Origin of the sequence: Bifidobacterium jacchi (assembly GCF_009078285.1) — a bacterium.
Lineage (GTDB): Bacteria > Actinomycetota > Actinomycetes > Actinomycetales > Bifidobacteriaceae > Bifidobacterium > Bifidobacterium jacchi.
Genome location: NZ_RQSP01000016.1, coordinates 1 through 56,297 on the forward strand (window position 1 = coordinate 1; position 56,297 = coordinate 56,297).

Genomic DNA, 56,297 nt, shown 5'->3' on the forward strand with positions numbered 1-56,297 from the left:
GGTCGTCGATATCCGATTATGCACAGTCCGATTATGCACAGTCAGCCGCGCATCTGCCACGCATCAATCATGCATCAGCCACGGCATCCATGTCATCCATGCATCAGTGCTGCTGCGGCAGCGTCGGCGGAGTCGTCGGCTGCTGCGGCGTGGAAGTGGACAGCACCGTCGCACCAAACTCATCCTCATCGTCGGCAGCAGCCGGAGCGGCGGGCTGCTGCTGGAACGGATCGGACGGAGCCGACACGGGTGCCGGAGCCGCAAACGGATCAGCCGGAGCCGACGGAGCACCAAACGGCGCCGGGGCAGCAGCCGGAGCACCAGCCGCCGGAGCCGGAGCACCAAACGCCGGGGCGGGAGCACCAAACTGAGGAGCGACCGGAACCGCAGGAGCCGCGCCCTTCTTGGCGCGAGTCATGTTGAAGAACGCCAGACCAGTGCCGACGATCATCGCAGCGGCACCGAGGAACACCAGCCAAGGACCGGCACCGTAGCTGACGGCGTTGCGGAACTCGTCGCCGAGTCCGTAGCCAGCGAGCTGGCCGACGGCCTCATCGATCTTCTTGCCGGCATCCATCATTTCGAAGATGCCCAAGCCCAGATCGAGAACCGAAACGATAAGCGCGGCAAGATGCTGGCGCACGATGGTCAGCACCACAGCGGCGACGGCGAACAGGATGAAGAACCATCCATCGCCGCCCTTGATCAGCGACTGGCTCTCATTGAGCGTCTGTCCCATAACAGAAAGGTTGATGGACACGAACGGCACCAGCGTCGCGATCACCGTAAGGATCGCGCCGATGAACGTAATGATCGAGATCATGTCGAACTTGTAGCTGCCGACGTTGACGGTCGTACCGCTGAGCTTGTCGCTGACGTTGCCGAGCTGGTTCATCGCGTTGGCGGCGTTGAACTGCGGCGCCGGAGCACCCGCCGGAGCACCCGCGGGGGCGGCGCCGAAGGGAGGCTGCTGCGGCGGCACCTGCGGAGCCGGCTGTGCGGCGAACTGCGGCGCTGCATACTGCGGCTGGCCGGCGTCGGTCGGCTGCTGCGGAACCTCAGGAGCAGCCGGCACAGTGGGTGCGGTCGGAACTGCCGGAGCGGACGGCACCGCAGGAATGTCTGGCGTCGCGGGAGCGCCGTACTGATTGCCTGGAACGCTATTGTTCGGGTCTGTCATGATAGTTGCCTTCTCTTCATCTGATGGGCCATACACCCAACCAACTTCAGCCTAGCACAGCATGGCTTCACACGCCCGTATCATGCACGGATATTGGGAGCGCGCATGGCGGCCATTGCGATATGCGTGCACATGGAAAGGCCGCGCCCGCTTGGCTGCACAGGCGAAGCGCGGCCGAATCGCATCACAAGCGAATCATTGATATCACTGCCGTGCCGGGGGCTGCGGCATCGGTGGCAACGACGGAGCGGACGGCTGCTGCGGCGCAGCGGGAACGGTGGATGCTGCGCTCGGCGCCGCAGCCGGTGCCGCGGAGGCGGCGGTAGGAGCCGCTGTCTGCGGATAGGACTGGGTCGCCACCGGAGCGGAGACCGCCGCTGCATTCGTCGTACCGGCTGTGCCAGACTTCGCGGCACGACGGCGATTGAGGATCGCGAGCAACGATCCAACGGTCATCACAGCAGAGCCGATGAACAGCAGCCATGCACCAAATCCCACAGACACATTACCGGAAACCAGTCCACCGAATGCGCTGGCGGAGCGGGATGCCTGCGTGCCGCCGATGAGCCACCACAGGAACAGCAGCGTCATGATGATGCCGACGATCAGGCCTCCAAGATACTTGCGAAACACAGTGAACAGCACGATCATCACCAACATGATGATGACCAGCCAAGGAAGAACAGGCGCCTGGAACAAGCTGACGCCCGTGCTGGCTCCGCCGATGCCGGCGACCGATCCAGAAGCCTGCACAAGTGGGAGGAACATCGCCAGGAACGTCAGCACCACGCCCGCGTACGTGATGACCGTGACCATGTCGAACTTGCGACCAGCGATCTCGACATGCTGGGTAGCCATCTTCTGTGCAAATCCGTCGACCGAAGTGGCGGCCTGACGCGCAACCGCCTGCGCTGACTGAGCGGCCTGCTGGCCGTTGAAGCTCGCTGCCGGTTGCTGCTGAGGCGCAGCGGGCTGCGGTGCTGCCGGTTGCGGTGCCGGGGTAGCCGGACTGGGCTGCGGCTGAACCGACTGCGGCGCATACTGAGGCACCTGCTGCACCGGCGGCACCTGCGGAGCCGGGGCGGCTTGCGGCGGCTGCGGAATACCCGGCACACCGGGCACGTTGGGATTGGTCATTTCGTTCCCTTTCACTGACTGGCCGGCTCATCGGCGCCCGACATCATGATCGATATCGGCGATCGGTATCGCAGATGACCAATACATGACATTCGCAATATCAATGCGTCCGACGCACGGCTCCGTTATACGCGACCGACTGGGGATGACCAGTGCACACATCGTGTACGCAGCGTGTGATTGGGCCATGCTCCAGCCTGTATTTTTTCCCCCCTAGGCAATCCGCCTAGGCGAAACGAACAAATCTGTCGCATTCCCTACTTTACCGTGCATCACTACGTTGCGCGTGACATGTCCACACACCGGCGGCTGTCCGACAACGATCCACGCGCGGGCGAAAGCGCGACTCAACCACGCGTCGCATTCGATCACGGGGAGCGGTGAGTACCGAGCGACCACGCGATGTGCCCACGCGACCTGGTAACCGCACAACAGCGCGACCGCGTCTACGTAACCGAGAATTCGCTGTACAAAACACAAATCCCGGAATCATCATTTCGCAATGACGATTCCGGGACTGAGCATTCCGCGATTGAGCGGAGCAGAGCAAAGCTCGCTACTGAAGCTTCTCGACCTGATCGAAGCCAAGCTCGACCGGCGTGTCGCGGCCGAAGATGGACACGAGTACGGTGAGCTTCTGCGTGGTCGGCTCGACGTCGGAAACGACAGCGGCCATCGTGGTGAACGGACCGTCGGTGACGGTGACCTGATCGCCGACCGCGTAGGAGACCTCCACGGCACGCTTCTTGGCGGCGGCGGGCTTGTCGCCGGCCTTCTTGAGTGCTTCGGACGCGATCATCGGGGCCATCATCGAGACGACCTCCTTGCGCGACAGCGGAGCAGGGTCCTTGGTGGGACCGACGAAACCGGTCACGCCCTCGGTCTCACGCACGATGCGGCGGGCGTCCTCATCGGGCCACATGCGGATCAGCACATAGCCGGGAACGCGCACGCGCGTAACGATCTTCTTGCCTTTGTCGGTGTGCTTCTCGACTTCCTCCATCGGCACTTCGATCTGGAAGATCTTGTCTTCGAGACCAAAGGACTGGATACGCGATTCGACGTTCGTCTTCACGCGCTTCTCGTAGCCGGAATACGTGTGAACGACGTACCACTTGCCCTCAAGCGAGCGCAGCGACTTGGAAAACTCGGCGACCGCCTTCGCGCCGGCGTCCTCCTCCTCATCGGCCTGCTCGTCGGAACCCTCGCCATCGGCAGATTCATCCGAATCGCCCGCATCAGCATGTGATTCATCCGCCACATCTGAAGCGGCATCGTGCGCGTCATCAGCAGAATCAGCGACAGCGTCAAGCGAAGCAACCGCATCGGCAGCTGCGGCATCGTGCGCGCTCTGCGCATCCTCGATAGTGGTGGATTCCGCATCGCCGGCTTCATCATCAGCCACAGCCGGCATGACCAGCGGCTCATCATCCTTAGAATCATCAGAAACCGGAAGCGCGTCAAGATTCACTTCCGGTTCAGGCTGAATGTCTGCGTCTCCTTCGGACTGCGGCACGTCGGGCAGCGCGTCGAGATTCTCGAGATTCACTTCATCATTCATGCGTTATTTCACCTTTGGGTTGGTTAGAATCAGCCGAACACCCAGAGCACGAGCTTGCCGAGACCGAAGTCCATGCCCGTGACCAGAGCCATGAGCAGCAGCACGAAGATGAACACGGCAAGGGACCATGCAAACAGCTCCTTGGCGGTCGGCGTCACGACCTTGCGAAGCTCATCGATGATCTGCTTGATAAACATGCCGATGCGCATGAAGACATTCGGTTTCACTGCCTTCTCGGACTTGCCTGCCTTCGCCATATCCATCCTTACGCTAACTGCCGCTACAGATACTTGGCAGGGAAGGCGGGACTCGAACCCACAACCTACGGTTTTGGAGACCGTTGCGCTACCAATTGCGCCACTTCCCTAGGTGAACTTTGCCAATGCTACCCGCCCCGTAAGACGAAACGACAGCCTAGCAAAACCGCCAAGAGGCCATATTAGCCGCTCCCGGCGATTTCGTCCAATCGGCTCGCGGCAGCGAAGGCAAAAACCACGGCATTCCAACGAACCTACGGCATGTCTCAACCGCGCCACACTCCGAAGCGATGGATGCCTTCGGCGAGCTGGTCGTCGGCGAGAGCGTAGGAGAATCGCAGGTAGCCGGGCGCGCCGAACGCCTCGCCGGGCACTGCGGCCACATGCGCCTCATCCAGCAGCGCGGCGGCAAGTTCGGACGAACTTGCGCACACCGTGCCCTTCTCCCCCAGCGGCACGCCGAGCAGACCGGTCACATCGGCGAACGCATAGAATGCACCGGTCGGCGTCGGACACACCACGCCGTCGATGTCGTTCAGCGCGGCGACGATCGCCCGCCTGCGCACATCGAACGCGGCACGCATCGCATGCACGGCATCCAGCGAACCGGAGACCGCGGCAAGCGCGGCCCGCTGCGACACGTTCGCCACATTGGAGGTCATGTGCCCCTGAAGCTTGGCGGCGGCCTTGGCGACCGGTAGCGGAGCGATCAGCCAGCCGACGCGCCAGCCGGGCATCGCGTACGTCTTGGCCACGCCGTTGAGCACGACGAGCTGGTCGCGGCATTCGGGCACGGCGGCACCGATATACGTGGTCTTCGCATCGTCATAGTTGAGATGCTCGTAGATCTCGTCGGAAATGATCCAGATGTGATGTTCGATCGCCCACCGCGCAATGCGCACGATCGTATCGGTCGACCAGACCGCTCCGGTCGGATTGTTCGGCGAGTTGACGATGATCGCCTTGGTCCGTTCGGTGCGCGCCGCCTCCAGAGCGTCCAGATCCGGCTCGAATCCGCGATCGCCGCCCGCGAACACGGTGACGGGCACGCCATCGGCAAGCTTGACCGCCTCCGGGTAGCTGGTCCAGTACGGCGTGGGGATGATCACCTCGTCACCGGGGTTGAGCAGCACCTGGAACGTCGAATACACCGCCTGCTTGCCGCCGTTGGTGACGACGACCTGATCGGGCTCGACCTCATAGCCGGAGTCCCGCAGCGTCTTGTCGGCGATGGCCTGGCGCAATTCGGGAAGGCCCGGCGTCGGCGTGTACTTGTAGTTGCGCGGATCGCGGCATGCGGCGACGGCAGCCTCCACCACGTAGTCCGGGGTCGGGAAGTTCGGCTCCCCGGCGCCGAACCCGATCACGTCCAGCCCGGCAGCCTTCATCGCCTTGGCCTTGGAATCGACGGCAAGCGTAGCGCTCGGCGTCACGTTGTTGATACGGTCGGAGAGAGTCTGCCATTCAGCCATAGTCATGCAATCTACGATAGCCGCGACACGCGAAAACCTGAAGATGCTCTACCAATTTGTCGCGTTTGCCGTCCACTGCGTTGCTATCTCGAAACTGAGAGGCTGATTTGAGGAGTTACGGCAGTCTATCTCGAAACTGAGAGGCTGACGAAGGCGGAGCCTTTCACGAAATAAGTGGGAAAACGGCTTGTTCTAGGAACGGTCTCGCCTCCCGATAGCCTCTCAGTTTGGAGATAGACTACCGCAGAAGCCCAAAACAGCCTCTCAGTTTCGAGATAGCCAGTCAACGCCCCAAGATGAGCCTCTGCAGACAACCTCGGACCGGACCCAACCGGTCACACCAGCACGAGATTGTCGCGATGCACCAGCGGATGCGCGTATTCCTCGCCGAGGAACCGCCGCAGCTGCGCGCTCGTGCGCCCCAGCATCTGCGGAATCTCCTCGGAATCAAACCCCGAAAGCCCTCGCGCGACATGCGCGCCCGACTCGTCGTCAATCCACACGGGATCGCCCGCCGAGAACTCGCCGCGCACCTCGACCACACCAGCAGCCAGCAGACTCGCGCGGCCACCTCGAACGGCACGTGCGGCGCCTTCGTCGGCAACCAGCGTGCCGCGCGGTGCCGCAGCGAATCCGATCCACAACCGACGCGACGAGCCGCGATGCTTGACCGGCGCGAACGCCGTGCCGACCGGATCGCCCATCAGCGCCGGCCCCGCGTTGACCGCACTGGTCAGCACCGTGGGAATGCCCGACACGGCGGCGACGCGAGCCGCTTCCAGCTTGGTCACCATGCCGCCCGTGCCCACGCCGGATGTCGGACCGGTCACCGTGACATCGCCCAGTGCGGCGACCACATCGGGCACAAAGCCGACGCGGCGCGCTCCAGGCTGCGAAGGAGGCGCCGTGTACAGCGCATCCACATCGGTCAGCAATACCAACGCATCCGCCCGCACGATGTTCGCGACCAGCGCCGACAGCCGGTCGTTGTCGCCGAAGCGGATCTCGTTGCTTGCAAGCGAATCGTTCTCGTTGACGATCGGCACCACGCCGAGATCCAGCAGCCGACCGAGCGTGCGCTGCACGTTGCGGTATTGCGCCGCGCGAATCGTGTCCTCGGCGGTGATGAGGATCTGGCCGACGCGCACGCCGAACCGAGCGAACGACGATTCGTAGCGTGCCATCAGCAGCCCCTGTCCGACCGACGCGGCCGCCTGCTGCGTGGCGACGTCGAGCGGGCGCGCGTCGAATCCGAGCGGGCCGAATCCGGCGGCGATCGCACCGGAGGAGACAAGCACCACGCGCGCACCCTCGCCGGCAGCGGTGGCCAGCGCGCTCACCAGCGCATCCAATCGCCCGCCGTCAAGGTGGCCGGATGGCTTGGTCAGCGAGCTCGACCCCACCTTGACGACGACGGTTCGCGCCCCGGCTACGGCGCGACGCACATCGGTTTCGGTGAGCGAGGCGGCGAGGGAGGCCGTGAGCGAGGCGGCAGCGGGCTTGGATTGAGCGGCTTGGGCAGCCTCGGGTTGAGCAGCCTCAGCTTGGGCGGACTTGGTGTGAGCATCCCCGGTTTCCCTGATTTCCTCGGTTTGCCAGGTTTCCTCAGTTTCAGCGGCAGCCATGACCGTCCTTTCGACGTATTGCCGACATGTTGCGCGGCGCGGACTCGGTCTCGCGGAGCGCGGTTCGTGGCGCGTTTCGGCAAGTGCCGTAGGCACGTTCGCGTACGCGATGACTTCAGTTTGGCACATATGACGATGCGCCGAACCGAATCGACCATTTGCGCGCCTGCTGCCGCCCGCCGGCCGCTTCTACTCCTCGCTTGTCTCGCCGCGACCGAACAGGCTGTTCTCGTCGTGACGATCGTCGTCGATGCCGGGGTCGGCCCAGTGGCCGGCCTTGCGTTCGGCCATCATCGCCTCGCGGACCGCGGTCTTGGCATCCATCATCTCGTGATACTGGCGGCGGCGCTCCGCGTTGGTGCGGCGGCGGCCACCCGGCTGATCCGGCTCAAGACGCAGGTCCTTGCCGCGCGCGCCCAGTTGGGTGCCGTCGAGCATCTCCGCGCCGGCCGCGATGGTCGGATCCCAGTCGAATGCAACCGCGCGATCGCCGCGACCAATGCGCACCTCATCGCCCGGATGCGCTCCCTGCCGACGCAGTTCGTCCTCGACGCCGAGTTTGGCCAGACGATCGGCGAGATAGCCGACCGCCTCATCGTTGTCGAAGTTGGTCTGCATGACCCAGCGCTCGGGCTTGGTGCCGGTGACCTGATAGCAGACGCCATCCGGCTCCTCGATGCGCTCGACGGTGAATTCGAGCGCATCCGCGGCACCGGCAGCACCGCGGCGGCGACGCAATCCGCGCTGTTCCAGCGGCTTGATGACTACGCGCTCCTCTTCGGCCTGCTCGCGGCGCGCCACCTCCTGGCGCATGTCGCTGACCATGGCAGCCAAGGCGAAGTTCAGCTCCTTGAGACCCTCGTGCGAAGCGGTGGAGATCTCGAAGACCTTCAGTCCCATGCGTTCGAAGTCGGGACGCACGAAATCCGCCAGCTCCCTGGCATCGGGAACGTCGATCTTGTTGAGCACGATGATGCGCGGACGCTCCGGAATCGGAATGGTACCAAGCGGCAGATCAAGCTTGTCGGCGTATTCCGCCAGCTCGCGCTCCAGCGCATGATAGTCGCCCACCGGATCGCGGTCAGGCTCGAACGTGGCGCAGTCGATCACATGGGCGATGATCTCGGTGCGCTCGATGTGACGCAGGAACTCAAGTCCCAACCCCTTGCCCTGGGATGCACCCGGAATCAGACCGGGGACGTCGGCGATCGTATAGCGCTGATCACCCGCCACCACCACGCCGAGATTCGGCACCAACGTGGTGAACGGGTAGTCGGCGATCTTCGGCTTCGCGGAGCTGAGCGCGGCAATCAGACTCGACTTGCCCGCGCTGGGGAATCCGACCAGCGCCACGTCGGCGATCGACTTAAGTTCCAGCACCACGTCGCGCTCCTCGCCCGGCTCGCCGAGAAGCGCGAATCCGGGCGCGCGTCGCGTGCGATTGGCGAGCGCCGCATTGCCGAGACCGCCGGAGCCTCCTGCGGCGGCGACGAAACGGTCGCCTTCGTGGCGAAGATCGGCGAGCGGCTCACCGGACGCGCGACCGCCGTTGCCGGTGCCGTTGCCGGTGGCTTTATTGGCGTTTTTGCCGACGCTGCCGGCATTGTCAGCTTTGCCGGCTTTGCGGCTCGCGGCGAAGATCACCGTGCCGACGGGAACCGGGAGAATCAGATCGGCACCTTTGGAGCCGTCCTTGGTGTCGCCCAGACCCATTGTGCCGTTGCCTGCGGAACGATGCGGCATGAATCGATAGTCGAGCAGGCTGTTCGCATTGCGGTCGGCGACGAAGATCACCGAACCGCCGTCGCCGCCATTGCCGCCGTTCGGACCGGCCAGCGGCTTGAATTTCTCACGTTTGATGCCGGCGGACCCATTGCCGCCGTCGCCGCCCTTGACATGGACGGTCACTCTATCCACAAAATCACTCATAATATTCCTATTCTACCGATTGGGGTTGATGGACTGTTTTTCTGCGCCCGGAGCATAGGAAGGGGCGTGGCGGGACTGGGGCCAGCGCCAGTCTTATCCCGTTGTGATAACATTGGGAAAAGAACCAAGGAGTAATCATGACAGCAACAGCCGAAACCAGAATCAATTTCCGTACAGACCCAGAAACCAAGGAAGCAGCGACCCGCGTCTTCGACACTCTGGGCATCGATATGTCCACCGCGTTGAACATGTTCCTCAAGCAGACGGTGAGGAATCAGGCGCTGCCCTTCACTCCCAGCGTTGACACCACGGCGAACATGGAAGCTCGTCGTCAGGCATTCGCACGCGAAGGACGTCGCTTCGACACCGTCGACGAGCTGAGGAGCTTCTATGGCGATTGAGGAAATCATCGCGACAACCATCTTCGACAAGGACATCAAGGCACTTCGCAAGAAGCACACTCCACTGGCTCCACTATGGGATGCAGTGGACACCATAGTCGCAGACGACAAGAATCTGCTCTCCAGCAAATACAAGGACCGTGCGTTGACCGGCCAGTGGACAGGATTCCGCGAACTGCACATCAAAGGCGACTGGCTGCTTGCTTATCGAATCGACGGCAACGGATTGACCTTGGTGCTGACTCGTACCAGCACCCATGACGTGCTGTATTCTGCACGCATGACAGGCAAGGACATCGACACCTACCGCCGCGACGAAGCTCACACCATTGGCAAGCACTGAGCCCCAGAACGTCGACTGAATCCCGTCATCGCGTTGGCGGTTTCACCCTGATCCCGAGAAAACCTTGCGCTGTGAGGCGCGTTAGCGCAAGAGATTCTCGAATCTAGGGCAAATCCCGAGAAAACCTTGCGCTAATCGCTCCATTAGCACAAGATCCTCTCGAGCTCGCGACTCTTTTCGAGATTATCTTGCGCAGCGCAAGCGCCGGCCGGCGTCGGTCGTCACCGGTCAGAGGATTTGCGCAAGATTTTAGAGCTCAGGGATGGCTCAGGGGGAGGTGGTGCCGTTTTCGTCTTTTGACGCCAGTGATCCGTCTCTCAGATAATTGAGGGGTTCAGCTTCTGTCTCTCCCCCAGTCAGCTCCGCTGACAGCCCGTCCTGCAATTTCGGACGCGCTCTGCGCGCATCCTGCTGGCTCGCCTGTCGGCTCGCACGTTGCCTACAAACAGCTCCGCTGTTTGCTTAACGGCAACGTCCCGCAAGAGGAGCCGAAATCAAGATACATGCATCCAAGCAACAAAAAACCGCACTGACGCAACAGTATTGCGCACAGTGCGGTTAGAAAAACGTTCGCGATGTTCGTTTTGCTCAGCGAAACCGACGAAACGCTCAGGCGGCGATGACGTCGACGATCTTGCGATCGCGGCGGACACCGAACTTCACGTTGCCATCCTTGAGCGCGAACAGCGTGTGGTCCTTGCCCATGCCGACGTTGTTGCCGGGGTGGACCTTGGTGCCACGCTGACGGATGATGATGTTGCCGGCCACGACAGCCTCGCCGCCGAACTTCTTCACACCGAGGTATTGGGGCTGTGAATCGCGACCGTTGCGCGAGCTGGATGCACCCTTCTTATGTGCCATGATTAATCCTTTCGGTTCCCGTTACGAGTGGAAAAACTCAGGCGATCGCCGTGACCTTGACGGCGGTCAGCTTCTGACGGTGACCCTTGCGACGGGCAACACCGGTCTTGTTCTTGAACTTCTGGATGTTGATCTTCGGGCCCTTGGCCTCGTCGTCAACGACTTCGCCCTTGACGGACACCTTCGCCAGATCGGCGGCGGCCAGCGTCACGTTGGCACCATCGACCACAAGCGCGACCGGGAACTCGACGGTCTCACCCTTCTGCGCCTCGAGACGGTTGACGAAAATCACGTCACCGACCTCAACCTTCTCCTGATGGCCACCGGCCTTCACAATCGCGTACATGCTTCAATCCTTGCTATATGGTTATTAAGCTTCTTGCCTGACGCAGAGCCTGTGGTCAGACACCGACTATCAAATTTACACCGACCCCCGTACTAATGCAAGTCAAATCCTCGGCGTGTCAAGCACGACACGCCGAGGACGGAATCGATCACTCGTCATCGCGATCGTCATCGCGATCGTCATCGCGATCATCGTCCACATTGCCGGCGGCAACCGCAGCGGCGGCAATCTGGGCGAGCTTGGCGCGAACCGCGGCGCTGGACCCCTGCGGCACCGGCGCGGACAGCACCGCATCCGTTCCGCGACCATGCTTGTTGGTCTTGACGAACGGATCGCCTCCCTTGAGCGCGTACGGATCGTCGTAGTCGGCGTTCACGGTCGGCTCGTCGTGAAGAATGAACCCGCGGCCCTTGCAGGTCGGGCATTCCTCGGAGAAGGCCTCGACCAGACCCTGACCGATGCGTTTGCGGGTCATCTGCACCAGTCCAAGCGACGTGACCTCGGCCACCTGATGCTTGGTGCGGTCGCGCGCAAGGCATTCGATCAGTCGACGCAGCACCAGATCACGGTTCGCCGGCATGACCATATCGACGTAGTCGATCATCACCATGCCACCGATGTCGCGCAGCCGCAGCTGTCGGGCGATCTCCTCGGACGCCTCCAGATTGCAGCGCGTGACCGTCTCCTCCAGCGAATGCCCGCGGCCGATGAACCGGCCCGTGTTCACGTCGATGGTGGTCATGGCCTCGGTGCGATCGATGACGATCGAGCCGCCGGACGGCAGATACACCTGCCGCTCCATGCCCTTGCGCAGCTGCGAGTCGATCTGCCACTTGTCGAACACGTCCTTGCCCTCGTGCTCGGCCGGGTCCCACCGCACGAGCTTCTCCTTGAGATCGGGGGCCATCGTGTCGAGATACTCCTCGATGCGATCGTAGACCTTGTCTCCCTCGACGACCAGCTTGCTGAAGTCGTCGTTGAAGATGTCGCGCACCACGCGAATCGCCACATCCGGCTCGCCCTGCAGCAGCTTGGCGCGCTTGCCGTGCAGGAATTCGTCGCGCTTGGCGCAGATGCGCTCCCACTGGCGGACCAGCGAGTTGAGATCGTTGACGATCGCATCCTCGGAGGCCCCTTCGGCGGCGGTGCGGATGATCACGCCCATGTCCTTCGGCGCGATCTTCGAGACGATGTTCTTGAGTCGCGAACGTTCGCGATCCGAGAGCTTGCGGCTCACGCCGGTCATGCCGCCCGACGGCACCAGCACCAGGAAGCGACCGGCAAGCGTGATCTGACTGGTCAGACGCGCTCCCTTGTGACCGATCGGGTCCTTGGTGACCTGCACCAGCACCGGATCGCCCGACTTGAACGCCAGTTCGATGCGTCGCGGCTGGCCGTCCAGACGAGCCGCATCCCAGTTGACCTCGCCGGCGTACAGCACGCCGTTGCGCGGCTGTCCGATGTCGACGAACGCGGCCTCCATGCTGGGCAGCACGTTCTGTACGCGGCCCAGATAGATGTTGCCGACCGTGGCGACCTCCTGGATGTCGGACACGTAGTGCTCGACCAGCACGTTGTCCTCGATGACGGAGATCTGCGTGTGGCGACCGCGCTCACGGACCACCATGAGACGGTCCACGTTCTCGCGGCGGGCGAGGAAATCCTGCTCCATGAGCTGCGACTGGCGGGAGCGCTCACGTCGATTGTCGCGACGGCGCTGCTTCTTCGCCTCCAGTCTGGTCGATCCCTCGATGTCGGTGATCTCGTCGATGTACTGCTGCTTGCGCGAACGGCGCGGCACAAGTTCCTCGACGGCGAGCTCGCCCGACTTCGAGCGGCGGCGACGGCGACGGCGCGTGACCGTCGAATCGTCGTCATCCTCGTCGCGGCGACGGCTCGATGCCGTCTCCTCGATCTGATCGTCCTGCGCAGCGTCCTCGTCATCGTCGGCATTGGATGCGGTTGCATCCACGTCGAGTTCGGCGGCCGCCTGCACATCGCGGCCGGTGCGGGACCGGCGACGGCGACGCGAACGAACCGGACCTTCGGACAGGTCCTCCTCCGTGATCGGCGCATAGGTGATGTCGTCGAGGGAAAGGTCTTCCTCGATCTGCTCCACCTCGGCCGCCGCACGGCGTTCCTGCGCGTTGAGTCGACGGGAACGACGCGAACGCCCGCTCTGCTGCTCATCCTCCGGCTGCTGCGTCGAATCATCCGCTACAATATCGGCATCTGCGTCGGAGCGAGTGCCGGCATCGCGACGGCTGCCGGCATCGCGGCCGCCGCGATCGCCACGGTCATCGCGTTCTTCGCGATCCTCACGATCATCGCGGTCGACCAGGGAGTCGTCGTCAGCGGAACGGTCAGTTGCATGGTCAGTTGCACGACTGTCGCGCGCACGGCCGGATGCGACGGCGCGACGGCGGCGAGAGCGACGGGACGAGCGCGAACCCTCCTCGCGTTCATCGCGATCACCACGATAGTCACGCTCATCGCGGCCGGAATCCGCCCGATCGCCACGATCATCGTCGGCACGCTCAGGAAGCGCCGGCAGAATCGGCTCCTGGAACAGCAGCGATGTCATCGGCCGCAGCGACGACGAGGCCCGTCCGGACGACAACGCGGTCAGTGCATCGTCGGCACGCCCGTCTGCATCATCATCGCGGGTGCGGCGACGACGCGACGAGGAACGATCGTCGCGATCGTCGCGCATGTCACCGGCGTCAAACAGATCGTCATTGACTCGAGAGCGGCGACGCGAACGTGTGCGACCGGCAGACTCGGCATCACCATCGTCGGCGCCCGCGCTGAACTCGACGCCATGTCGATTCAGCGACGCGCGGGATGCGCCGACAGAAGCACCCGGCGACTGGGTGCCCGCCGCGGCGGCATCAGACGCAGCATCAGACGCGGAACCGGAGGCGGAATTGCCCGGCACAACGACGGAAGGCTCCTCAAACAGAGGCGCGATATGCTCCTGCACCTTCAATTCGACCGCAGCTCCGGCGGCACCCGCGCCGCGAACGACGCGACGGCCGCCACGGCGACGGCGAGGCGTAGGCGATGACACGGCCGACGCACCAGCAGCAGCTGCACTCGAAGCGGAGGCGCCAGTCGCGCCGGCATCCACTCCGGTATTTGCGGTATTGCTCGCAACAGCGGCGTTTTCGCCAGCGGTTTGCGTGATTCTATTATCCGTGGCTTCAGCGTCGCCGAAGCCCTTCTTACTCAATCTGGGCACGATGCTCCTCGCGACGCGCTGCAACCTCGTCGCCTCTGTCAAGCTCCATACGGCTGTCACGCCATGCTCTCACCATGGCCGCGCATCAATTGCGCCCGTACAAAGCACCGGTCAAAAAGTCCTTGCTGCGACGGCGGACACCGGCCCTGCGGAAAAGCCGCGCAGGGGGATCGACGCCATCGATTGCCAGGCGGCTTGCAGAACCGCCATCTTTAAGTATGACACAAAAATGTGCCGTTTATGAACAATGGCGGAATCTCGCGCAAACCGGGCGTGCCGCGCCCATGCGGGCTTCGCGCCTAACGCGTCAACCCAGCAACCACGGACGCGCCACAGCGCGACCCAACACACCCTCGCTCGGCTACCGCCTCACTCGGGCTGACGCTACGCGAAGCCCACCGGGCTTCGCGCCTAACGCGTCAGCCATCGCTCCAGTAAGTCGGCGAGGAGGGTGAGTTCGCTGGCAGGAAGCTGCTCGTCGTGTTTGTGGGCAAGCAGCGGACTGCCCGCGCCGAGGTTGACGGCCGGAATGCCCAGCAGCGCGAATCGTGCCACATCGGTCCAGCCGAGTTTGGCCACCGGCTCGCGACCGGTACGCTCATGCACCAGCTTCGCCAGCGACACGGCGAGCGGCGCATCCATGCCGGGCCGTGCGCTCGGCGACTCGTCCTTCATCTCGATGCCGAATCCCTCGAACATGCCGCCGGTCGCCACATGCTCGCCGTTGCCCAGTTCGGCGCCGCAATCCGCTCCCATCATCGCCGCCTTGGCCTGCGCGACCGACTTGTCTGGCGCAAACCGATAGTTGACGTGCACGCGGCACTCGTCGGGAATCACATTCGTGCCCTTGCCGCCGGAAATCAGCGTCGCGTTGACGCCCTCGCGGTAGACAAGCCCATCCACCGGCACGTCGATCGGCTGGTATTCGGCGAGCCGGCGCAGCACTTCGGCGGCCTTGTGAATAGCGTTCTGTCCCATCCACGCACGCGCCGAATGCGCGGCCACGCCATGCGTGATCACGTCGAAGCGAATCGTACCGTTGCAGCCGCCCTCGATGCCGCAGTCGGTGGGTTCGCCGATGATCGCGAAATCGCCGGAAATCCAATCAGGATGCGCTTCGACGACCTTGCGCAGCCCGTTCTTCTCGGCGGCGACCTCCTCGTGATCGTAGAACACGAACGTCAGATCATACTGCGGCGTGACGTGCACGCCATCCAGCGCGGCCGCCAAATACAGCAGAACCGCGTCCGACGCCTTCATATCGGTCGCACCGCGCCCCCACAGCACGCGTTCGCAGGGATGCGCGGCCGCCACATCCTCACGAATCAGCGGATCGCCGGGCTCCAGACAGCGCGGCGGGAAATTGTCGATCACCGGCACCGTGTCGATATGGCCGGCAAGAATCACCCGCTGCGATCTGCCGAACGACGTGCTCGCCACCACCGTATCGCCATGCCGATGCACGGTCAGATGCGGCAATGCGCGCAGATACCGCTCGATCGCGTCGGCGAGCGGACCCTCGTCATCGCTCACCGAATACGCGCCCATGATCTGATCCAGCAGCGCCACAAGCGCGTCCTCGCGCGTCGCTTCTGCGGCAAAACCCAATTCCCTGGCCGTAGCGGCCGCCAATTCGTGTGTCATGCGACCATCCTAGCGTGCATCAGGCGACGAACGCGACGCCCGCGCAAGCAACCGGAAATCAGAAATCAACAATGGCAGCAAACACAGGCAGCAAACGCGGCAACGCAACCACCACAGCAGCGCAACAAACGCCGCCTATCGTGAGATGAAACCACGGAATCGAACGCACTGTGGCACTATGGGGGTGTTCGCAGCCGCAAACGGAAGGAAGAATCATGGGTTTGTTGAGCGCGATGGAAGGCTTCTGCGTCATCGGCATCGTGATCGCCGCCGGCTACATCGCCGCGCGCATGCGCATCGGCGGCCCGACCGCGCAGATGGTGCTCAACCGCTTCAGCTTCTTCGTCTCCAGCCCATGCCTGATGTTCGCAATCCTCTCCAAGGAGCCGATCTTCGACATCTTCCACTCGTCGATCATCGTGGCGTTCCTCTCCGCAATGCTGGTCGGCGTGGTGTTCCTTGTGCTCAACCGCATGTTCTTCCACATGGGGGCGGCCGACGCGACGATCGGCGCGCTCAACTCGCTCTATCTCAACTCGAACAACATCGGTCTGCCGATCGCCACCTATATTCTCGGCAACGGTGCGCTCGTCGCCCCGATTCTCGTGATGCAGCAGGCGCTGTTCACGCCGATCGGACTGACCGCGCTCGACGTGACCACCAAAGGCAAGGTGTCGCTCAAGGAGATCGCCAAGCAGCCGCTGCATCAGCCGCTGCTGATCGGCTCGCTGCTCGGCATCGGCTTGTCGGCGGTCTACGCGAAGACCGGCTGGTTCATTCCGAATTTCATTTTCGATCCGATCAAGATGATCGGCGATTCCGCGGTGCCGATGATTCTGATGGCGTTCGGCATGTCGCTGCACGGCACCAAACCGCTGCAGCAGAAGGGCGATATTCCGGCGATTCTGACTGTTGCGGTACTCAAGAACATCGTGATGCCGATCATCGCGTTCCTGCTGGCGTACTTCATGATGGGATTCCGCGGCAACGTGCTGTACGCATGCGTGGTGCTCGCCGCGCTGCCGACCGGGCAGAACGTGTACAACTACGCCGCCCGCTACAACGTGGGGCTTACGTTCGCGCGCGACGGCATTCTGATCTCGACGATGACCAGTCCTGTGTTCATCGCGCTGATCGCGGCGCTGCTGAGCTGAGCTGCTTAAGCGGTGCTGAGCTGGCTGAGCTAGCTGAGCCAGTGTCCTGCGTCAGAAGTTCGTTGATTATAATGTTGGCTCCCCTTGTCAGGGGAGCTGGACCGCGAAGCGGGACTGAGGGGTAGTGAATTCGTCAACGAATGTCTGACGCAGGATACTAGCTGAACTGAGCTAGCTGAACTGAGCAGAACTGTGCTGAGCCAACGTCATCCGCATAAACGCACTCCGCATATCATATTCCACATGATGTAGGGATCTCCCCATGATGCAGGGAACAGAAACGGCTTAATTCCAACGTTTTCGCGCATACTTGGCATTTCAGATCCCTACACCATGCGAAAAAGGGTGCCACGCACCATGTTCGGAGTGGACGCGCACCATGTGCGGAGGGTGCCGCGCAAAGGGACACGTGCGGGACAGCACAGTGCAGGGAACAAGCGTCACAACAGCTGAGGCCCTCCCTGCTGCGTGAACAGCGAGGAGGGCCTCAGCCTTAGGAGTGATTTTCAGTTATACATCATACCGTGATTGAAGGAGACAATCACTTGCCACTTAGGGTCTCGTCGACCGGTCTTACCGACCGGTCTCGCCGACGATCACTTGGTGGTGAGCGTGCCGACCGGCGAACCGGCGGCGACGGCACCAGCGGCGGTGATCGACAGGTCCTTGATGAGCGCGGGGTTCGTGAACACCACGATCACATCAGTGGGCTTGCCGGCGGCCTTGATCGCGTCGAAGTCGACATCGATGACCGGCTGGCCAGCCTTGACGGTCTGGCCCTCCTCCACCTTCAGCGTGAACGGAGCGCCGTTGAGCTGGACCGTGTCAACACCGATGTGGACGAGCACCTCGACGCCGCCAGCAGTGGTGATGCCCACTGCATGGTGCGCGTTGGCGACCGTGGTCACCTTGCCGGAAACCGGGGCGAGAACCGTCGTGGAGGAAGGAACCACGCCGAATCCGTCACCCAGAATCTTGGCGGCAAACGTCTCATCCGGAACTTCAGTGACCGGCTTGATCGCACCATCGACAGGAGCGAGAATCGTCTCGCCTGCGGCAGGTGCAGTCGGCTTGGCAGCCGGAGCGGGAGCGGCAGCGGGCTTGGCTGCCGTCACGCTTTTGGGTTACCACCTCCGATGACCGGCTTGCCGTGAATGACCTCCATGGCGTCGGCCACGGCCTGCACCTGCGTGCCGACGATGACCTGAACGTTCTTCTTGTCGATCACCTTGACACCCGGCACGAGCTTGCGGATGGCGGCGACGTTGACCTTATCGGAGTCGTTGACGCCCATGCGCAGACGGGTGGTGCAGTTCTCGATCTCGGTCACGTTGCCGCGGCCACCGAGAGCGGCGTAGAGGGCATCGGCCAGATCGGCGTACTTGTCGCCGGTGGTGGTGGTGCCGGTGTCGAACGCGGCGTTGGAGGCGTCGTCATCGTCATCGTCGCCACGACCCGGGGTCTTCATGTTGAACTTCTTGATCATGAAGTCGAACACGAAGTAGTAGATGACCGCGAAGACGAGGCCCTGTACGATCAGCATCCACGGCATGTGGGCCTGCGGCACACGCAGCGACAGGAACCAATCGATGAAGCCTGCGGAGAAGTTGAAGCCTGCAATCCACTGGAAGGCGGCCGCGATGAACACCGAGATGGCGGTGAGCACAGCGTGCACGACGTACAGCGGGAAGGCGGCGAACATGAAGGAGAACTCCAGAGGCTCGGTCACGCCGGTGAGGAAGGCGGACAGGCCAGCGGCCAGCATCAGGGAGCCGACGGCCTTCTTCTTCTCAGGCTTGGCGTTCCTGTAGATCGCGAACGCACCGGCCGGCAGGCCGAACATCATGATCGGGAAGAAGCCGGCCTGGTAGATGCCGGTCACGTAGGTACCGAACGGGTGGAAGCCACCGGTGGCGATGGTCGCGCCCTCACCGGACCAGAACTTGCCGATATCGTTGATGCCGGCGAGGTTGAACCAGAACACGTTGTTGAGCGCGTGGTGCAGACCGGTCGGGATGAGCAGACGGTTGAAGAAGGCGTAGATGCCGGCGCCGACAGCGCCCATGCCCATGATGGACTCGCCGAACCAGACCAGAGCGCCGTAGACCGCAGGCCACACGAACAGCAGGATCAGCGAGATGACGGACATGATGGCGGCGGTCAGGATCGGCACGCAGCGGCGGCCGGAGAAGAACGCCAGGAAGTCAGGCAGCTTCGTCTTGCCGAACTTGTTGTATAGCGCACCTGCAACGCAGCCGACCATGATGCCGAAGAAGACGTTCTTGTTGCCGATGGCGCCCGGAGCGAATGCGGGGTGCTCGTTGGCGAACTTGGTGGCATCGGAGGCATCCCAGCCCATGAACATGGCGGCGGAACCCATGATCGTGGTGACAGTCAGGAAGCCGACCAGAGCGGACAGTGCGGAGGCGCCGTCCTTGTCGCGCGCCATACCGATGGCGACACCGACCGCGAACAGCAGACCAAGGTTATCGAGAATGGCGGAACCGGTCTTGCACAGGTACGCAGCGACAACGTTGCCGCTACCCCAGCCATCAGGATCGATCCAGTAACCAATGCCCAGGAAGAGTGCCGCGGCAGGCAAGCACGCAACAGGCAGCATAAGAGCGCGGCCTAGGCGCTGAATATATGCTTTCATTTATTCCAACCTCCCTCTCAGCGAGGACTCAGTGAGCAGCATTGCTTTCTCTTTGCTTATCGCTCACGGGCTTGGTATAACACCTCGGTGTTCCGCCTTTGGTACAACGATGTTAACTAAATCCGTAAGCTCGCTGCATCGGTACATATATTACGCCAATCAGTGAGCCGTGTCACATCAAGTTAAGAGGGTTTACAAAATGGCGCAGCGGCGGGCGCGAGGCTCGATGCCGAAAAACCTAGCAACGGTGCGGGTAGGCGGTCGCACGACGTTTCGCCGATGTTTCATACGTCGGTCGGCGCATCGGCGTGTCGGACTCGTTCCGGTAGGATGACGGTGGGACGTGTCGCATCGGGCGGCACGCGCAAGCCTGACATCAGCCTGACATTTATATCCATGATCCCTTGATGATCGGGCATGGCACATGCCGGGCGGACCGCATCGACGCCGCTCGGCGGCACCGGGAAAGGACACGCACGTGGCACAGGACAACACAACACCCATCCGCGTAGGACTGCTTGGAGCCGGAACCGTTGGCTCGCAGACCGCGCGTCTGCTGGTCGAGCAGAAGGACGAGCTGGCCGCACGCATCGGCCGGCCGATCGAGCTGGTGGGCGTCGCCTGCCTCGATCCGGACGAAGTGAACTACCCGTGGATCGACAAGTCGCTGCTGACGACCGACACCATGCGCGTCGCCACCAACGCCGACATCGTGATCGAGCTGATCGGCGGCACCGGAGTGGCACGCACGTTCGTGATGGCGGCGATCGAATCAGGCGCGTCGGTGGTGACCGCGAACAAGGCGCTGCTCGCCAAGTACGGCCCGGAGATCTACAACGCGGCCGCCGCCAAGGGCGTGGACATCTACTTCGAGGCGGCCGTGGGCGGCGCGATCCCGTTCCTGCTGCCGCTGCGCGAGTCGCTCGCCGGCGACAAGGTGACGAGCATGCTCGGCATCGTCAACGGCACCACCAACTACATTCTCGACGAAATGACCACCAAGGGGCTCCAGTTCGACGACGTGCTGCGCGACGCCCAGGCCAAGGGCTACGCCGAAGCCGACCCGACCGGAGACATCGAGGGCCACGACGCGGCGAACAAGGCCGCGATCATGGCGACGCTCGGATTCCACACCAACGTGACCATCGACGACGTGTCGGTGGAGGGCATCACCAGCATCACCGCCGACGACATCGCCGCCGCGACCGCCGAGCACAAGGTCATCAAGCTGCTCGCCGTCGTGGAGAACGGCGAGGCCGGCGTCTCGGCGCGCGTCTACCCGGCGCTCATCCCCGACACGCACCCGCTCGCCTCGGTGCACGGCTCGTTCAACGCGATCTTCGTCAAGGCCGAGGCGGCCGACGATCTGATGTTCTACGGTCGCGGCGCCGGCGGCGCGCCGACCGCATCCGCCGTGGTCGGCGACGTGGTGACCGAGGCGCGGCACATCGCGCAGGGATGCACCGGTCCGACCATCCCCATGTACAACAATCTTCCCAAGGCGCCGATCGAGGCGAGCCGCGCCGCGTTCGCCGTGCGCTTCCTCATCCACGACAAGCCTGGAGTGCTTGCGGCGATCGCCAAGGAATTCGCTGACAACGGCGTGTCGATCAACGGCGTGAACCAGGATCTCAAGCCCACGATGAAGGAACCGGGCTACGACGGCGAGCTTCAGCAGCTGCGCATCGTGACGCATCTGACCGACGAGGTGACGCTGCGCCGCACGGTCGCCGCCGTGCGCAAACTCGACTTCGTGACCGGCGAGCCGTCGATCCTGCGCGTGCTCGACTGAGCGGCATGAATGCGGCTCCCTTCCGATGAGGGAGCTGGCGGCGAAGCCGACTGAGGGAGGAAAAGCACTCCAGGGCGGTCTCTCCCTCAGTTTCGTTCACACTCGGCAGCTCCCTCATCAGAGGGAGCCAATCACAGAGGAAGCTATATGAATCCTATCTGCACACAGGTCAAGGTGCGCGTGCCGGCGACCAGCGCGAATCTGGGATCCGGATTCGACACGGCCGGTCTTGCGCTTGATTTTCACGACGAGCTCACGTTCACGCTGAGCACGGACGCATCGGGGAGCGCCGATCCGTCGGACCGCTCGGCGCATGTGATCATCCACGGCGAGGGCGAGGACACGCTGCCGCGCGATGAGACGCATCTGGTCGTCTCGACGTTCCGACGCGCATGCCAGACGTTCGGTCTCGGACGACTCGGGTTCACGCTGGAGGCGTTCAATCATATTCCGCAGGCGCGCGGCATGGGCTCGTCGGCCGAGGCGATCGTCGCCGGCATCGCAGCAGCCGCGGCATTCGCGCAAAGCGGCGATCTCAACCGCGATTCGGTGTTCCAACTGGCCGCCGCGATCGAGGGGCATCCCGACAACGTGGCGCCAGCGGTGTACGGCGGCATGACCGTGTCGTGGAATTTCGACACGGACGAGGGTGTCGGCTCGGTGCCGATTCCCGGCGGCGAGCCGCTGCACGGCGGCTTCCACACGATCAAATACCAGGTCGATCCGCAGATCCACGCCTCGGTGTTCGTGCCCGACTACGAGCTGTCCACCGAGAAGGCGCGCAAGGCGCTTCCCGCACAGCTGCCGTATCGCGATGCCGTGTTCAACGTGTCGCGCGTGGCGCTGCTGGCGGCGGCGATGAATCCGGCCGCGTTGGCGACTTCCGCGGCTGGCACGGCTGGCGTTGCTGGCGCATCGGTTGGCGCATCGGTTGGCACGGCACCGACCTCCACACCGACCGATGCGAATGCGCTGCTGTACGCGGCGACGCAGGATCGGCTGCATCAGCCGTATCGCAAGGATCTGATGGCCCCCTCATGGGAGCTGATCGAGTCGCTGCGCGATCGCGGCTATGCGGCGGCGGTCTCCGGTGCCGGCCCGTGCGTGCTGGTGCTGCACTATGGGGATGCGACCGCGGCGATCGAACAGGTGGCCGAGGAGCGGTTCACGGATGTCTATTGGAAGGTGCTGCATCTGCCGATCAACACCACCGGCGTTGAGGTGACGCGCATCTAAGGCGCGTATCCGAGGCCCACACCCGAGGCCCATGTCGGAACTGTGCAAGCCGGGCGAACCACCACGAGTGAACGATGATGATGGCTCCGGCATCGTCAAGGAGCCATCATCATGGAGTCGTCAAAGATCCATCATCATGAATCGCAGCCCGGTGATCATCCTGCGTACGAATACAGATTAGAGGTCAGCCAATCATGTCCATTCCGGTGATTCTCGCATCGAAATCGCAGCCGCGACGCGACGTGCTGGTCGCGGCCGGCGTCTGCCCCACGATCCGCGTGTCGCATGTCGACGAACCCGCCGCGCTGGAACGCGCCGCGCGCGAATCCGGCGTGCAGGTGAGCGATCTGAGCGTCGAGCAGCGCGTGTGCATCCTCGCCTCTGCGAAAGCGGACGCGGTGCATCAGGCGTATCTGAGCGTCGCGAGGACCGCGCGCGAGGCAAGCGGCGAGCGCACCATCGCCTACCCATTGCAGGCGCGCGAGCTGCAACGCGATATGGATGCGGCGAGCAACGCGGCAGCGAGCAACGCGGCAGCGAATGCCGCCGACGACGCTCCGATCGACTATTCGTCGGCACCGATCGCCACCACCCGCGATTTCTCCGGCATGCACATCCCCACCGTCACCGAGCCGATCACCACCGTGATCGCGATGCAGCCGGGTCTGACGCGCGCCAGCGTCGGCCCGATCATCATCGGCTGCGATTCGATGTTCCTGTTCGACGGCGAATGCTACGGCAAGCCGCACAACGTCGAGGTCGCCCGGCAGCGACTGCGCGCGATGCGCGGCCGAGCCGGCGAACTGTGGACCGGGCACCGCGTGATCGATTTCGCGTCCGGCCGCACCGCCACCGCGGCGAGCCATGCGATCGTGCGCTTCGCCGACTATTCCGACCGCGACATCGAACGCTACATCGCCACCGGCGAACCGCTGGAAGTGGCCGGATCGTTCACGTTGGAGGGATTCGGCGGCGCATTCATCGACTCGATCGAAGGCGATCCGCACGGGATCATCGGCATTTCGCTGCCGCTGCTGCGACGGCTGGTCGGCGAGCTGGGCATCGAGTGGACCGATCTGTGGAATCTGGCGAGGGAGGACCTCATGGATGGCGTTGAGGACAGCAAGGCGAATCCGGGCGGTGCTGCGGCTGGCGGCGCTGCGGCTGGCTGCGCCGGCGGTAACGTTGCGATTGCGCCTAAGGAGAACGTGCATCAGCCCGGCGACGGATGGATCGACTGCGCGTGCGGGCGACGCCATTGGGGATTGAACGGCGCTTCCGGCGTACTGCTGGCCCGGCGCGATCCGGTCAGCGGCGAAGTGACCGACGTGGTGATGCAGCATCGCGCCGCGTGGAGCGCGGAGGGCGGCACCTGGGGCATTCCGGGAGGCGCCACCGCGGATGGCGAATCGCCGATCGAGGGCGCGCTGCGTGAATCGTATGAGGAGGCGAACATCACGCCCGACGACATCGAGGTGGTCGGCTCGTGGCGCGAGGACCACGGCAACTGGGCGTACACCACAGTGTTCGCGTTCGAGAAGCCCGGTCACCGCGTGATGCCGCGCGCCAACGACGACGAAAGCATGGAGATCCGCTGGGTGCCGATCGACGATGTGCCGAATCGGCGGCTGCTCACCGCCATGCGCACGGACTGGCCTCGATTCGCCGAGCGACTGCGCGCGATCGCCGCGCAGCGTCGCGGTCGGTAGTTCTGGGCGGTAGATCTGAGCGGTAGTTCTCGGTTGGGGCGGACAGTAGGTTCGGATAGCGGGTTCGGACTGCGGATTCGGACGGTAGGAACAAAACCACAATAGCCAGCAGCACAGCCGACGTCCCCAGTCAGCTTCGCCCAAGCGGAGCGTCCCGCATACGTCTGCGTGGAACGCAACGCGACAACAGACACATGCCGCGCATTGCGCCCCGCAACAGCATCCGCAAGCCGATGGGATGGAACACAGACAGATCACAAACAGATCACGACGTTGCGTTCCGCAACAGCAACAGGTGCTCCCCTGCCCTGCGCCGCACATTCGTTGGCATAGAATTCACCATCCAACAGCGAGCAAACGGCGTGTGCCGTCCGAATGCAACGTAGTCTGGAATTGCGGTATCGCAGGGGAGTCGCCGCAACGAACTCGTCAACAGATTCGTCAAGGAGCACGATCATGTCTGGCATGTCTGGCTTGGGATCCGGCATCGGTTACCACGTCGCCGTGGATTTCAATCATTTCAAGAAAATCTATCTTGCGCAGAACCGCCGATACATGCGCAAGACCGGCATCGGCGCGGCCGTGGTCGGCGTGCTGCTCACGGCGGCCGGCATCGCGATGGTGATCACCGAGCCCAGCGGCAATTCGCTGGGAGTTCTGGCGGGCGGCGTTGCAATCGGCGCGTTCGGCATCGCGATGGCGGTGCATCCGTTCACCATGTTCCAGTCGCGCAAGGGCGAGGTGTACAAGTTCTTCGCAATGTTCGGCGCGCCGGTGACCGGACAGGAACCGTTGAACGCGCTGTACACCGAGTTCGACGTCATTCTCGGAAATCTCGGCATCGAGTTTCGGCTGCGCGACGGCTCCGTGCATCGTCTGCCTTGGGTGGCGCTGACCAATCCGGCGGTTGCGATGGATTGCGGACATGTGTTCGCCGGCGACGACGGCAACAACAGCTCGCTGCTGCACAATATGATCGGCATCAACGCGTATCTGCGCGAGGGCATGGAGGCGGTGCCGCTGGTGGTCCCGAGCGAGGTCGAGCGCGCGTACCCGTGGCTGCTCGATGAAATCAGCCGCCATATCGCCGATGCCAACGCGAAATTCGGGGATAACGGCAATGCCAAAGGAGGCCCGGAGGCGCAGGCGATCATCGCATGGCTGAACGCTGCACCGGAAGGCGGAACTGCACTATCTCGAAACTGAGAGGCTGTTTTTCGGTTTTGCGGCAGTCTATCTGAAAACTGAGAGGCTGCCGCAAGCCGAGACGTCACCACGGCTACGCCGTTTTCGGCTTGAACACGCGCCCGTCAGCCATCCGCGTGGCCTCTCAGTTTCGAGATAGACTGCCGCGGCACGCGAAATCAGCCTCTCAGTTTTGAGATAGCTGACAAAGCGACGGTCAAGAAAGCTACACTTGCACCCCATTCGCATGGAATGCCCGACAATCGAGTCGATGCCTACCGGTCGAAGCCTTTCGCGCCGGCCGCGAAACGTCGTCCTCAACCGATCGTGTGCATACAACGGACATGAACCAGCCTCGGCGATGCCAAAACGAGCCAGTGACCAAGGATCGTGTGCATAGGACGGACATAAGCACGATCAATTCGTGTGCATACAACGTACACAAGCACAATCGTGTGCATGGAACGTACGCGAGAAGGGCGGCAGAGGCCTCCCCATATACGTCCCATGCACACAATCGATTTGCCGCATACGTCCCATGCACACAATGGCAAACAGACGAGAGGATGATGGCTCACAGATGACGGAATCATAGGTCGGTCGGGAAACGACCGATCGTGATGTGTGCAGTTCGAATAAGGCGAACGGACACGAATAGCGCAGCACACTCGCGCAACGCCGATTTGGCTTGTCTCGCATAGATGTGTATCTTAGAAATGTTGCCCCTCTAGCTCAACGGTTAGAGCAGCGTCCTTTTAAGTCGTGGGTTGTGGGTTCGAATCCCACGGGGGGCACCGGTAAGCCCTTGGAATTGCAACGATTCCAAGGGCTTTGTCATATCCGTCATTGTTTGTTTTTGGGGTGTTGATTGTGGGGTTACGCACAGAACCGTGGGTCATATCCGCACGTGTTGTCGGCGTGTCGGTTGTTAGTCTGATCGACCCGTCCGTCCTTTTCATTGTTGGCTTGCGCATGAATGCCGCAGTCCGCCGCACTCGCCCCGGCACACTCCCGTCTTCCATCCAATAGCGCAAGACAATCTCGAAACAATCGGCCATTTCGAGATTATCTTGCGCTGGCACCCCTCGTAGAGCAAGGTTTTCTCGAAATCAAGGCAAATCCCGAGAAAAAACTTGCGCTCAGTAGTGGGTTTGCGCAAGGCGACGACACTGGATTGAACGCATCAAATGAAATGCGTCAAACCGCGCCGAAGCACAGTCGAACGCCGCTACTCGCGCGGCACGCGATCGGCGTGCTCAGGCAACGCGGGCGGAGTCGGCAGTCCCTCGTGCACCAGATTCCACGGCGAGGGGAAATCGGCCACCGGAACTTCGATCAGCGTCGGCGTGCGGCTGGCGAGCGCCTTCTCCAGCGCGCGTCCAAGCTCGGCCGGATCGAACACACGCGCGTGCGCGATGCCGAACGCCTCGGCGAGCGTCATGTAGTCCGGGTCGGTCAGATCGGACGAGAACACGCGGCCGCCGTAGTTGCCGTTCTGGATGCGACGCACGTTGCCGTAATAGCCGTCGTTGAACACGACCGCCGCGACCGCGAGTCCGAATCGACGCATCGTGGATAGCTCCTGCATGGTCCACGAGAAGCCGCCGTCGCCGCTGACCGATACGACGCGGCGGTCGGGCGCAGCCGCCTGCACGCCGAGCGAGGTGGCGAATCCGAAACCGAGCGTGCCTTCGTAGCCGGGGCCGATGTAGGTTTCCGGACTGTGCCGCGGCATGCAGATCGACGCTGCGTAGCCGATCTGCGTGTATTCGCTGACGAACACGCCGTCCTTGCCGAGCACGCGGCCGATCACATCAAGGTATTCGCGTTGCGGATCCAGCTGCGCAAGCGTGGCGTCGCTCCACGCGCGCGCGGCGGCGATCTCCTCGCTGCGGTCGATCGGCTGGTATCGCAGCTCCGCCGCCGCACCGCCCGCAGCGTCGCCGCCCGCAGCGGTGCCGCAACCAGCAGCACCAGCCGCCGCAGCATTCGTTCCCGCCCCGCCGAGCAACGCGACGAGTCCGGCGAGCGCCGACTTCGCATCGGCCAGTACCGCGATCTCGGGGTGCCGCGGCCCGGTCAGATCGGCGGCATCCACGTTGATGCAGATGTACGGCACATTGTTGACGTTGAGTTCACCGCCGAAGCTGCCGACGAAGCGCGATCCGACCGCAATGATCAGATCGGCGGTTTCGCGCAGTTTGCGGAATGCGACCTGGTCGAAGGCGAGCGGATCGTCGGCATCGATGTCGCCGCGTCCGTTTTCGGTGACGACGACCGGCGCGCCCAGCAGATGCGCCAATGCGGTCAGTTCCTGCGAGGCACCGGCCGCGCGCACGCCGCCGCCGGCGTAGATGAGCGGCCGCTTCGACGCCGCGATGCGTCGCGCGGCCTGTTCAAGCACGTCCACCTGCGGCTGGGTGGGTTCGGCGGCCACGTATCCGGGGATGGCGAGGTCGGCGGGGATGGGCGCGGCGAGCACGTCCGGCGGGATTTCCAGCACGACCGGGCGCGGACGTCCGCTTCTCAACTGTCGGAACGCCTCGGCGACGAGCGCGGGGATCTCGTCGGCGGTCTGCGCAAGCGCGTGCCATTTGCACAGGCGCGCGATGATGCCGGTCTGATCGGGCAGTTCGTGCAGAACACCGTCGCCCTTGCCGATCTGTCGCTTGTCCACCTGCCCGCAGATGAGCAGCACGCGCGAGTTGGTGGCGTAGGCGGTGGCGAGTCCGGCGAGCGCGTTGAGCACGCCGGGGCCGGGCACGACCATGCCGACGCCTTCACGACCGCTGCTGCGCGAGTAGCCGTCGGCCATGTAGGTCACGGCCTGCTCGTTGCGCGCGCAGATGTATTTGATCTGGCTTTTGCGATAGTACAGCGCGTCGCATGCGGCGTCGAGCTGTACGCCGGGGATGCCGAATATCGTATCGACGCCCTGTGCGATCAGGGATTCGGCGAGCGCGTCGCCGCCCGTGGCAAATCTAGTCATGGTCCTCCCGAATTCGTGCCGAATTTGGACGATATCGCCGGCTATGCGCACATGCCGCATGCCGACGCGCAAGGCTATGGTTCCACGCGTTTGGGTTGTTGCGTCTGCTAACATGCCGGATACAGAAAAAATATAATAATGATTATTACGAATTACGTTACGAGCTTGCATTATGCAACTCATGTATACTGGCATCCGCTTGGCAACAGCCCGGTAGGTGCCTAGTGGACGCCCGGCAGGTGCCCGGCGACCACTCAGCAACCGCCAGGTAGCCGCAAGGAGGAGTCATGACTAGCGCACAGTCACTTTCAGGTACGGTCGCCGACGCCATCGAGGAGCAGATCCGCACGCAGCATCTGGAGCCGGGTGATCGCATCGGCACCAAAACCGAACTGATCGAACGGCTCGACGTGGCTCCGGCGACGCTGAACGAGGGTCTGCGCATCCTTCGCGAGAAGAGCATTCTGGTGCTCAAGCCCGGTCCCAAAGGTGGCATCTTCGTGGCCGACCAGCCGCCGCTGTCTCGTCTTGCGGTGGAGATCGCCGATCTCAAGGCGGCGCGGCTGATTAACGTGAACGACGCGATCGAGGTGCTGGACGGTCTTGACACGCAGGTCATGCACGATGCGGTCCGCTGCCGGACCAAGCGGGATGTGGCCGATCTTGAGGAGCTGCGCGAGCTGCTGATTGCGCAATGGCACACCGCGCGCAGCGAGGAGATCAACTGGCGTCTGCACCGGCAGCTGGCCGGCATCACGCCGAATCTGATGCTGCGCAGCTTCTATCAGAACCTCGTGGACTACATCATGGCCGAGGGGTCCGATCCGACGCTGGGCGTCAAGGGATTCGACCCGCATAGCGACAAGCGTCTGGACATTCATCTTGCGTTGATCGATCTGGTGATCGAACGTGACGACTCGCGCGTGGACGAGGTGCTGACCGCGCATCGCATGGTCAAGGCGTAGCGAGTCAAAGCGTAGCGAGCACGGCTTGTTCTTGCGCTGCTGTGCGGTGACGTGTGCTGATGTGCGGGATAGCGACACGGGGTAGCGACAGCCACGCGATGGAAAAAACGGGCATTTCTTCATCGCGTGGCTGCTCGAACCGCCACACCACACGATGCGACCGGTCACAACCGGTCGCGCGACCGCAAAAACAACACACACAACACGATGTAATCGGTCACACGCCATCGCGCGCCAAACCACACAGCCACGCGATGGAAAAAACGGGCATTTCTTCATCGCGTGACTGCGACGACAGCTACGACAACAACTACGACAATGTCATCACCGAACCAACCGAACCAAGCGCAAGAAAATCTCGAAACAAACCCCGAGCCCGAGAAAACCTTGCGCCACACCACCCCTCGGCGCAAGAAAATCTCGAAACAAACCCACAGTTCGAGAAAAACTAGCGCTACAAAGCAGCTCTGCGCAAGATAATCTCGAACTTGCCACTTTCCCCGAGAATCTCTTGCGCGAATCCCCACTAGTGTCCTGCGTCAGAAGTTCGTTGACGAATTCACTACCCCTCAGTCCCGCTTCGCGGCCCAGCTCGATCCGCAAGCATGGACGCGCTGCGCGCGCGGCCTGCCGGCTCGCCGGTCGGCTCGCACAGCACCTACAAACAGCTCCGCTGTTTGCTTCACGGTGCTGATCCTGCAATCACGGACGCGCCGTGCGCGCGGTCTGCCGGCTCGCCGGTCGGCTCGCACAGCACCTACAAACAGCTCCGCTGTTTGCTTCACGGTGCTGGTCCTGCAATCACGGACGCGCCGTGCGCGCGGTCTGCCGGCTCGCCGGTCGGCTCGCACAGCACCTACAAACAGCTCCGCTGTTTGCTTCACGGTGCTGTCCTGACAAGGGGAGCCAACAATATAATCAATGAACTTCTGACGCGGCACACTAGAACCGACTAGAACCCACTAGAACCGCCCTAGAACCGGCCGTCGCGGTAGAAGGCCGCGAGGTCGGCGTCCATCGCGGCGAGCGCCGCCGCATCCACGTAGGCCATGTGCCCGGTGGCGTACAGGCCGTACGAGATGTTCGCCCTGAGCCGCGGCGCGAGGAACAGGTGCGCGATGTCGTTGCGAGCCGACAGATACGGGCACGCCAGATCGAACATGCCACCCATCACCGCGACCTTGAGCAGCGGATTGCGCCGCATGGCCGCCGACAGGTCGAGCGCCGTGTTCGGGCATTTCATCGGCTCGTCGAGCGCGGGCGCGCGGTGCATCCAATTCCAGTTCGGCTCGACCTGCATGTTGTTGAGCACCAGATACGGCCGATTCCACGCGTATCCGATCGCGCTCAACGCCGCACGGAACGCGCACGTCTCCGCCGAATTCACGCCGGCGGTGGCCGCATCGTTCGTCGCCGGATCAGCGCCGCCGGAGCCGACCACGTAATCGTTGTCGGCCACGAACCGCGCGTCGAAACGCCCGATCATGCGCCCCTGCGAGCCGCGCAGAGCCGCACGGAAATCCTCCATGTCGAGTCGCAGATGCCGCTGCTCAAGCAGCGCGGCATCGATGCCGATCATCTCGCCGAGCCGAACCGCCACGTCATGCTCGCGCTCGGCCGGCAGCCGGTCGCCGAGCATCAGCGCTGCCGCATAGTCGCCCAGCGCGAATTCCTCGGCGCGGCGCAGCAGCTCGCCGTCGACCGCCGCGGCGGCACCAGCCGCGTCGGCACCGTCGGCGAGCGCCCGATGGTAGGCGGCGGCAGCGGCGTAGGACGGCACCAGATCGATGTATCCGGCGTCGGAACCGGCCTGATCGCTGGCCCAGTCAAGCAGATTGGACAGCATGATCACGCCGTTGAGATCGATGCAGCGGTTCTGGATCATGTTGGCCATGACCGCCACGCGCGTGGTCGCATAGGATTCGCCGAACAGGTATTTCGGCGCATTCCAGCGCGCGTTCGCGGCGATCCAATCGACCACCGCGCGGCAGAACACGTCGGCGTCCTCGTCCACGCCCCAGGCGCGCGAGTCGGGCACGCCGGGCGCCATGACGGACCAGCCGGTGCCGGGCGCGTCGATGAACACGAGATCGCTGTATTTGAGCAGCGTCGCCGGATTGTCCTCGATCGGATAGGGTGCGGCACCGCACGGCAGCGGGGCAGTCGACGGCGGCTTGATCGGCCCGAATCCGCCGGTGTTGAGCCATACGCTTGACGAGCCGGGGCCACCGTTGAACAGGAACGTCACCGGCCGCGTCTCGCCGGCCGCGGTCAAGTCGCCGCTGGTTTCGCGCGCCACATAGGCGACGGTGAACACCGATGCGATCGGCGATCCGTCGTTTTCGCGAATGTCGAGATGGCCTGCGGTGGCGGTGTATGCGATGCGCGACGCGCCGTCCGTCCAGTCGAAGTCATGCGATGCGGGTGCGGGGTGCGCGACGAATCCGGGTTCGCTCACGAATCCAGCCGCGCCAGCCGCACCAGCCGCACCAGCCGCACCAGCCGACTCCGCAGCACCAGCCGACGCCGCAGCGCCGCCGGCAGCCGCGCAGCAGCCGCCCGCGCTCATCGCGCGCCCCACTGTTCGGCCGCGGCGGGCAGATCGCGGATGATCGCCGCGCAGGTTTCGATCACCAGATCGTTGGCCTCATGCGTGCCGACGGAGATGCGGATGCCGTCGCCGCTGAACACGCGGGCGATCACGCCGGCTTCGGTGAGGCGTTCGGCCACCTGATCGGTCAGGTCGTTCAGCTGCAGCCAGAAGAAGTTCGCGCCCGACGGCGGCACATGCCAGCCCTGCTCGGCCAGCGCGTCGGTCACGCGGTCGCGTTCGGCGATGAGGTCCTTGACGCGCGCGTCGAGTTCGTCCTGCGCGTCGAGCGAGGCGACGGCGGCGGTCTGCGCCACGTCGGAGACGGAGAACGGCAACGCCACCTTGCTCATCTCGTTGATGACCGGCACCGGGCCGATGCCGAAGCCGATGCGCAGTCCGGCCAGCCCGTACGCCTTGGAGAACGTGCGCGCGATCACGATGTTCGGGTATTCGCGCATCAGCTCGGTGGCGACTTCGGTGTCGGCATCGGTGTTGAACTGGTAGTACGCCTCGTCGAACAGCACGACCACATCCTTGGGCACGGCGCGCATCAGCTGTTCGGCTTCGGCGCGCGAGACGGTGGTCGAGGTGGGGTTGTTCGGATTGTTGACGATGATCAGACGCGTGCGGTCGGTGATCGCGGCGATCATCGCGGGGATGTCGTGACGCAGGTCGGCGGTCAGCGGCACTTCGACCGGGGTCGCGCCGGCGCCACGCACGATGATCGGGTACGCCTCGAAGCTGCGCCACGGGTAGATGACTTCGGTGCCCGGGCCGGACAGCGCGTCCACAAGCATCGTGATGACCTCGGAGGAGCCTGCGCCGAGGATGATGCTCGCCGGATCGACGTCGTAGCGCTTGGCGAGTCGTTCGACGACCTTCCAGCCGTGCATGTCGGGGTAGCGGTTCATCGTCGTCAGCGCGGCCGCGTCGATGGCCTTGACGACGGACGGCAGCGGGCCGTACGGGTTCTCGTTGCTGGACAGCTTGAATGCGCGGCGGCCGGCTGGGGCGGGCTTGCCCTGACGGTACACGGGGATCGCGGCGAGGTCGTCGCGATGGCGGAATGCCGCGATCGTTTCGGCTGCTGCGGTTCCGTTGGCTTCATTGGCTTCGGTCATGATGTTCCTTTCATCTGTTGCTTATCAGTATCGTAGTCGGCTTGTCGCGCGCACATGCGCAACGGCCACGCGCGCCACGTGCGACGCATGCTTTCGTTCACGCGTCGCACGACGCCGCACACGCGCGCCGCACGCCGCCGCACGATGCCGCACGCGCAGCGCATCGCGCGCAGCCGCCTTATTCCCCGCGCACGAACGCGGCGAGATCGCGCGCCAGCGCCTCGCCGGATTCGCGATCGGTGTAGGTCATGTGCCCTGCCGGATAGATGCGCTGCGTCACCGTGCCCTCCGGCGCGTCGATCGAGGCGATGAGCGCATCGGAGGCGCCGACCGTGGTGATCGTGTCGTAGGCGCCGTTGACGACCATCAGGCGGAATCCGGGCACCTGCTGAAGGCAGTATTCCAGCGCGCCGGCGTAGTCGAACTCGTCGAACGGCGACTTGTGCTCGCCGGCCGGCACGGAATCGCTCGGCCCGCCGATGCTCCAATCCCATGCCGACCACACGTCGCCGGGCGCCTCGACGCGCGTCAGCGAACGATCCACGCCAAGCAGATCGTTGTAGAAGCGGTGCGCGCACACGGCCAGCACCGGCTCCACGCGGCTCGACGACGGGTCGACCGGATAGTTGGGCGATGCGGGCGCGGCGTATCGCGCATCGTACACGCCCACGACCTTGCCTTCGTCGGCGAGCAGCATCGAGCGGAACCGGTCCTTGGAGATGTTGAGCCGGTTTTTGAGCCAGTCGGCGGCTTTGAGTCCGGCGATGCGCTCCAGTTCGGCAGCCGTTTTCGCACGCTCGTCTGCGGGCAGTCGCGAGCCTTCGACCAGCGCGTGCAAATACGGACCGTAGGCGTAGTCGCGCGCCTTGTCGATCGCCTCGCGCCAGTCGGTGGCGTCGAGCGATCCGCGATGGTGGTACCATGCGACGGCGGCCATCAACGGCAGCGAGCTGGCCGGCGCAAGCACCGAACGCAGCCGGTCGTGCACCTCCTGGATGTTGGTGGTCGTGCCCATGAGCACGACGCCGGCGGGCGCGATGGTGGTGTCGCCAAGCTCAAGCAGCGTCTTCGCCATGAGCGGCGCGCGCACGGTGCCGTAGCTTTCGCCCAGAATGTAGAGCGGCGACGCCTCGCGGCCTTCCTCGCTCATCCATGCGGCGGCGGCTTCGGCGAACTGCCGGGCGTCCTCGCGCGCGCCATACTTGGATTTGACGTCGATGTCGGCTTCGTAGCGGCCGTATCCGCATCCGATCGCATCCATGACGATCAGATCGCAGTCGGCGAGCACGGCATGCGGCGAATCCTCCAGCCGGTACGAGTCGCGCAGCGGCGCGTCGAGATCGTCGCTGAACGCGGCGCGCTTGGGGCCGATCCCGGACAGCAGCAGCGCGGTGCTCGCCACGATCGGCCCGCCGTTGAACATCGCCAGCACCGGCCGGTCACGGTCCGGCTTGCCGTCGAACAGTCGCGTGAACGAGGTGATCGACATGCGGCCCACCGGGCGGCGATCCTCGTCGCTGCGCGGCACGGCGACCAGTCTCACGCGCGCCTCGTAGTCGATGCGTTCGCCGCGGTCGCTGACGTAGTCCAGCCGCGCGGCCCGGTCGATGTCGGGCATGGCGGGGCCGGGCTGGTATGCCGAGTTGTCGCTCATCGTTACCTCGTTTCCTTGGATTTCGCTTGGCATTTCGCTTGCAATCGTTTTGTTTTCCCGCTTGGTATCCGCTTGCCGCTCCACAGTGGATTACGCCTGCGGTTCCACCGTGGATCGGGATTCCGCTTGACTCGGCTGCGCTTCACGCATTGTTTCACACACTGTTTCACGGTTGTCGGCCGGCGATGCGGCAAGTGTGCGATCCAACCGGACCAATGCCAGCAGATACAGTTTGGCGGCCGTCATCAGATTGTCGATGTTGACGCATTCGTCGGCGGCATGCGCGCCGCCCTCGTCCGCTCCCATGCCGCCTGGCTTGGCCGGGTGCCCGGCTTTGCGGGCGATGTCGTCCATATACCAGAAATCCGCGCCGAACGTGACCGATCGCGGCAGCATCCGCGAATGCGTGCCGCCGCCCATCGTGAACGGCTGCTTGTCGGCATCGAAGAAATCGTTGAACGCGGCGGTCAACGTGGTCGATTCGATGCCGTTGGGGTCGATGCGATACGCCGGCTCGTCGCGCACCTGCTCGACTCGTATGGCCGCTTGCTGCGGCATCGCGTCGATCGCGGCACGCAGCCGCGCAATGATGTCGTCGCCGTGCTTCGATACCGGATATCGGCTGTCGCATGCCAAGTGCAGCCGGATGCCGCCATGAAAGCAATCCGTACGATCCGCGCAATCGGAATGATCGGCGGAATCGGCGCAATCCACCGCGTCAGACGCATCGACGCGCCCCAGATTGAAGCTCAGCGCGCCCGACTCGTCGGCGCACGCAATGCCCAGCACCTCGCCGTCCTTGGCGGCCGCAATCTCATAGAGCGTCTGCGCCACGACCAGTTCATCGGCATGTTCCGCGCCGCGCAGCAGCCCGGACTGCGCGAGGAATCCGGCGAGCAGCATGATCGCGTTGAGCGTGCCATCCTGAAAGGCTGCGTGCCCGGCAATGCCCTCGGCATGCAGCACACCGCTTGCGGCATCCCAACGCAGCGCGTCGCGATACGGCTTCGGAGCGCGCGCGATCGCGTCGGCGACAGCGTCCGAAACAACGCCCACAGCAGCCTGCGATGCGGCCGACGTAGCCGGTTGCGCCGACGCAGCCGATATATGCGATTCTGCCGCGACCATACCCCGCGGCAACGCGATCGACGCCTCGCCGGGCACCGCGTTCGCCGCAGAACCGGCGTGGAAGCCGGCCCAGATGCCGGGCGCCGCCATGGTGATGGCGATGCCGAGAATCCCCTTCTGCCCGTAGTTGACGGGGAACGGGCCGTCGGTGACCAGCGAGAAGCCGGCGGGGCGTTCAAGGCGCAGGTAGCCGCGCAGATCGTTCATGCGCGTCTCCTCGCCGCCGCCGAACAATGCGCGCACACGGTGGCGCAACGGCACGCCGAGATCGCGGATCATGCGCAGCACGAACACGTTGACCAGCGACGGCCCCTTGCAATCCTGCACGCCGCGGCCGAACACGAACTCGCCTTCGCAGGTCAGCTCAAACGGTGGTCTAGTCCAGCCGTCGCCGGCGGGAACCACGTCCACGTGGCTAACCAGAGCGATCTCATCGTCGCCGCCGACCGGCAGATCGGCATGCGAGAGGCCACCTTCAACCGCCGCCGACATCGCATAGCAGCCGTGGTTCACCGCGACCAGTCCCATATCGCGCAGGTCCGCCGCGGCAAGCGCGAACATGCGCGCCACGGCCGCGCCGAGCGGCTCGGGGGCATGATCGCCGAATCCGGCATCACCGGTATGCGCATCGCTGGCGCTGGCAGCACCCCCGCAGCAGCCGCAATCGGCATCATCATGCCAATCCGGCCGGTCGCAGTCATCGGTGCAGATCGACGGCACCGCCACCCAACGCGCCAGAATCCGCTCGAACTCGTCGCGATGATCGGCAAGCCAGCGATCGGCGCGGGCAAGCAGATCGCGTTCGTCGTCGCCGATCATCACCGCTCCCCCGCTGCCACAGCAGTCGCGCGATCACCGGTGTTACCAGCCGCCGCACCGGCCACACTGGCCGCACCGGCCGCCGCAGCGCCGCCAGCCAGCGCCGGGTCGAGCAGCACATCGCGCCCGGCATCCTCCAGCGAGGGAATCGCGCCGACCAGCGAGCGCGTGTACGGGTCCTTCGGCGCGGTCACGATCTGCTCAGCCGAACCGATTTCGACGATGCGGCCGTGATGCATGACGGCGATGTCGTCGCAGATATAGCGCACGGCGGCGAGATTGTGGCTGATGAACAGCATCGACAGGCCGAGTTCGCGATGCAGCGACTTGATGAGATTGAGCACGACCGCCTGCACCGACACGTCGAGCGCGCTGGTGATCTCGTCGGCGACGATGAGCTTGGGACGCACCGCAAGGCATTTGGCGACGGCGATGCGCTGACGCATGCCGCCAGAGAGCTGATTGGGCATCTTCGGCGCGACCTCGGGACCGAGATGCACGAGCCGCAGCAGTTCGGCCACGGATTCGCGGCGCTCGTCATGCGACAGATGCTCGTAGGTGTCGAGCACCTCGCCGATCGCCTCGCCCACGCTCATGCGCGGGTTGAGCGAGGAGTACGGGTCCTGGAACACCATCTGCACGACTTCGGCGCGCGCATGTCCCTTGAGCCTGGCGCGCGCATGCTGGTCCATGCCGTCGATCACGACCTCGCCGGAGTCGAGCGGCTGCAGGCCGACGATCGCGCGGGCGAGCGTGGACTTGCCCGAGCCGGATTCACCCACCAGGCCGAGCATCGCGCCTCGGCGCATCGTCAGCGAGATGTGATCGACCGCGTGCACCACGGAATTGCGCTTTTCGAACGTGACGCAGGCGTCGCGCACCTCAAGAATGTTGTCGCTCATCGCTGTTCCTCCCCGTTGGATTCGCTGCCGGTCTCGGCGGCAGTGCCGGCTGCATCGGCAGTGTGGGCAGTGCCGGCCGCAGCGGCAGTGCGGGCAGTGCCGGCAGCCGCCGCGCTCGTCGCGTCGCCGGTCTTCGCCAGATCGTCGGATTCCTGCGACACCAGCTCGTCGTCGATCGTCACCAGCGGTCGGCTCTTGTCGGTCGTCAGCGTCGGAATCGAGCTGACCAGCGCGCGCGTATACGGATGATGCAGCTTTTCGGGCGTGCGCAGCAGCTTCGTATCGAAGATCTCGACGATCGCGCCGTGGTACATGACCATGATCCGACTGCAGATCTCGCCAAGCACGGCGATGTCGTGCGACACGATGACCGCGGCCTGCTTGTTGCGCGCGCACTCGTTGCGCAGCAGCGCCAGCACCTGCTTCTGCACGGTCACGTCGAGCGCGGTGGTCGGCTCGTCGGCGATGATCAGCTTGGGATGGTTGATTTCCGCCATGGCGATCATCGCACGCTGACGCATGCCGCCGGACAGCTCGAACGGGAACTTGCGTTCGGCATGCTGCGCCGGATCGATGCCCACATGCTCCAGCGCCTCGACCGCGCGCTCCATCGCCTGCTTGCGCGGCATGCCGGCCTGGCATTCAAGCACCTCGGCCAGCTGTGCGCCGACGCGCATCGCGGGATTGAGTGCGGTGAGCGAATCCTGGAACACCACGCCGATGCCGGCAAGCAGCCTGCGCTTGTCCTTCGGCAGCATGCCGACGATATCGGTGCCGTCGAATCGGATGGAATCGGCGGCCACATACGATCCCGGCGCCGCCAGATCGGCCACCGACATCATCGTCAGCGACTTGCCGGAACCGGATTCGCCGACCAAGCCGACGATCTCGCCGGCCTCGATGTCGAAGCTGATGCCCTTGACCGGCGTGTTCCACTGCTTGCCCTCAGGGAACGACACGGTCAGGCCGCGCACCGACAGCACCGGCGCCGGGCGGGGAACCGCAACGACCGCGGCCTGCGGATCGGTGGCGCGCAGCCGCTCGACGGCAGCGCGATGCTCCTCGGTGCGCTGCGCGGCGGCGGCGATCACCAGTTCCATGTTCGTCTTGTCGAGCATGCGCGGCGGATTGTCAAGCTCACGCTTCGACATCGCCGGCGGCAGCGGCTTGTAGGCGCGGCGAATCTGATTGGAGATGCCCTCGCCGAACAGGCTGAACGCGAGGCCCGCGAACACGATCACGATGCCCGGTCCGATGGCGGCCAGCGGGGAGACGTACACCTGCGAGAATCCCTCGTTGATCAGACGACCCCAATCGTAGACGGGCGGCTGCACGCCAAGTCCGAGGAAGCTCAGCGAGCTCATCGCCAGAATCGCGCCGCCGATCGACTGGGTGACGTTTGCGACGAACGGCTCGGCCACCTCGGGAAGAATGTATTTGAAGACCTGCCGGCGGCCGGAAACGCCGAACATGCGCGCGGCGGCCATGTAGTCGGCGCCGGCCACGTTGGCCGACAGCGTCTGCGCGAGTCGGGCGAACGTGGGCGTCATCGTGACCGTCAGCGCGATCGTGGTGGCCATCGCGCCGGTGCCGAGCGCGATCACGGTGAGCATCGCCAGCAGGATCACCGGGAACGCGAGCCACACGTTGATGACCGACGACGTCCAGCGCTGGGCACGCTTGCCGAAGACCACCGGCACCGAGCCGATCACGATGCCGAGCACTGCGGAGACGGCCGTGCAGATCAGCGCCGAGACGACCGACAGCCGGGTCGCGACCATCGTTCGGGCGAAGATGTCACGGCCGAGCGAATCGGTGCCGAACCAGTGTTCGCCGGACGGCTTGCGCAGCAGAATCGCCGGGTTCTCGGTGCTCGCCGCCGTGCCCCAGATCGCCGGCGCGATCACGGCCAGCACGATCAGCACGAGAATCATCACGCCGGAGACCACGACCAGCGGCGATGAGAGGAACTGCTTGACTCGTTTCATGATTGGCGATCCGTCCTTCTGTGCGTATTGTGCGTATTGAGAGGCTTGTCCTGAAGCATTCCCTGCATTCCCCGAAGCGTTTCCTCGGCATTCCGCGCCGTGCGCGCGCCGCGCGTCGCCGGGGCGGTCATGAGGTCTCCAGCATCGTCGAACGGCGCTCCAGCAGCGCCACGATCACATCTACCAGGAACGTGATCAGCAGCACCATGAAGCCGTACACCAGCGCCAGACCCTGCACAATGCCGTAGTCGCGCGAGGTGATCGAGTTCGTGAACGCCGTGCCCATGCCGGGCCAGTTGAACACCTGCTCGATGAGCACCGTGCCGGTCATGATCTGCGCGAGCGTGTTGCCGGCGAGCACCATCACCGTCGACACCATGTTCGGCATGACGTGGCGGAAGTAGATGCGCATCGGGCTGAGGCGCTTGCCGCGCGCGGTGCGCACATAGTCGTCGTTGAGCGTATGGAACGTCTGGATTCGCGCGATTCGCGACAGCATGCAGATCGACGAGATCGACAGCGCGGTGACCGGCAGCACATATGATTCGGGCGAGTTCGCGCCCGCCACCGGGAACATTTTGAGATTGACCGCGAACACGCTCACCAGAATCACGGCCATCAGGTAGTCGGGAACGTTGCCGAAGAAGCCGGTGATGCCAGTGAACGCGAGTTCGCTGCCGCGGTTGCGGTCGCCCTGCGTGCGCACGGCCATCGCCATGCCGATCGGAATCGAGAAGAGCAGAATCACCACGAACGAGGCGACCGCCAGACTGACCGTCCACGGCAGGCGGGTGACGACCAGTTCGGAGACGGACCGGCCGGAGATGATCGAAATGCCCAGATCGCCGTGGAACAGGCCGACGATGTAGTCCCAGTACTGCACCGGCAGCGGCTTGTCGAGGCCGAGCGTGGATCGGCGCAGCGCCACCAGTTCGGGCGATGCGGTCGCGCCGAGCGCGTTGCGCACCGGGTCGCCGCCCGAGAAGCGCAGCACCACGAACGCGACGGTCACGATGACCCACAGCGCCACGATCGTGCGCACCAGACGCCGCAGCACGAAGCTCAGCCACGGGTTCATGCGGCGGCGGGCGCGGCCGACCTGGCTTGTGCGGCCGGCGCCGCCTGCACGGTCGGCGCCGCCTGCGGATGGTGCAGAAACGGTCTTGGCGCTGCTGTCACTCACTTCGACTCTCCTTCATGCTGGTTCCTTGATGCTGGTTCGATGCTGGTTCAATGCTGGTTCAAGCGAATCCGAACGGCCCCATCGCGGACCCGCCGAGTTGAGACGGATCCGCGATGGATTGCGCTGGGCGGGCGTTTCGCTGACCTGACTCAGGCCGCCGGCCTAGGGCTCAGGGCTCAGACCTAGGCCGCTGATTCAGGCCGCTGATTCGGGCCGCTGATTCAGAGATCAGGACTCAGGCCGCCTTGAACGTGGTGGGCAGGAAGTTGCCCGTCTGATCGGTGCCGACGCTGAATCCCTTGGCGTAGTACTTGTCGAAGGACTGCGCGAGCGGCACGACGGTCACGTTCTTGAGCAGCTGCTCTTCGGCCTTGGTCCAGTCGGGGCAGGAGTCCTCGCCGGCCTGCGCCGCGGCCTTGTCGGCCAGCGAGAAGTAGACCTTGTCGGCGTTGTACGTCCAGTTGCCGCCGTTGGGCACCACGTCGCCGGAGAAGATGCCGTACCATTCGGCCGGTGTGGTGGCGGAGATGCCGCTGATGAGCAGATCCCAGTCGCCGCCGGAGAAGATCACGTTGGTGTACTGGTCGGACGGGGTGATCTGCGCGTCGAAGCCGACCGCGTTGAGCTCCTTCTGCACCAGTTCGACGCCAGCGGCCACTTCGGAGCCTGAGGTGGAGTTGTACAGGATCTTGACGGTCAGCTTCTTGCCGTCCTTGGTGCGCACGCCGTCGGAGCCGACCTTCCATCCGGCCTCGTCGAGCAGCTTCTTCGCATCCTCGGTGTCGTTCTTGGCGATCGCCGCGGAATTGTCGGTGTTGGCGCACACCGAGGAGCCTGCGGGCAGCAGCGTCTTCATCAGTTCGCCCTTGCCGGAGGTGATGGTCGGGCCGACCTCGGTGCGGTCGATGGCCTCGGCGACGGCCTTGCGCACTTCAAGCGAGCCGGTCGGGCGCTTCTCGTTCTGGTTGAAGAACAGCGACATCGGCATCGAGCCGCCCTTGGTGCTCTTGTACTGCGGGGCGGCGTCGGCGCGGTCCTGATTCGAGCTGCCCAGCTTGACGAGGTTGAGGTCGCCCGAGCCGAGCATGTTGGTCTGCGTGGACTGATCGGCGACAACGGACACCTCGATGGTCTTGGGCAGATCGGTGATCTTGGTGCCGCTGGGCAGGCCGCTCTTGTAGGAGTCGACGCGCTTGTACGTGTACTTCTGGCCGGCGGAGGCGCTCTCCAGCTCGTACGGGCCGGTGCCGAAGGTCTTGGAATCCATCGCGGACGGGTCCTTGAGGCCGGCCGGGCAGACGATCGGCAGCTGGCCGACCTCCTCGGCGAGGAAGCTCTGCGCGGTGGGGACCTTGAACGTCACCGTCTTCGCGGAGTCGTCGGCGCTGACTTCAACGCCCTCGGGAACGTACACGCCGTTGTACTGGGAATCCTTGGCGTCCTTGAGCACGTAGTCGAACGTGGCCTTCACATCGCTGGCCTTGAGCGCGGTGCCATCCGAGCAGGTGACGTCATCTTTGAGTGTGAACGTCGCCTCGGTGGTGGTCGCCTTCCATTCCTTGGCGATGTTGCCGGTCGGCTCCTTGTCGGCGGGCATGCTCAGCAGCGATTCGTAGGCGAAATTGGACAGCTGCACGCCGTCGCCGGTGGCGTTGGTGATCGGGTTGAGTTTGCCGGGATCCTGCGAGATCGCATATTTGACGGTTTCGGGAACGGTTCCCGATGCCGCGCCGTTGTCTCCCGACTGGCCGCCGCAGCCGGCGAGCGCCAGTGCGAGCGCACACATGCCGGCCGTCGTCACAATCATCTTCCGCTTCATGGTCGTACCCTTTCTCTGGCTGTTTCAGCCCCTTCCATCGAAGCCGTGCCGCTACGCCGTATCGCCGCCAGGTCGGGCTGATATCGGTTATCCACAGATGCCGTATCGATAGAATTGAATATAATGGTATTGATGAATGTGGCGGCTATGTTTCAACCATGCAACATGATCGCAACACAACCCTGTGCCGCAGCATCGGCTTTCGGCCGCAAACCGGTTCCATCTGCGCCATTGCAGGGGATTCAGGTTGGCTTTCACTGCTCGAAATCATGATTTCACCATGCGGACACCTTGGCGCGCCGCATCGGTCGCCACATTGGTTGTCGCACCGACCACATCATGCCGCTTTTCTGCCTCATCAACCGGTTTTCTGCCTCATTTTGCTATGCTATGAGGCAGAAAACAAGGCAGAAAACAACCATCTGAGGCAGAAAAGCGAGGTGGCCCGCATGCGATCATTCGACTACGTCACAGCAGCGGAATCACTGCTCACCGCGCGCACGACCGCGCTGCTCACCGCCATCCACGAGTCCAGAGGGCGGTATAGCGTGCAGGCCTTGATCAAACCTGATTATCTGGGCACACTGACCGCCGTCGCAAGAATTCAGAGCACTGATGCGTCCAACCGCATCGAAGGCATCGCCACCAGCAACAGCCGTCTCAACGCGCTCATCGAGCGGAAAACCACGCCACGGAATCGCAACGAAGAGGAAATCGCCGGATATCGCGACGTACTGGCCGCCATTCACGACAACCACGACTACATCCCGCTCACACCGAACGTCGTTCTGCAGCTGCACCGCGACCTGTTCCGGCATACACCGCTGTCGTTCGCGGGACGGTTCAAGGATAGCGACAACGTCATCGTCGAGCAAACCGCCAACGGCGAGCGCAGCATACGTTTCGCTCCTCCTGCGGCACTGGCCACACCGGAACTCGTCGCCGACATCTGCAATGCGTATGACGAAGCGATCCGCAACGGGCACACGGACGCACTCCTCGTCATCGCCATGTTTGTATTCGATTTCACCTGCATCCACCCGTTCAACGACGGCAACGGGCGTATGAGCAGACTGCTGACCCTGCTGGCGCTGTATCGTAACGGATACGAAATCGGCAAATACATCAGCATCGAACAACTCATCGAACGCAGCAAGGACACCTATTACGATGCGCTGGCAGGCAGCACCGCCGGATGGAATGACGGAACGAATGACTATGCGCCATTCGTGAACTATCTGCTCGGCGTGATACTTGCCGCATACCGCGAATTCGATGACCGCGTAGGCGAGCTGACCGGCTCCTTAGGGGCGCAGGAACGCGTCGCCTCCCTGATTGAACGGGAGCTTTCGCCACTGTCCAAAGCGGACATTCTCGCCCGACTGCCGGATATCAGCGTCACCACGGTCGAGCGCGCGCTCAAGTCGCTGCACAGCAGCAGCAGAATCGAGAAGATCGGCGCCGGCCGAGCCACGCGTTATGCCGCACGCAGGGCCGAGCATGCATAACCTCATCGCGGGCGCATAACCGCATTGCGGGCGCGGCGCGCGCTTGGCGAGGCACCCCGGCGCGCCGCATCCGCGATCGTGTATGAACGATCCGTGCGGATGAACGATCCGTGCAGATAAACGGTCAGCCGCGCACGATCACGTTGCGCAGGCTACCGATGCCCTCGACGTGCACGATGGTCTCGTCGCCGGCATGCAGCGAACCGGAGGCGTTCGGCGTGCCGGTCATGATCACGTCGCCGGGCAGCAGCGTGGAGAAGCTGGAGATCGCGGCGATCTGCTCGGGAATGCCGTGGATGAGGTTCGCGGTCGTGCCCGAGGCCATCGGCACATCCTCGCCGTTGAGCGTGAACGAGATGTGCGCGTCACGCCAGTTGAGGTCGTCGCGCATCACGATCCACGGGCCGAGCGGGCATGAGGTGTCGAAGCCCTTGGCGCGCGTCCACGTCGGGTCGAGGCCCTGCAGGTCGCGCAGCGTCACGTCGTTGACGCAGGTGAAGCCGAGCACGTAGTCCATGGCCTTGTCGACCGGCACGTTCTTCGCGATGCGGCCGATCACCACGGCCACCTCCGGCTCGAAGTTCATGTCATTGGAGTACGAGGGGAACACGATCGGATCGTCCGGTCCGATCACCGACGTGGCCGGCTTGGTGAAGATCACCATGTTTTCGGGGGCGTGGGCGATGTCGGATTTGCCGGCCGCGTGCATGAACTGCGCGTGCGCCTCGTAGTTCTTGGCGAGGCCGTACACCTTGGACGGGATGACCGGCGCGAGCAGCCGGATGCCGTCCGCGTCGAGCGCATACCGCTGCCCGGTCGGCTTGACCGGATTCGAGCCGAACGGGTAGCCGTCGAGTTCGACCAAGTAGTCCTTGCCGTCGGTCTTGTCGGTCTGGACGAAAGCGTATCGGGGCGTGTCATTGAGTGAAAAACGTGCGATTCTCATATCGATCACGATACGCCTCCCCTTGGCCGGCACCTCGCCCAGCCGCGCGCCCCGCAGTTCGCGCCCAGCAGTGGGACTCAACGCATTTCAGAGCCAATTCCACATTCCGTCCCACAAACCAGTGGGACGCAACGCAATAACCGGCAGATTCCACGTTCCATCCCACAAAACAACCACAGAACAGTGGGACTCAACGCATTCCAGAGCCAATTCCACGTTCCGTCCCACGGCTCGCCCACCGCCACAGCGAGCATTCAGACAGCATTCAGGCAAAAACGTTGGAAAACAGCGGAACACGAACGCCAGAGCAAACACCGGACCCAGTCAGGACCGCGCACGAGTGGGATGCAACGCAAAAACAGCGCCCAATCGCGTTCCATCCCACAAATCACCCACAAAACAGTGGGACGGAACGCATTCCAAGGCCAATTCCACGTTCCATCCCAAAACCAGCGGCGCGCAATGCAAAACAGCTGATGGCTGGCGACAAATGGCTGGCGACATCGTGCGCATCACAGCTTCCTCCCCCAGTCAGCTTCGCCTTACGGTGCTGTCCTGACAAAGGGAGCCTGACAAAGGGAGCCTGACAAAGGGAGCCTGACAAGCGGAGCCAACAATATAAACACGAACATCTGACGCAAGACACCAGAGCGAGAATGCCCCCATAGCGCACGCTGCGGATACAATAGAGAGCAATCGACCAATGCAGGTCGCGGGCACAGGAGGCAATCATGGACAATCCCAACGGGCGCAAGCATTCCCCGTCCAACCCCGCCCGGCCTGCACAGCCCGCACAAGCCGCACAACCATCACAACCCGCGCAGCCCGCGCAACCCGTCGCGCAGCCAACCGCGCAATCATCCATGCGACAGCGGCAGCCCCTACCGCGGCCGGTCCGTCTCGAAGACGTGGCCAAGGCGGCGCACGTATCGCTCGCGACCGCATCCAAGGCGCTGCGCGGACAGCCGCGCGTCTCCCCCGACACCCGTCAGCGCGTACTCGACGTCGCCCGCCAGCTCGGCTACCATCCCAGCCGCTCGCTGCCCGGTCTCGACGACGTGCCGTTCGCCGGCATGGATGGGTCGGTCGGCACCACAGTGCGCATCCATCCCATCCCGACCGCCGCGCGGATGGCTACCGACAGCGACACCGTCATGGCAGCGGCAACCGCCGCGGCCGCAGCCGGCGTTGCCGCAGCCGATACGGCGGAACGCATGACCGGACGCGCGACCGCCGATGCCGCGAGTACGCCCGCCGCATCGCAGCGGCTGTACGCCGATACCGCAACCGGCGACATGACACAGCCGAATACCATCATCAGGCGCAACGGCCCCGGTGCCAGCATCGCCGGCAACGCCAGCATCGCCAACAACACCGGCATCTCCGGCGATCCCAACCTCGCCAGCAGCGCGGGCAGCACCAGCGGCAGCCGCTACGGCAACCCCGCAGACACCGGCCACAATGGCCGCATCAGAAATCTCCCGCGCCCGGTCACCATCGGTCTGGTCGTGCGTGATCTCGCCGCGCCCGACACGATGCCGATTCTCGTCGGAGCCGAGCATGAACTGCACGCGCACGATGTGGACGCGCTCCTCACCGACGCGCGCGGCGACGCGCTTCTGGAACGCTCGCACGTCAGCCGCATGCTGCAGCGCGGCGTCGACGGCATCCTCGTCATTCGCGACGGCAGCGAACCGCAGCCATCGCTGAGCGCTTTGCGCATGATCGGCGATCCCCGCAGCAGCGGTATCAGCAGCGGCGGTATCGGCAGTAGCGGTACCGACGATATCAGCGATATCGGCAGCGGCACCCGCACGCCGTTCGTCTACGCCTTCGGACCGTCCGACGACCCCGCCGACCGTTCCGTGGTCTGCGACAACATCGAGGCGGGCCGCGCGGCCGTAGCGCATCTGGTGTCGTGCGGGCGGCGGCACATTGCGATCATCGGCGGCGGCGAAACGTCCACCGCGACCGCCGACCGCGTGTCCGGCGCACTCGCCGCGCTGGAATCGTACGATCTGAAGCCCGCCGGTCCGATTCGCTACGGCGTTCCCGACGAAACGTGGGGACGTGCCGCGATTCGGCTGCTCATCGATCAGGGTGTCGAGTTCGATGCGGTGATCTGCCACAGCGACCGGCTTGCGCGCGGCTGCATGGAGGTGCTGGAACGCCGTCGGATGCGCGTGCCGCAGGACGTGGCCGTGGTCGGATACGGTGATCGGGCCGAATTCACCCAGACCGTGCGCCCGGCATTGACCAGCATCGACCCGAATCTTCGCGGCGTTGGCGCGCGTGCGGCGCAACGGCTGATCGAGGCGATCAACGCGGTGCGCGAAACCGCAGCCGCCACAGCCGCAACCGCCACCGCCGGCGTGGAAGCGGTCGAATGCCGACTCATTCAGCGCGGCTCCACGCTGCCGATCGGCTGATCCGCCCCGCACCCAGTGTCACATTTTCGGCGGCAGACCAGCGAGGCACTGCGACTGGAGCCAGAGTCCAGGAGCTACCGGCCCGTTTCGCATCCTATTTCGAAACTGAGAGGCTGTTTTTCGGGTTTGCGGCGGTCTATCTCAAAACCGAGAGGCCGTACGGATGGCTGACAGGTACGTAATCAAGCCGAAAACGGCGCAACCACAGTGGCCTCTCGACTTATAACAGCCTCTCAGTTTTGAGATAGACTGCCGCAACGCACAAAATCAGCCTCTCAGTTTTGAGATAGCCGTTTCAAGATAGCTAACAACCGGAGACAACCGGAGACATCGCCTCCGCAGATTCCACCTATGTCGCTTGAGGCTCTGACCCCAGCCGCTACCTCCGCTTGGAGCGCCGCCCTTTGAAATAGATGTCGAACACGATCCACGCGGACAGGATGAACGCGACCACATACCCCATGAATCCAACCACCGGTATGCCGAAGATGATCGGCTTCATGCCGGCGAAATAGACGATCGACGAGCCGACGAACAGGCCGACCACGATCAGCGCCATCGTCAGACGGTTCACCATGTCGCTCAGCAGCCGCATCGGCTCCTCGGAACCGACCATCTCCACGTTGACGCGCAACTGTCCGCGCGTGAGCATGCGCGACGCGACCTTTGCCTCGCTCGCCGCCGCGAGCAGCCCGTGCAGCGCCTTGTGCCCCTCGATGCCGAGTTTGCCGATTTCGTCCTTCACCGCCTGGCTGGGCGTCTTGCTGGCGGCGATGTGCTGCGAGATGATCTCGATCATGTTCACGTCGGGAATGAACTCGTCGAGCAGCCCTTCGAGCGTGACCAGCGCGCGCCCGACCGTGGTGACCGTGCTCGGCACCTCGATGCCATGCCGCTGCGCCATCGACGTGAGCGCCGTGAGGAACGCGGCGATGTCCAGATCCGCCAGATCAACCTCGCCGAACTCCTTGACGATCACGTCCAGATCGGCGAGCAGCGACGGATAATCCTCCGGGGCGGCCTCACCGCCGGCGAATCGCAGCAGCCCGTCCGCGAGCGCCGGGGAATCCTGCTTGGCGACGGCGAAGATCATGTCGCGCAGCACGGCTCGGGTGCGCGCGTTGAGTCGGCCGGTCATGCCCAGATCGATGAGCACGATCTGCCCACCGGAGATGATGATGTTGCCCGGGTGCGGGTCGGCGTGGAAGAAGCCGTCGTCGAGCACCTGCGTGGCGTAGTTGTCGACGAGTTTGGTGCCGATTTCCTTGAGATCGTAGCCGGCTTTGACGAGCCGCTCGGGGTGGGAGACCGAAATGCCCTCGATGTAGTCCATGACGACCACGTGCTCGGTGCACAGCTCCATGTACGGCTTGGGGCAGTCCATGTATTTGTAGTCGGCGCAGAATCGTTTGAATTCCGCCAGATTGCGCGCTTCGACGAGGAAGTCGGTTTCGGATTCAAACGTGTCCCACAGCTCTTCGACCACGCCGCTCAGATCGACGACCTGCGCGCTGGGCACGAATTTCGCGGCCGCCTTGGCGATGGTACGCATGATCGACACGTCCTGCGCCATGACTTCGCGCACGCCGGGGCGCTGCACTTTGACGGCGACGTCCTCGCCGGTGACGAGTCGGGCGCGATGCACCTGCGCCAGCGATGCGGAGCCGAGCGGTTCGGCGTCGATATGCGCGAAGATGTCGCTGATCGGACGGCCGTATTCGTGGCTGAGCGTGTCGAGCACCGTCTGGTATGGCATCGGGTCGGCGTCGGCGCGCAGTTTCGCGAGTTCGTCACAGAACGGCTGCGGCAGGATTTCGGAGCGCATCGACAGGATCTGCCCGACTTTGACGAACGTGGGACCGAGCGCTTCGATCATGAGGCGCATTTTGACGGGCGTCAGGCCGTTGAGTATGTCGAATTGCCGGGCGATGCGCGAGATCTGCGCGAGTCGCTTGACCTTGCCGCGGCGCGTCAGATGATAGCGCTGCTCGAATGAGTCGCGGTGGGAGCCGAACAGTTCCAGCGTTTCGCCGCGGCGCACGGATTCGCGGAACGTGGATTCGCGTTTCGCAGCGGCTTCGCGGCGCGCTGAGGCGTTGCGGCGGCGCTTGGCCCAGCGGCTCACAGGTTTGTCATTTGCTGCCGCTGCACTGCCCGATACGGCTGCGCTGACCGACGCGGTTGCGCCGCCCGGTACGGTTGTGCCGCCCGACGCAGGAGCGTTGCCCGATGCGGGCGCGCTGCCCGAACCTGTCGCGCCGGAGCGGCCGGTCATATCGGATCGGCCGGCACCGCCGCGGGTATCGTAATCAGCCAAGAGGCTATTCGGCCTTCGCCGCGTCGGATTCGGCGGTGTCGGTCGCATCGGCCTTGTCAGCCGCATCGGCGGACTTCTTGGCCGACTCCTCCTTGACCTCGGCCGCCTTGCGCTTGAGCTCGGTGTTCAGTGCCTTGCCCTGCTCGACGGTCAGTTCGCCCTTCTTGACCAGATCGTCCACGATCTCCTGGCTCTTCTCGACGGTCGTCGCCAACGCGCCGACGCCAGCCAGAAACACCTTGCGCAGACCCTCGCCAAAATCAATACCAGCCATGATGCGCCTCCCTTGGTTGCCTTGCGGTTGCTGCCTTGCGGCTGCTGTCTTGCGACTGCCGTGCAACCGTTACGCTTGCTTGCGTTCGCCGGTGGATGCCTTGCGCATACCATCCGGTTCCCAGCCTACTCGCACCCCATCTCACCGCCGTAGCCTACACGCCCTGGTTGTAGTCCTGCGGCATGTCCTTGAACTTGGACGTCGCGCCGAGGAACGCCAGATGGAACGTCTCGGTCGGTCCGTTACGATGCTTGGCCATGATGATGTCCGCCTCGCCGGGCCGGTCCTCCTTGTCGTAGAAGTCCGGGCGGTGCACCAGGAACACCACGTCGGCATCCTGCTCGATCGAGCCGGATTCACGCAGATCGGACAGCTGCGGCTTCTTGTCGTTGCGCATCTCCGGGCCGCGGTTGAGCTGCGAAAGCGCCACGACCGGCACCTCCAGCTCCTTGGCAAGGAGTTTGAGCGCACGCGAGAAATCCGACACCTCCTGCTGTCGCGATTCGACCTTCTGCCCGGAGGTCATCAGCTGCAGGTAGTCGATCACGACGAGTTTGAGATCGTTGGTCTGCTTGAGGCGTCGGCATTTCGCACGGATCTCCATCAGCGACATGTTGGGGCTGTCGTCGATGAACAGCGGCGCGTTGCTCAGATGGTTCCAGAAGTTGTTGAGCGTGTTCCAGCGTTCCGGCGTGATGTCGTCGGCGCGGCGCATGGCGGCGAGCGGAATGTTCGTTTCGGCGGAGATGATGCGCTGCGCAAGCTCGGTTTTGCTCATCTCCAGACTGAACACGATCGTGGTCATGCCGTGGTGCAGCGCGGCCGATCGCGCGAAGTCGATGCCCAGCGTCGACTTGCCCATGGCGGGGCGGCCCGCCACGACGACCATCTGACCGGGCTGCAGACCCTGCGTCACGTCGTCGATGTCGCGAAATCCGGTCGGCACGCCCTTCTCCATCTGCCCGTTCTGCAGCTTGTCGAGCTGGTCGAGCGTGTCGCGCACGACCGGGTAGATCGCCGAATAGTCCTGCCGCACCTTGCCGACGCCCATCTCATAGACTTCGGCCTGCGCGAGATTGACCACATCCTCGGCCTGCGACCCCTCCGCCGAGTAGCCCAGCTGCGCGATCTTCGTGCCGGCTGCGATCACGTTGCGCAGGATCGCCCGCTGATGCACGATCTGCGCATAGTACGTCGCGTTGGCGGCGGTCGGCACCGATGCGACCAGACTGTGCAGGTAGTCGGTGCCGCCGACCTTGTCGAGATCGCCGTCGGCGAGCAGCTTGTTGGCGACGAGCACCACGTCGACGGGCTGGGATGCGGCGAACAGGCCGATGATCGCCTCGTACACGGTCTGATGCTTGGGTTGGTAGAAGTCGGCGACGTCGATCATCTGCGAGACCTCGCCGATCGCGTCCTTGCTCATGAGCATGCCGCCGAGGACGGCCATTTCCGCGTCGTCGTCGTGCGGGGGGACGCGGTCGAAGATCGGATCGCGCGGGGCCGGGGCGCCGGCTGCGGAGGCGATGGAGGCGGCGCTGCGCGAGCCGCCGCTGGCGTAGGTGCCGCGTCGGCTCGCCGGGGCGATGGATGCGCCGAGGTCCGGCATGCCGGTTGATGCGATGCCCGGCGCGCCGCCCGCCGCACCTGGTGCGTGGATTGCGGACGCGTCGGAAGGCTGCGGAGCGAAGGTCGATGAGGTCATGTCCTCGATTCTACTCATGGGTATGCGGGCGGCATGCGGCGAGGGATGCGACGGGACTGTGTACACCCGATCTATGGCGGACCAACAATTCGGTAAACACTCGGCAAACACTGTGGATAAATCCACGTCAGTTATCCACCGGATGTGGATTATTGCCTGATTGTCCCCATATATAGGGGTTTTCCGACAATCGTTTTCCACATATTGGGGACAACTATGTGGAAAACTTGGGGATACTCTGGGGACAACTCCGCCGCTCCCCGCAAAGCGGGACCGAGGGGCAGCCGCACGCCAAGCACCACCCATGCCATCGGAACACCTTGACCAATCCAACATTTTGTGCCACAATATATAAATGAACATATTCCCTTCGGCCCTCAAGCACGGCATTGAGCCGGACGATGCCATGTATGTGGTGGAACATCCACTACGTGATCTAGTGCTACGCGAGGAACCGCTGAAAGTCCTGTATTTGGGCATATCGCAGGATGGACTTCCATTGGAGGTTGTCGTAGCTGATACGTCAAAGGGTCCGGCACTCATCCATGCCATGCGCATGAGAACTCAATACGTGAAACTGCTGGAAGGAGGCAGGCAATGGACATGAACTACACCATTCTCTCGTATGATGATCTTCCGGCGGCCGAAGCTGCGATGCTTCAAGCCGACGCAGAGGAGGCCGAACGCGGCTACAGCGATGAGCAGCTCGCCGAAGCCATGAAGCGTACACCGGGGCGTCCCCTCGCGGTAGGCAGCACACCCGCGACCAACGTGATTCGAGTACGTCTGGATGATGAACGCGACGCCAAGCTGGAACGCTACATGCGAGCTCATCATTTGACTCGAAGCGCTGCCGTGCGCACACTGCTCGACAAGGCCCTCGCCGATATCTGATCCTCACCATTCTCACTGCTTCCACATCCGATCAGGCATACAAAACGCACTGTGGGGCGGGTGCCGTATTTGCAGCGCCCGCCCCACAGTGCGTTCAGTTATCGATGTTCAGTTATCGATGTTCAGTTATTCGGCTATGCCGACTCACTCCTTGGAGGAGCGACGACGGGATGCCATCAGCACTCCGGCCACGCCGGCGAGAGCCATGCATGCGACGCCTGCGGCGAGGATGCTGGCACCCGTGTCGGCGACGCCGGGCTTCTTGTTGATGGGCTTGTCGTCGGAGCCGGGCTTCTTGTCGCCGGTGTCGCCGGTGGGCGCGGCCTTGAGTCCGGCGATCGCCTTCTGCAGGGCGGCGGTCGCATCGGCGACCTGCTGCTGCGTGGCCTTACCGGCCTTCGCATCGGCAAGCACCTGCTTCGCCTTCGCCAGAGCCTCCGCATACGCCTTCCACGAAGCCGCCGTGTAGGCGTTCTGCTTCAGGCCCGAGGTGCCGTTGATGGCCTTGTCGAGCGCCTCGATCTGCTCCTTGGTCGCGGGCTTGTTCGGCTCGACCGGCGTGGTGCTGTTGGTCTTCAGTCCGCTGATTGCGGCGTTCAGATCCTTAGCGGCCTTATCAACGGCAGCCTGATCGGCATTGCCGTTCTTCGCCACGGCACGAGCCGCCTCCAGAGCCTTGCCAAGAGCAGCCCACGAATCATCGGTGTAGTTGCCCTGACCAGCCTGAACCTTGGCTTCAGCCTTTGCGATCTCAGCCTTCAGAGCCTCCTTGTTGACGGCAACCAGATCTGCAACGGCACCAGCCAGCGTATTGGTGGCAGTGTCAATTTCAACCTGATTGGCCTTCTTGTCCGCGTACACCGAGCGAGCCGCCTCCAGAGCCTTGCCAAGAGCAGCCCACGAATCATCGGTGTAGTTGCCCTGACCAATTTCAGTCAAAGCTTCAGCCTTTGCGATCTCAGCCTTCAGAGCCTCCTTGTTGACCAGACCGGCAACGGCAGACTTCAGATTCTCAACAGCGAGAGCCACCTCGTCAAGAGTGGCGTCCTCCTTGTCGAGTATCTTCTTGGCAGCGTCGCGAGCCTTGACCAGAGCGGTCCAACTCTCCGCATCATACCCGTCAGCGGTCAGAGTAGCGGCATTGTCATAGGCAAACTGCAGCTCGGACTTGTCAACCGGGACTTCAACCGGAGGCACATCGCGATCAGTCGTGACGCGCAGCTCGGCCGCGGTGGCGTACTTGTTCACCTCGGATTCGAGTCGGCCCGTGGTCTCGAGCGCGGTGAGACGCACCTTGGTCACGTCGCTGACGGCATCGAAGGAGACTCGCTGCCACTTGGTCGCGGTGTCGAACGTGCCGTCGGCGACGACATCCTTGCTGGTACCGTCGGCGAGGGTGAGCGTCACCTTGTACTTCACGATCTTGCCGTTGACGTTCGCGGCACCCGCGCGAGGCAGATAGCGCAAACCATTGATAGTCGTCGGCTTCGTCAGGTTGAACTGATACCAAGCGGTGCCGTCTGTGACCGCATTGGCACTCCAGCTGGTGTGCCAATGGGTATTGTCTTTATCATCCTGTGCAAGGGATGCCGGGCCTTCGTTCGGAAGGCCGGCGGTCGGTTCTTCGCTACCCGCTGTAACGGTGTAATCGTCACTCGACACATCCCATGCATCACTGGAATCGTCGCCCTGAGAGTTCTTCATATAGTCCGCCAGAGCAACGGCAAGCTCATACGCAGCCGTGAAGTCGGAAGAAGCAGCGTTCTCCTGATTGATCTTGGCACGGATCTGAGCCGTGGTACGCATGTACACGGTCCAAGCTTCAGCACTGACCTCAGCACCCTTGTCACCGTAGGTGTCAGTCACTTCCTTGAGCTTGGCTTCGGCCTCGGCCTTGGTGTATGTCTTGGACGGAGCGACGCGCTCGACCTTCAGATCGTCAAGGACGAAGTCCTGATAGCCGCCGAAGTTGGCTGCAGCTCCGCTCGTGCCCTGCAGGTCGGGGGCGGTGGTGGTCGAGTAGATGCCGAACCAGCTGTCGCCGGTCACCGAACCGGTGACGGTCGCGGTGAACGTGCCGTCAGCATCCTTGCCCATCGCCTTCTTGATGTTGGTGGTGGACGTGATGTTGCCTTCCCCGTCGCCGGTCACGAACGCGTAGATGTCGTCGGAGCCGGCCTGGTACTTGAACGTGACCGTGTAGGTCTCGCCCGGCTCCAGGCGCACGTTCTGCGGGATCGTCTGGTAGACGAGGGCGCCGCGCTGCGTCAGACCGTTGGTCTTGACCGACCAGGTGCCGTCGAGCACGTCGTCCATCTTCTTGACGTCCCAGCCGCCCTGCGTGTACGGCGCGTGCAGCTCCGACAGGTGCGTGCGGTTGTCCTCGACGCCCTCGATGCCACCGATCACGAACGGCCAGATGCCCTGCGCGTTGTTCTCGAAGTCGTTCGTCAGCGTCTTGAGCGTGCCGTCCGCGTTCAGCGTCAGACCCGCGTACCTGTTCTCCAGCACGCGCACGTCGTCGAAGTACGCCGCGCCCGTCGCATCCGTGCCCGCGTCATGCGACAGTACGACCGTCACGTCGCCGCTGTCCGGCGCGGTGAACCACACGTACATGTTCTGGAAGTAGCTTCCCGACACGCCCTGCTCGATCGTGGTGGTGGTGCTGTGCGCGTACGCCTTGACGTAGTTCTTCGCGATCGACTTGCCGGTCGAGTTCGTCGCCAGCGTCCTGCCGCCGCTGGTCACGCTGACCCTGGCGGCCGAGCCGGAGCGGTTGTCCACGCCCACATACAATGCGTAGCGCTTGCCGGCCTTCAGATCGGTCAGCTTCTGCGACACCTTCACGCCGCCGGTCAGCTTGAGCACCGCGTTGCTGGTGCCCACGACCGCCGCCTTGCCGGACTTGTCGGCCGCGACCGTCCAGTTCGTGCCGAGCGTCTTGGCGTCGTTGAAGCCGACGTCGGTCGCGTGCATGCCCGTGCTCCACGTGACCTTCAGCTGCCGCTCAGCGCCCTTGGTCACCACGTACGGGGTCTGCGCCGCGGCCTCAAGCGACACCTTGCCGTTGACAACCGGAACGGTCTTCTCGTTGGTCTTGCCCTGATCGGTCAGCTCGTACACCTTCACCGACGCGAGATTCCGCCAGCTCTCGGGCAGCGTCCACTCGGTCGTGCCGCCCTTGGTGTTCCAGTGGTACAGCTTCTCGTTCGCCGACTCGACCAGCTTGCCGGTGCTCGCATCCCACAGCCACGGCAGCAGGTACGACTCGGTGCCGTCCTTGCCGTTGTCGCCGCGCGACACCTTGCCCGACGCGACCGTCACGCCGTTGAAC

The 56,297-nt window shown here is 63.7% G+C and carries 38 protein-coding genes and 2 tRNA genes; 12 read left to right on the top strand and 28 right to left on the bottom strand.

Annotation, left to right across the window (positions count from 1 at the left end; translation table 11 throughout):
* Positions 1-103 precede the first annotated feature (103 nt).
* From EHS19_RS05620 to obgE, 8 genes are all read right to left on the bottom strand, one after another.
* Positions 104-1,180 carry an ABC transporter permease gene (locus tag EHS19_RS05620; RefSeq protein ID WP_151916804.1) on the bottom strand — a complete coding sequence of 359 codons (1,077 nt, stop codon included), beginning with the start codon at positions 1,178-1,180 and terminating at the stop codon, positions 104-106.
* 204 nt (positions 1,181-1,384) lie between these two features.
* The gene (locus EHS19_RS05625) at positions 1,385-2,317 is read right to left on the bottom strand and encodes a hypothetical protein (RefSeq protein WP_151916805.1); all 933 of its coding nucleotides are present in this window, start codon (positions 2,315-2,317) and stop codon (positions 1,385-1,387) included.
* Positions 2,318-2,873: 556 nt separating this feature from the next.
* Entirely contained in the window at positions 2,874-3,878 is a 1,005-nt protein-coding gene (nusG, locus tag EHS19_RS05630) for a transcription termination/antitermination protein NusG (RefSeq protein ID WP_421745320.1), read from the bottom strand.
* 29 nt (positions 3,879-3,907) lie between these two features.
* Positions 3,908-4,135, bottom strand: coding sequence for a preprotein translocase subunit SecE (gene secE / locus EHS19_RS05635; protein WP_151916806.1), 228 nt, complete (start codon positions 4,133-4,135; stop codon positions 3,908-3,910).
* Between the two features lie 34 nt (positions 4,136-4,169).
* Positions 4,170-4,245 (bottom strand) — tRNA-Trp (locus EHS19_RS05640).
* 156 nt (positions 4,246-4,401) lie between these two features.
* Positions 4,402-5,607 (bottom strand): pyridoxal phosphate-dependent aminotransferase, encoded by a 1,206-nt coding sequence (locus EHS19_RS05645; RefSeq protein WP_151916807.1) that lies wholly within the window; start codon positions 5,605-5,607, stop codon positions 4,402-4,404.
* A gap of 335 nt (positions 5,608-5,942) precedes the next feature.
* On the bottom strand, positions 5,943-7,232 hold the full coding sequence (proB, locus tag EHS19_RS05650; protein WP_151916808.1) for a glutamate 5-kinase: 1,290 nt from the start codon (positions 7,230-7,232) through the stop codon (positions 5,943-5,945).
* Between the two features lie 189 nt (positions 7,233-7,421).
* Positions 7,422-9,161, bottom strand: a complete 1,740-nt coding sequence (gene obgE / locus EHS19_RS05655; RefSeq protein ID WP_151916809.1) for a GTPase ObgE — start codon at positions 9,159-9,161, stop codon at positions 7,422-7,424.
* Positions 9,162-9,298: 137 nt separating this feature from the next.
* On the opposite strand from obgE, the gene EHS19_RS05660 reads away from it, so the two are divergent.
* Positions 9,299-9,562: a type II toxin-antitoxin system RelB/DinJ family antitoxin gene (locus EHS19_RS05660; protein ID WP_044090646.1), complete on the top strand. Its 264-nt coding sequence runs from the start codon at positions 9,299-9,301 to the stop codon at positions 9,560-9,562.
* Positions 9,552-9,905, top strand: a complete 354-nt coding sequence (locus EHS19_RS05665; RefSeq protein WP_151916810.1) for a type II toxin-antitoxin system YafQ family toxin — start codon at positions 9,552-9,554, stop codon at positions 9,903-9,905. The genes EHS19_RS05660 and EHS19_RS05665 overlap by 11 nt, the downstream gene beginning before the upstream one ends.
* A gap of 609 nt (positions 9,906-10,514) precedes the next feature.
* On the opposite strand, the gene rpmA is transcribed toward EHS19_RS05665, so the two are convergent.
* The 4 genes from rpmA to dapE all read right to left on the bottom strand — a co-directional run bounded on the left by rpmA (position 10,515) and on the right by dapE (position 15,997).
* Positions 10,515-10,766, bottom strand: coding sequence for a 50S ribosomal protein L27 (gene rpmA, locus EHS19_RS05670; RefSeq protein ID WP_151916811.1), 252 nt, complete (start codon positions 10,764-10,766; stop codon positions 10,515-10,517).
* A gap of 37 nt (positions 10,767-10,803) precedes the next feature.
* Entirely contained in the window at positions 10,804-11,112 is a 309-nt protein-coding gene (rplU, locus tag EHS19_RS05675; RefSeq protein WP_151916812.1) for a 50S ribosomal protein L21, read from the bottom strand.
* Positions 11,113-11,260: 148 nt separating this feature from the next.
* The gene (locus EHS19_RS05680) at positions 11,261-14,344 is read right to left on the bottom strand and encodes an Rne/Rng family ribonuclease (protein ID WP_421745330.1); all 3,084 of its coding nucleotides are present in this window, start codon (positions 14,342-14,344) and stop codon (positions 11,261-11,263) included.
* A 420-nt stretch (positions 14,345-14,764) separates the two neighbouring features.
* Positions 14,765-15,997: a succinyl-diaminopimelate desuccinylase gene (dapE, locus tag EHS19_RS05685; protein ID WP_151916813.1), complete on the bottom strand. Its 1,233-nt coding sequence runs from the start codon at positions 15,995-15,997 to the stop codon at positions 14,765-14,767.
* A gap of 215 nt (positions 15,998-16,212) precedes the next feature.
* Between dapE and EHS19_RS05690 the strand changes: the two genes are divergently transcribed.
* Entirely contained in the window at positions 16,213-17,151 is a 939-nt protein-coding gene (locus tag EHS19_RS05690; RefSeq protein ID WP_421745325.1) for an AEC family transporter, read from the top strand.
* A gap of 596 nt (positions 17,152-17,747) precedes the next feature.
* Here the strand turns inward: EHS19_RS05690 and EHS19_RS05695 are convergent.
* Both EHS19_RS05695 and nagE read right to left on the bottom strand, forming a co-directional pair.
* Positions 17,748-18,266: a PTS sugar transporter subunit IIA gene (locus EHS19_RS05695; RefSeq protein WP_175578335.1), complete on the bottom strand. Its 519-nt coding sequence runs from the start codon at positions 18,264-18,266 to the stop codon at positions 17,748-17,750.
* The gene (nagE, locus tag EHS19_RS05700; protein WP_151916814.1) at positions 18,263-19,807 is read right to left on the bottom strand and encodes an N-acetylglucosamine-specific PTS transporter subunit IIBC; all 1,545 of its coding nucleotides are present in this window, start codon (positions 19,805-19,807) and stop codon (positions 18,263-18,265) included. Before nagE ends, EHS19_RS05695 begins: the two co-directional genes overlap by 4 nt.
* A gap of 478 nt (positions 19,808-20,285) precedes the next feature.
* Between nagE and EHS19_RS05705 the strand changes: the two genes are divergently transcribed.
* From EHS19_RS05705 to EHS19_RS05725, 5 genes are all read left to right on the top strand, one after another.
* Complete coding sequence (locus tag EHS19_RS05705) at positions 20,286-21,599, top strand: homoserine dehydrogenase (protein WP_151916815.1); 1,314 nt, start codon at positions 20,286-20,288, stop codon at positions 21,597-21,599.
* 147 nt (positions 21,600-21,746) lie between these two features.
* Positions 21,747-22,835, top strand: a complete 1,089-nt coding sequence (locus EHS19_RS05710) for a homoserine kinase (RefSeq protein ID WP_151916816.1) — start codon at positions 21,747-21,749, stop codon at positions 22,833-22,835.
* A gap of 194 nt (positions 22,836-23,029) precedes the next feature.
* The gene (locus EHS19_RS05715; RefSeq protein ID WP_151916817.1) at positions 23,030-24,544 is read left to right on the top strand and encodes a Maf family protein; all 1,515 of its coding nucleotides are present in this window, start codon (positions 23,030-23,032) and stop codon (positions 24,542-24,544) included.
* A gap of 456 nt (positions 24,545-25,000) precedes the next feature.
* Positions 25,001-25,750, top strand: a complete 750-nt coding sequence (locus EHS19_RS05720; RefSeq protein WP_151916818.1) for a hypothetical protein — start codon at positions 25,001-25,003, stop codon at positions 25,748-25,750.
* A gap of 700 nt (positions 25,751-26,450) precedes the next feature.
* A tRNA-Lys gene (locus tag EHS19_RS05725) sits at positions 26,451-26,523 on the top strand.
* 434 nt (positions 26,524-26,957) lie between these two features.
* Here EHS19_RS05725 and EHS19_RS05730 read toward each other — a convergent pair.
* Positions 26,958-28,718 carry a thiamine pyrophosphate-dependent enzyme gene (locus EHS19_RS05730; protein WP_175578336.1) on the bottom strand — a complete coding sequence of 587 codons (1,761 nt, stop codon included), beginning with the start codon at positions 28,716-28,718 and terminating at the stop codon, positions 26,958-26,960.
* A 287-nt stretch (positions 28,719-29,005) separates the two neighbouring features.
* On the opposite strand from EHS19_RS05730, the gene EHS19_RS05735 reads away from it, so the two are divergent.
* Entirely contained in the window at positions 29,006-29,683 is a 678-nt protein-coding gene (locus EHS19_RS05735; protein ID WP_151916820.1) for a FadR/GntR family transcriptional regulator, read from the top strand.
* 973 nt (positions 29,684-30,656) lie between these two features.
* Here EHS19_RS05735 and EHS19_RS05740 read toward each other — a convergent pair.
* The 8 genes from EHS19_RS05740 to EHS19_RS05780 all read right to left on the bottom strand — a co-directional run bounded on the left by EHS19_RS05740 (position 30,657) and on the right by EHS19_RS05780 (position 42,878).
* Positions 30,657-32,252, bottom strand: a complete 1,596-nt coding sequence (locus EHS19_RS05740) for a S10 family serine carboxypeptidase-like protein (protein WP_175578337.1) — start codon at positions 32,250-32,252, stop codon at positions 30,657-30,659.
* Positions 32,249-33,397, bottom strand: coding sequence for a histidinol-phosphate transaminase (hisC, locus tag EHS19_RS05750; RefSeq protein WP_151916823.1), 1,149 nt, complete (start codon positions 33,395-33,397; stop codon positions 32,249-32,251). The genes EHS19_RS05740 and hisC overlap by 4 nt, the downstream gene beginning before the upstream one ends.
* A gap of 178 nt (positions 33,398-33,575) precedes the next feature.
* A complete protein-coding gene (locus EHS19_RS05755) occupies positions 33,576-35,051 on the bottom strand; it encodes a S10 family serine carboxypeptidase-like protein (RefSeq protein WP_175578338.1) in 1,476 nt (491 codons plus the stop codon).
* Between the two features lie 90 nt (positions 35,052-35,141).
* Positions 35,142-36,998, bottom strand: coding sequence for a M20/M25/M40 family metallo-hydrolase (locus tag EHS19_RS05760; RefSeq protein ID WP_151916825.1), 1,857 nt, complete (start codon positions 36,996-36,998; stop codon positions 35,142-35,144).
* On the bottom strand, positions 36,998-37,900 hold the full coding sequence (locus tag EHS19_RS05765) for an ABC transporter ATP-binding protein (protein WP_151916826.1): 903 nt from the start codon (positions 37,898-37,900) through the stop codon (positions 36,998-37,000). The genes EHS19_RS05760 and EHS19_RS05765 overlap by 1 nt, the downstream gene beginning before the upstream one ends.
* Complete coding sequence (locus EHS19_RS05770; RefSeq protein ID WP_151916827.1) at positions 37,897-39,888, bottom strand: dipeptide/oligopeptide/nickel ABC transporter permease/ATP-binding protein; 1,992 nt, start codon at positions 39,886-39,888, stop codon at positions 37,897-37,899. The genes EHS19_RS05765 and EHS19_RS05770 overlap by 4 nt, the downstream gene beginning before the upstream one ends.
* Positions 39,889-40,015: 127 nt before the next feature.
* Positions 40,016-41,071 carry an ABC transporter permease gene (locus EHS19_RS05775; RefSeq protein WP_151916828.1) on the bottom strand — a complete coding sequence of 352 codons (1,056 nt, stop codon included), beginning with the start codon at positions 41,069-41,071 and terminating at the stop codon, positions 40,016-40,018.
* Between the two features lie 235 nt (positions 41,072-41,306).
* Positions 41,307-42,878: an ABC transporter substrate-binding protein gene (locus tag EHS19_RS05780; protein ID WP_175578339.1), complete on the bottom strand. Its 1,572-nt coding sequence runs from the start codon at positions 42,876-42,878 to the stop codon at positions 41,307-41,309.
* A gap of 461 nt (positions 42,879-43,339) precedes the next feature.
* Between EHS19_RS05780 and EHS19_RS05785 the strand changes: the two genes are divergently transcribed.
* On the top strand, positions 43,340-44,398 hold the full coding sequence (locus EHS19_RS05785) for a Fic family protein (RefSeq protein WP_151916838.1): 1,059 nt from the start codon (positions 43,340-43,342) through the stop codon (positions 44,396-44,398).
* A gap of 124 nt (positions 44,399-44,522) precedes the next feature.
* On the opposite strand, the gene EHS19_RS05790 is transcribed toward EHS19_RS05785, so the two are convergent.
* Positions 44,523-45,344 carry a fumarylacetoacetate hydrolase family protein gene (locus tag EHS19_RS05790; RefSeq protein WP_151916839.1) on the bottom strand — a complete coding sequence of 274 codons (822 nt, stop codon included), beginning with the start codon at positions 45,342-45,344 and terminating at the stop codon, positions 44,523-44,525.
* A gap of 731 nt (positions 45,345-46,075) precedes the next feature.
* Between EHS19_RS05790 and EHS19_RS11355 the strand changes: the two genes are divergently transcribed.
* Positions 46,076-47,773 (top strand): LacI family DNA-binding transcriptional regulator, encoded by a 1,698-nt coding sequence (locus EHS19_RS11355; RefSeq protein WP_151916830.1) that lies wholly within the window; start codon positions 46,076-46,078, stop codon positions 47,771-47,773.
* 379 nt (positions 47,774-48,152) lie between these two features.
* Here the strand turns inward: EHS19_RS11355 and EHS19_RS05800 are convergent, their stop codons facing one another.
* From EHS19_RS05800 to dnaB, 3 genes are all read right to left on the bottom strand, one after another.
* Positions 48,153-50,048 (bottom strand): ABC1 kinase family protein, encoded by a 1,896-nt coding sequence (locus EHS19_RS05800; protein WP_241677109.1) that lies wholly within the window; start codon positions 50,046-50,048, stop codon positions 48,153-48,155.
* A 46-nt stretch (positions 50,049-50,094) separates the two neighbouring features.
* Positions 50,095-50,364, bottom strand: a complete 270-nt coding sequence (locus tag EHS19_RS05805) for a phasin family protein (RefSeq protein WP_151916831.1) — start codon at positions 50,362-50,364, stop codon at positions 50,095-50,097.
* 154 nt (positions 50,365-50,518) lie between these two features.
* Positions 50,519-51,973: a replicative DNA helicase gene (gene dnaB / locus EHS19_RS05810; protein ID WP_241677110.1), complete on the bottom strand. Its 1,455-nt coding sequence runs from the start codon at positions 51,971-51,973 to the stop codon at positions 50,519-50,521.
* A gap of 693 nt (positions 51,974-52,666) precedes the next feature.
* Here dnaB and EHS19_RS05820 point away from each other — a divergent pair.
* Positions 52,667-52,963, top strand: coding sequence for a hypothetical protein (locus EHS19_RS05820; RefSeq protein WP_151916833.1), 297 nt, complete (start codon positions 52,667-52,669; stop codon positions 52,961-52,963).
* A 144-nt stretch (positions 52,964-53,107) separates the two neighbouring features.
* Here EHS19_RS05820 and EHS19_RS05825 read toward each other — a convergent pair.
* A partial coding sequence (locus EHS19_RS05825) for a glycoside hydrolase family 101 beta sandwich domain-containing protein (protein ID WP_175578340.1) occupies positions 53,108-56,297 on the bottom strand: 3,190 nt, incomplete at its 5' end.

Bases quoted from the DNA above. Each gene is read 5' to 3' on its own strand.
- EHS19_RS05620 (WP_151916804.1), bottom strand. From the start codon at position 1,180: ATGACAGACCCGAACAATAGCGTTCCAGGCAATCAGTACGGCGCTCCC.
- EHS19_RS05625 (WP_151916805.1), bottom strand. From the start codon at position 2,317: ATGACCAATCCCAACGTGCCCGGTGTGCCGGGTATTCCGCAGCCGCCG.
- nusG (WP_421745320.1), bottom strand. From the start codon at position 3,878: ATGAATGATGAAGTGAATCTCGAGAATCTCGACGCGCTGCCCGACGTG.
- secE (WP_151916806.1), bottom strand. From the start codon at position 4,135: ATGGCGAAGGCAGGCAAGTCCGAGAAGGCAGTGAAACCGAATGTCTTC.
- EHS19_RS05645 (WP_151916807.1), bottom strand. From the start codon at position 5,607: ATGGCTGAATGGCAGACTCTCTCCGACCGTATCAACAACGTGACGCCG.
- proB (WP_151916808.1), bottom strand. From the start codon at position 7,232: ATGGCTGCCGCTGAAACTGAGGAAACCTGGCAAACCGAGGAAATCAGG.
- obgE (WP_151916809.1), bottom strand. From the start codon at position 9,161: ATGAGTGATTTTGTGGATAGAGTGACCGTCCATGTCAAGGGCGGCGAC.
- EHS19_RS05660 (WP_044090646.1), top strand. From the start codon at position 9,299: ATGACAGCAACAGCCGAAACCAGAATCAATTTCCGTACAGACCCAGAA.
- EHS19_RS05665 (WP_151916810.1), top strand. From the start codon at position 9,552: ATGGCGATTGAGGAAATCATCGCGACAACCATCTTCGACAAGGACATC.
- rpmA (WP_151916811.1), bottom strand. From the start codon at position 10,766: ATGGCACATAAGAAGGGTGCATCCAGCTCGCGCAACGGTCGCGATTCA.
- rplU (WP_151916812.1), bottom strand. From the start codon at position 11,112: ATGTACGCGATTGTGAAGGCCGGTGGCCATCAGGAGAAGGTTGAGGTC.
- dapE (WP_151916813.1), bottom strand. From the start codon at position 15,997: ATGACACACGAATTGGCGGCCGCTACGGCCAGGGAATTGGGTTTTGCC.
- EHS19_RS05690 (WP_421745325.1), top strand. From the start codon at position 16,213: ATGGGTTTGTTGAGCGCGATGGAAGGCTTCTGCGTCATCGGCATCGTG.
- nagE (WP_151916814.1), bottom strand. From the start codon at position 19,807: ATGAAAGCATATATTCAGCGCCTAGGCCGCGCTCTTATGCTGCCTGTT.
- EHS19_RS05710 (WP_151916816.1), top strand. From the start codon at position 21,747: ATGAATCCTATCTGCACACAGGTCAAGGTGCGCGTGCCGGCGACCAGC.
- EHS19_RS05715 (WP_151916817.1), top strand. From the start codon at position 23,030: ATGTCCATTCCGGTGATTCTCGCATCGAAATCGCAGCCGCGACGCGAC.
- EHS19_RS05720 (WP_151916818.1), top strand. From the start codon at position 25,001: ATGTCTGGCATGTCTGGCTTGGGATCCGGCATCGGTTACCACGTCGCC.
- EHS19_RS05730 (WP_175578336.1), bottom strand. From the start codon at position 28,718: ATGACTAGATTTGCCACGGGCGGCGACGCGCTCGCCGAATCCCTGATC.
- EHS19_RS05735 (WP_151916820.1), top strand. From the start codon at position 29,006: ATGACTAGCGCACAGTCACTTTCAGGTACGGTCGCCGACGCCATCGAG.
- EHS19_RS05740 (WP_175578337.1), bottom strand. From the start codon at position 32,252: ATGAGCGCGGGCGGCTGCTGCGCGGCTGCCGGCGGCGCTGCGGCGTCG.
- hisC (WP_151916823.1), bottom strand. From the start codon at position 33,397: ATGACCGAAGCCAATGAAGCCAACGGAACCGCAGCAGCCGAAACGATC.
- EHS19_RS05755 (WP_175578338.1), bottom strand. From the start codon at position 35,051: ATGAGCGACAACTCGGCATACCAGCCCGGCCCCGCCATGCCCGACATC.
- EHS19_RS05760 (WP_151916825.1), bottom strand. From the start codon at position 36,998: ATGATCGGCGACGACGAACGCGATCTGCTTGCCCGCGCCGATCGCTGG.
- EHS19_RS05765 (WP_151916826.1), bottom strand. From the start codon at position 37,900: ATGAGCGACAACATTCTTGAGGTGCGCGACGCCTGCGTCACGTTCGAA.
- EHS19_RS05770 (WP_151916827.1), bottom strand. From the start codon at position 39,888: ATGAAACGAGTCAAGCAGTTCCTCTCATCGCCGCTGGTCGTGGTCTCC.
- EHS19_RS05780 (WP_175578339.1), bottom strand. From the start codon at position 42,878: ATGATTGTGACGACGGCCGGCATGTGTGCGCTCGCACTGGCGCTCGCC.
- EHS19_RS05785 (WP_151916838.1), top strand. From the start codon at position 43,340: ATGCGATCATTCGACTACGTCACAGCAGCGGAATCACTGCTCACCGCG.
- EHS19_RS05790 (WP_151916839.1), bottom strand. From the start codon at position 45,344: ATGAGAATCGCACGTTTTTCACTCAATGACACGCCCCGATACGCTTTC.
- EHS19_RS11355 (WP_151916830.1), top strand. From the start codon at position 46,076: ATGGACAATCCCAACGGGCGCAAGCATTCCCCGTCCAACCCCGCCCGG.
- EHS19_RS05800 (WP_241677109.1), bottom strand. From the start codon at position 50,048: ATGACCGGCCGCTCCGGCGCGACAGGTTCGGGCAGCGCGCCCGCATCG.
- EHS19_RS05805 (WP_151916831.1), bottom strand. From the start codon at position 50,364: ATGGCTGGTATTGATTTTGGCGAGGGTCTGCGCAAGGTGTTTCTGGCT.
- dnaB (WP_241677110.1), bottom strand. From the start codon at position 51,973: ATGCCGGACCTCGGCGCATCCATCGCCCCGGCGAGCCGACGCGGCACC.
- EHS19_RS05820 (WP_151916833.1), top strand. From the start codon at position 52,667: ATGGACATGAACTACACCATTCTCTCGTATGATGATCTTCCGGCGGCC.